Origin of the sequence: Mycobacterium appelbergii (assembly GCF_032883035.1) — a bacterium.
GTDB lineage: Bacteria > Actinomycetota > Actinomycetes > Mycobacteriales > Mycobacteriaceae > Mycobacterium > Mycobacterium appelbergii.
This window is the reverse complement of sequence record NZ_JAMQTH010000005.1, coordinates 113806-171476: the sequence shown is the minus strand read 5'-3', so window position 1 is coordinate 171476 and position 57671 is coordinate 113806. Positions and strand designations below refer to the sequence as shown.

Below are 57671 nucleotides of genomic sequence, written 5' to 3'. Positions count from 1 at the left end.
GGTTTCAGTCTGGTGGTGGAGAACGCTGACCGTCTGCAGGACCCAGGCCTCGAAGAAGCGGTCGTCGTCGACATTGCCGGGCGACCGGCCGGTCAGGGCCCGCAACGTGGCGGCGTACGACAGGGAGGCGATCGCGACCGCGGCCGTCGCCTCGGGATCGGGAATGTGGGTGCGGCCGGCACGATTGGACGCGGTGAGCTCGTCGGCGAACCGTTGGTAGGCGTTGTCGGTGATGACCTGCCAACTCTTGTGGTCGAGTTCGCCGAGTTCATCAGGCTCGCGCATCATGACCCGGATCAACTCTTCACTTTGGGTGAGGTTGTTCCAGATCAGCTCGCCGGCGGTGCGGACCGCCTGTTCGACGGTCTGCACCTTCTCGGAGTCGTACTGCTCGCGGGCCGTCACGATGCTGTCGATCCGATGGGTCACCGCTGCTTCGAGCAGCTCACGCTTGGAGCCGAAATGCTTGTAGAGGGCGCCGGATCCCGGCGCGAGACCGGAAGCCAGCTGGATCTCGGCCACCGATGTCGCCGCGTAGCCCTTGGCGGCGAAGAGCTTCAGCGCAGCGGCCAGGAGGCGCTCGCGCCCCGAGGCGGACATAGGTGAGAGAGTATTCACTCACCAATGGGTTGGCAAGACTTCCAGGTCTAGTTCATCTACGTCTTGTTCATCCGCCACCCGGCCAACGCGATCGCGACGCCGATCAGCAGGATGATCGGGCCGAGGATCGACCAGGTGGTGGTGTTGCTCATCGGGCTTCCGCCGACGAACCCGAACCCCTGCAACGCGAACAGGAGTCCGGAAAGGCCGACGAACACACCCACGATGCCGAGCACAACAGCAATGACAGTGCGCATCCCTCGACGGTAGCCCCAGTCAGCCGCGTTTGGGTCGGGCACCTCGGCCGTGGGCGATGTCGGCGCGCTGAGGATCCCAGCGGTTACGGAACACCACGTCGGTGATGGGGCGCCGGCGAACGGGACCATGGTGCCCACGCGGCCAGCCGATCACCGCATGCCCGGCCAGGAACCACTCGTCCGGAATGCCGATCGCGTCGCGGAGTACCTGCTCACCGCCGTAGGACGCCCAACTGGTGAAGCAGGCACCCAATCCGTGGGCGCGGGCCGCGAGATAGAAGTTCTGCATGGCGGGATAGATCGATCCGCCCTGCAGATACTCGGATGCGAACTCAGTCTTGTACGCGGTGAACAAGATTGACGTGTACTGACCGGCGCGATCGTGCAGTTCGTAGGTGGCGCGGTTGTTGCGCGCCGCGCGGCTCTGATCATCGTCGGTCGGCCTGCTCATACCGTAGATCGATTCGATTTTCTCCAGCGCCATCCTGGCCGCTTCGGCGACCGCGCGGCGTTGTTCGGGCGCGTCGAGCACGATGAAGCGCCACAGCTGCGCGTTCGCACCGTTGGGCGCCCACGTCGCCGCCTCGAGGCAGTCGTCGAGCGTCGCGTCATCGATCGGCTCGTCGGTGAATCGGCGGATCGATCGGGCGGTGGACAGCACTTCCCAGACGTCGTTGGTCGGATCCGGCATGTCATTGGTGTACTCGACACACACGCGCATGTCGAGGGCTTTCGCGGCCTACCACATGGCACCGACAGATTGTGCTTCTCGCATGGCTGCGGCGGCCGGGTTATCCACAATCGTTGTTTCATCCCCATATTGCGCGGTGTGGGTTCGGCGGGCCTGTTTTCGGTGCGGCTGTTGGATAGCGTTGCGGTATGGGGCAATACATCACCGGTGCGGTAGCGCGCGAGAAGTTCTGCGCGCTCGCTGATCAGGTGGATGCTGCCTACGAAGAGATGCGGGAGTTGTGCTCCGATGAGGTGGGCAATGCGTTCCGCGTCGAATTGGCCGAACGGCTGGAGGCACAGGAGCGGACCAACCGCGGCCTTATGTACCGGGTGTTCGGCGAGATGGCCGACCCGCCCGACGAGGTGGGCGTGGCCCCTGTCCTCGCCGACCGGCTGTGGGCACGCCTGCGCATCCCGCCCAAGGAGATCAAGCGCCGCATGAAGATGGCCGCGCGGCTGCGTCCGCGTAGGCAACTGGTCGGCCCGCCGGCTCCGCCCGAGCTTCCGCTGGTCGCCGAGGGCCTCGAATCCGGCACGCTCGGTGAGGATCACCTGGCCGTGATCTGCCGGGCGATGGATCGGCTGCCCTCGTGTGTGTCCACCGCGGATCGAGCTGACGTGGAAGCCAGTCTGGTGGGTGAGGCCGCCAAGAATGACGCCGAGATCGTCAAGGCCGCCGGTCAGCACATCGACGAGATCTTCAATCCCGACGGCGTTTACGACGAATCCGACCGGGCCCGTCGCCGCGGAGTACAGCTCGGCCCGCAAGGCCCGGACGGAATGTCGCGGGTATGGGGGTGGATTGACCCGGAGACCCGCTGCTATGTCGAGGCGTCCACCGCCGCTGTGCGGCCCGGTCGACACCTGCCCGATGGCACGTTGGCCGAGGTGCGTGACGAGCGCACCGCCTCACAGCGCTGCCACGACGGGATCAAGCTCGGTCTGAAAGCCGGCCTCGCCTCCGGCGAGTTGGGTCGACACCGTGGCCACCCGGTCACGGTGATCGTCCGGACCACCTTGGCTGAACTCGATCAGGCCGCCCACGCCGTCACCAATGCAGACATACCGATGCCACCGCCGGCCCGCACCGGCGGTGACACTGCGCTGCCGATGCGCGACCTGATCAGGATGGCGGCCGACGGCGCCATCCACTATCTGGCGGTGTTCGAGAACCACACCGAGCGGCCCCTGTATCTCGGTCGCCAAAAGCGGATCGCCACTGTGGACCAGCGCATCATCTGCTACGCCCGCGACGGCGGTTGCACGCGGCCAAATTGTCGGGAACCCGGTTATCACAGCGAGGTTCACCACAGTCCCGACTGGACTCCGGACGGCGCCACCGATGCGGACAAGCTGTTCTTCGCGTGTGGGCCCGACCATGCGCGGGTCACTGACGGTCACCTCCGCACCGTGGTCAGCGAGACCGGGCGGCTCGCCTGGACCGACGGCACCACGCCACCTGCTATCAACCACGCCCATCACCCGGACGAGCTGCTGCGCGGAGACTCGGACCCGCCTGGCGGTCGGGTTTGAATGCGCGCTGAGCCCCCCGCGCGCTGAGCTTAGGTCTGAATCACTTCGACCTCGGCGGCACGCAGCTGTTCCTGCCACTCGTCGCTGAGTTGATTGGTTACCAGCACATCGATTTCGGACCAGCCCAGTGTTCCGGCGCGGGAACGGTGCCCGATCTTCGCGCCGTCGGCGAGCACCACGACGCGTCGGCCCTGCCGGGCCATCGCTGCGGCGACCTCGGCATCGGGCAGGCCGTTGAAGCGCGCCCCCAGTTCGGGATCGAGCCCGTCGCAACCGAGAAAAGTGGTGTCGACGGTCAACTGAGACAGCGCTGCAGTGGCCAGCGGGCCGACGGTGCCGAACGAGGAACCCCGCAGCGCGCCACCGATCACGACCACCTCGAGCACCGACAGGCTGGCCAATCGTTCGCCGATGTTGAGCCCGGTGGTGGCCACCCACAGTGGTTGCGCCTGGGAGACCAGCTCCTCGGCCAGGGCTAGTGTGGTGCTGCCGTCGTTGAGCAGTAGCGACGACCGCGGCTCGACAAGCCCGGCCGCGGCCAGTGCGATCGCACCTTTCTCCCGGGCGTTCCGCATGCGGCGTAACTCGAACGCTTCGTCCAGCGTGCTCGATGCCGAGGTCAGCGACGCACCGCCGCGGACACGCTTGATGAGACCGCGCTTTTCCAGCAGTGCCAGATCGCGGCGGATGGTGGGCGCGCTGGCGTTGGTCGCACGTTGCATGTCGTCGATCGACGCGAACTGTTGACGAGAGAGCAGCTCCAGCAGGTGCGCGTAGCGCTCCTCGGCATGTTGGTCGGCCACGCACACACTCTATCCCGATCAATAACGATCAAATTATTGCTGAATGTGATCGTTTATGATCTTATCGTGCGATCGCTCGCTCGTTGTGGAGGACTTCGTATGGATGCGCATCAGACGGCTGCGCCGACGCGTCACGGCTCGGTGACCCGGGTGTGGGCGGGCATCGACCAAGGCACGACGAGCACCCGCACCAATCTGTATGACGACTCCGGCCGGTGCGTCGCGACCGCGCGGCGAGCATCCCTGACCACGCATCCCCGGCCAGGCTGGGATGAACAAGATGGCGACGCACTCGTCGAGGCCATCGAGGAAACCCTGCGGGAAGCCGTCGCCGCCGTGCCCGGCGCCGAACTCGCCGGGATCGGCCTGGCCAACCAGGGTGAATCGATCATCGCGTTCGATCGCCGTACCGGCGAACCGCTCTCACCGGCGATCTTGTGGTCAGACCGGCGCGCAGGCCCGATCGTCGACGACGTGCTGGCGACCTCGGCGGCACCGCGGATCGAGGAGGTCACCGGGTTACGCCTGGATCCCTACTACTCCGCGGCGCGGATCGCGTGGGCACTGCTCAACCTGCCTGCGGTCACCGCTGCCGCGGCCGCAGGCACCCTGGCCATCGGCACCCTCGACGCGTTCTTCATCCATCGGCTGACGGGCGGGGCGTATCTCACCGATCCGTCCACGGCCAGCCGCACACAGTTGATGGCGCTCGACGATCTGTGTTTCGACGCGGCAACTGCCGCCGCGTTCGGCGTAGATATCACCCTGCTTCCCCAGATCGTCGATACGGTCCTGCCCGATCCGCTGCCGACCACGCTGGGAGCGCCGCTGTACGCGAACGCGGTCGACCAGCTCGCCGCGCTCGCGGCTCTCGGTGCGATAGCCCCGGGTGACACCAAGATCACCTATGGCACAGGGTGTTTCATCGACACCAATGTCGGGGCCCGGCCGCGTCGCCCGGGGCACGGTCTGATGCCGACCTACGGATGGACCGTCCCCGGTGAACCCAAGGCGTGGGCCATCGAAGGTGGCGTCTTCTGCGCCGCGACCGCCGTGGACTGGCTGGTCAGCCTCGGACTTGCCGGAGACGCCTCAGCGGTCGCAGCGCTGGCGGCCGCCTCCACAGCGGTCGGAAACCACGACCTGCGCATGCAACATCCACTCTTTCTGCCCAGCTTCACCGGAATCGGTGCGCCGTGGTGGCGACCCGAGGCAGCTGGCGTGCTCGCGGGCCTGCGCGCCTCCACGGGCAGGGAAGACCTGGCGTTCGCCGTCGTCGACGGAATCGCGCACCGCGTCGCCGACGTCGTCGACTCCATCGACGCCGAACTCGGGACGCGGGCGACGCTGCGTGCCGACGGCGGACTGAGCGCCAACCGGGTGCTCATGCAACGGCAAGCCGACCTGTGCGGCCGCCCCATCGCGGTCGCCGATCACCACGACAACACCGCGGCAGGCGTGGCCGGACTGGCCGCCATCGGTGCCGGTGAACTGGACCTCGCCGGACTGGCGGCCCGGGCCCGATTCAGCTGCACCGTCGAGCCGACCCTCACCGAGCATCAACGCGAACTCGAGCGGGACCGGTGGCGTGCGTTCGTCGAAGCAACGCCCGCGCTGGAGCCACCCGCGCTGATTACCGCCGCCCAACGGCGGCCCGAGGAACGGATTTGATGAGCACACAGCATTACGACATCGCGGTCATCGGCGCGGGCGTCATCGGGGCGGCCATCGCCGCCGAACTGTCCCGCCACGCCGTGCGCGTGGTCTGGTTCGAGGCCGCGCACGACGTCGCCGAAGGTGCGAGTAAGGCCAACTCCGCCATTGCCTGCAGCGGCTACGATATGCCGGCGGGAAGCCTTGAATCACAATTGATTCGGGAGTCCAGCCCCGACTGGGAAAGTCTCTGTCGAGCCTTGGACGTGCCGTTCCGTCGCATCGGGGCGTTGTCGCTGGCGTTCGATGACGACGACGCGCAGTCCTTGCAGCGGCTCGCCGCCCAGGCTGCCGACGCCGGCGTCGACACCGAATTCCTCTCCGGCGCCGCGCTGCGCCGGGAAGCCGAAACCGCTGCACCCACCGCGGTGCAGGCCCTGCACGTGCCGGCAGAGGCCATCATCGATCCCATCCGCCTGACCATCGGCCTCGCCAAACTCGCTGTGGCCAACGGTGTGGAGCTGCGGCGCTCCGCCCCGGTCGCCGGATTCTGGCATCACGCGTCCGGCGAGATCAGCCACGTCGTCACGCCGACCGGCGTGGTATCGGTGGGCGCAGTCGTGAATGCCGCGGGGGTCAACGCCGACCGGATCACCGATGCCGCGGACGCCGAGTCCTTCACGATGTGGCCGCGCAAAGGGCAGTTCCTGTTGCTGGACCGCGCGGTGGGGCACCTGGTCCCCAAGATCATGTGCACCGCACCCACCCCACATACCCGTGGGATCTACGCGGTGCCGACCACGAACCGCACCGTGCTCGTCGGACCCACCGCGGTGGACGGGGAGGACCGCGCCGACAAGAGCACCGACGCCGACACCCTCGAATCGGTGTGGGAGCGGGCCCAACGGCTGCTGCCCGACATCGATCGCCGCTACGTCACCAAGGCCTTTTCCGGTCTGCGACCGGCCAGCGATACCACCTATCGTCTCGAAGTCTCACCGAAGGTGCCAAACCTGGTGCACGCGGCGGGAATCCGATCCACGGGCGTGTCGTCGGCGCCGGCGGTGGCGCGGTACGTCGGTGACCTCATCAATCGCAACATCATCGAGTTGACCCCTCGGCCAGACGCCGGAACAGCGATCCCCGCCCTGCCCCGCCTGGCCGAGTGCGCCACCGATGACGCGGCGCGCCGCTTCGCCTGCCGCCCGTCGACGGCGCCCGATGAGCACCCCATGGTCGTGTGTGCGTGCGAACACGTCACCGCGGCCGAGATCGCCGCCGAATGCCGCGGCCCGGTTCCGGCCACCTCGCTGGACGGGATCCGCAAGCGGACCCGCGCGATGGCCGGACGCTGCCAGGGCGCGTACTGCTCGGTCGGCGTCAGCTTCATCCTGTCGGCAGCCACCGGGGAGCAACCCGGGGAGATCCACCAGGGTGAACCCGGCTCACAGTGGCAGGGCGGTGCGCGATGACCAGACTGCGTATCGCCGTAGCCGGGTCCGGCCTGGCCGGGCTGCATACCGCCGTCACCCTCAGCGACTCCGCCGACGTGACCGTCTACGAGCGGCTGCCCGTCCCGGGGGGCGAGCATTGGGAGGACCCCGAACACCGCCGCATGGTCCGTCGAGCGCACAGGAACGGCGTGCGGTTTCGTGCAGGCACCCAGGTGATCCGATGGGAAGGCGATCAGCTGCTCGCGATCGGTGAACACGGCGGCGTCATGGCCGCCGACTCATTGGTCGTCGCCACCGGACACCGGCCGTCCACCCGCACCGAACTCGGCATCAACGGCGACCGCTGCGCCGGCGTCGTCCCTGCCACCCTTGCGCTGCATCTGCTCAAACAGCAGGTGCACCTTGGCGACAACGTCGTGGTCGCCACCGGATCGCACTGGTCTGACGAGTGCATCGCAGAGCTGGGGCCGGCGACGTCGGTGGTGGCGATCGATGCCGGCACACGGCTGGTCGCCACCCACGGCATGCCCCGGATCACCGGCGTCTCCATCGAATCGGCCAGTGGCATAACTTATCTCGAGTGTGACTGCCTCATCCTCGGAACAGCTCCAGTTCCGTACCGCAACATCGACGGAGCGATCCTCGACGACGCGCCGGCCGTCTACGCACAACGCGTGGCCGATGAGCATGAGCCACCGGGCCGGCTCGGAATCCGGGCGGCGCACCAGGCCCTCGCGCATGCCAACAACCAGCTCACCCATACCCCAGTCACCCCCAGGATCGGACTGCCCCAATGAAAGTGACGTCTCCGGTAGGAGAATTCCCCTACACCTTCGAACGAATCCGCATCGAGGGCACACACCTGGTCGCCGAGGGCCGCATGGGCACCTGGCCGGCCCGGATCGAGGTCGGCGTCGCCGACATCCCCCCGGCCATCCGGATCGGCGCACTCGCGGCCGCAGCGGGCGGCCTGCTCACCGCCGCCATCGGACGTCGTCGGAAGCTCAAGTCCCGCAAGGTATAACAGCTCCACGCCACTGTTCAACATTTCAGGAAGGAAGAACGGCCCATGGCCCAACTCGGGAATGTCGTCATCTATCTGATGATGGCGTTCGTACTCATCGGTGCGTGCGCACTGGCATTCCGTGGTGATCGGGGAATCGGACGCGAGTTCAAAGAGGGCCTGTATGCCCTTGGGCCGCTGTTCATCCCGGTAGCAGGTATTATGGCCGGCCTGCCCTACCTGGCCTGGTTCGTCGAGAATGTGCTCGGCAAGCTGTACGAACCGTTCGGCGCCGACGCGGCGATGGCAGCGACCACGCTCATCGCCAGCGACATGGGCGCCTACCAGCTCGCCGAGCGGACCGCCGACTCCACCGGCGTGTGGATCACCGCGACCATCACCGGCTTTCTGGCCGGCGCGACGATTTCCTACATCATCCCGGTGGGACTGGCGATCCTCGATGTCCGCGACCACAAGTACTTCGCGCTGGGCATCATGAGTGGCATTCTCACGGTGCCGGTCGGTGTCATAGTGACCATGGGCATCCTGCTGGCCACGGGAACGCCCTTGCGCCCCACGGTCACCACCGACGGACCGTCGACGGCGACGCTGGACGGGTTCTCCATCGGCGACGTGCTGCTGAACCTGCTGCCCGTCATGCTCGTGACCGTGGCCATCGCGATCGGTCTGTACTTCTTCACCCGGGCGATGGTCACCGGGTTCATCTGGTTCGGCAAGGGCCTCAACGCGGCCATCTACCTGGTGCTGGCCGTATCCATCGTCGACCATGTCACCGGCTTCTTCAGTGAGAGCTTCAGCTGGTGGGGCTTCGAGCCGATCATCGCGACCGCCGACGATCAGATGCGTCCGCTCGAAGTCGTCGGCAACATCGCGATCGTGCTCGCCGGAGCCTTCCCGCTGGTCTATGCGATCCGCACCTATGCGGACAAGCCGCTGACCGCCGTCGGTAGGCGGCTTGGCATCAGCACCGAAGGCACCACCGGCCTGTTGGCGGCGACCACCAACATGCTGGCCGCCTTCCACCTGGTCAAGGACATGCCGGCCAAGGACAAGGTGCTCGTCGTCGCGTTCGGCACGACCTGCTCGGCACTGATCGGCGATCACCTCGCCTTCACCGCCAACTTCCAACCGAACCTCATCGGGCCGCTGATGATCGGCAAGATCGTCGCAGGCGTCACCGCCATGCTGCTCGCGGTGTGGATCGCGGTGCCCACCGCCCAGCGCATCGAACGGGAGCGCGCGGAAGCCGAGGAAGCGGAGGAGGAGCCCGAGCCCGACGCCGCGGAACCCACCTACGCGCGGGACTGATCACCGCATTGCCATGATGGGTGGATGACAGGACGCGATCGCGACGAGTCCGGACGGCCCGTGAGCTCGCGTCCCCGCGATGCCCTGGGTCGACCACTCCCGCGCGGGAGCGAAGGTGTGCCCCGGATCCCGGAGGATCTGGACCTGCCGCCGGCGCGCACGCTGGCTTACGCCCAGGACCTGATCGACCGCGGTTTGGCGTTCAACGCTCATGAGGTGCTCGAGGCGGCGTGGAAGAGCGGACCCGACGACGAGCGCGCGCTGTGGCAGGGCCTGGCACAGCTCGCGGTCGGAATCACGCACGTTCAGCGGGGCAATCGTGTGGGCGCGGTGAGCCTGCTGCGCCGGGCCTCGGCCCGCATCGGTGCGGACCTGACGCGGCAGCCGCACGGCATCGACGTCGCAGGACTCGTGGGTTTCGCCGATTCGCTGGCCGACGACCTCGAAGCCGGCGAGGAGATCGCGCCGGAGCGGCTGCGGCCGCGGCTCACATAACTGACGCGGGCGTAGTTTCGCTGGTTGCGCGCGGGGGTACTTCCTGTGAATGAGTACAGGGACAACGATCGCGATCATTTTCTTCATCGTCGCAGCGATTCTGGTTCTGATCGTGGTGGCGTGGGCGATCTTGGGTAAGAGGCGGCAGCAACACCGCCACGAAGAAGCCGAGAAGATCCGCGGCGAAGCGGACGTGGAATCCCGTGAGGTCCGTCGACGTGAAGCGCTTGCCGACGAGACGGCGGCCAAAGCCCGTGCCGCGCAAGCTGAAGCCGAGGTCAAGGCCGCGCAAGCCGCCAACCTCGAACAACAGGCCGCGGCCCGTCAACAGGATGTGGCGGGATCCCGTGACCGGCTGGACGAGCAGCGGGAGCGCGCCGACAAACTGGACCCGGCCACCCCGGCCCCCGACCCCGAGAGGTCTACTGGATAGCCTCACGGATGTCACTGCCCACGGATTCGTCGGCGACGAACAACAATTCATCACCGGCCTGCAACACGTCGTCGGGCCGGGGCACGATGATCCTGCTGCCGCGTTGCACGGTGACCAGCGCGGTGTTGGCAGGTAAGGCCAAGTCGGACAATCGAAGTCCAAGGATCTGGCTGTCCTCGGGCAGCGTCACTTTCGTCAGGCTCGCATGCCCCTGACGAAGGCCCATCAGGCGGACGAGGTGGCCCACATCGATGGCCCCCTCGACCCCGGCCAGCAATGCCTGTGGAGTGGAGACGGCGACGTCGACACCCCACGCCTCGGTGAAGAGCCACTCATTGCGGGCGTCGTTGACCCGTGCCACTACGCGCGGCACGCCGAACTCGCTCTTGGCCAGCAATGCCGCCGTGAGGTTCGCCTTGTCGTCGCCGGTCGCCGCGATCACCACATCGCACATCTGGAGTCCGCATTCTTCGAGTGAGGACAACTCGCAGGCGTCGGCGAGCAGCCAGTCCGCTTCGGGAACGGTGCGCGGCTCGTAGTGGCGGGGGTTCTGCTCGATCAGCAGCACCTTGTGGTGATTGGCGACGAGCTCCCTGGCAACAGACCGACCGACGGCTCCCGCGCCGGCGATCCCGATGCGCATGTAGTGCTCCTTCGTCGCACGCCGGTCGGCGCTCAGAGTCATTCTGACCCATTATCAGCGGTTACATTTACCCGCGGAGGCCCACGCCCGGTATCCGCGGGCCCGGACGGGAATTAGTACATGACCTTGGAGCAGCTGTACCTGGTGCTGCTCGCTGGTGGCCTGGTGCTGCTGGCCAGCATCACCGTGACCCGACTCGCGACGCGGGTGGGGTTACCGAGCCTTTTGCTGTTTCTGGCCGTCGGCGTCATCGTCGGCGAGGACGGGCTGGGGCTGGAGTTCGACAACTTCCGGCTCGCCGATCATCTGGGCACCGTGGCACTGGCCATCATCCTGATCGAAGGCGGCTTGACGACGCGGTTCTCCGATGTGCGCAAGCTGCTGGCCCCTGCGGCGGTGCTGGCTACGTTCGGCGTTGCGGTCAGCATGGTGGTAACCGCAGCCGGCGCGCATCTGTTGCTCGGCATGGACTGGCAGCTCGCGTTGCTGCTCGGCGCCATCGTGTCCTCCACCGACGCCGCGGCTGTGTTCTCGGTGCTTCGTATCGTGCCGCTACCGCGCCGCGTCGCCGGCCTACTGGAGGCCGAATCCGGCTTCAATGACGCGCCGGCCGTCATTTTGGTTCTGATGTTCAGCGTGACGCCGTTCGAGGTGTCGCCGGTGCACGCCCTTGCCGAGATGGTCTACGAGTTGGGCGTCGGCGCCGCGATCGGCATCGCCAGCGGACTGCTGGGCGCGGCCGCCCTGCGCCGTATCGCGCTGCCGGCCTCCGGCCTGTATCCCCTCGCGACGTTCGGGCTCGGCATGGTCGCCTTCGCCGCAGCGGGGTCGGCCCACGCCAGCGGGTTCCTCGCGGCCTATCTGAGCGCGGTCATCCTCGCCAACTCCGGGTTGCCGCACCGCTCGGCAACCCGGTCCTTCGCCGAGGGGCTCGGCTGGCTCGCGCAGATCGGGCTGTTCGTCCTGCTGGGCCTACTGGTGGATCCCGGTGAACTCGCGGCGGAGCTGGTGCCGGGCATCGTCATCGGATTCGTCCTGCTGTTGGTTGCCAGACCACTGTCGGTCGTGGCCTCGCTTGCCGGTTTCCGGATGCCGTGGCGCGAGCAGGCATTCGTTTCATGGGCCGGTCTGCGTGGCGCGGTGCCGATCGTGCTGGCAACTTTCCCGATCGTCGAGGGCGTCGCGGGCAGCGGCCGCCTGCTGAACATCGTGTTCATCCTGGTCGTGGTCTTCACCCTGATCCAGGGCCCGAGCCTGCGCCCGATCGCGCAGCGGCTGGGCTTGATTCGTCGCGACGCCGCCCGTGAGATCCAGGTGGAATCGGCGCCGCTCGATGTGCTGGAGGCCGAACTGCTGACGCTGACGGTGCTGCCGGATTCCCGGCTGCACAACGTGTCGGTTCTTGAGCTGCGGTTACCCGATCCATCGGCCATCACCTTGATCATCCGCGACGGGCACACGTTCGTCCCTCAGACCGATACGCGTATCGAAGTCGGTGATGAGCTGCTGATCGTCACCACCTCGAAGACGCGTGAAACCGCTGAGCGGAGGCTGCGCGCGGTGAGCCGGCGCGGCAAACTGGCGTACTGGTTCGACGAATACGGTGCCCCCGACTGATACCCGGTGGTGGTCAGAAGGGGCTGCTGTTCGACTGGAACCTGCCGGATTCCGGCCGTGGTCCGTAACGCCGGATGTACTCCTCGTGCATGCGGGCGTCCTTCTTGTACTTGATCTCGTCGACCAGGTTCGGATCGAGGTTGTGCTGTGCCAGCCGGTGCCTGCGCCAGACCTTGTTGAGTGCGAGCGCGATCAGCAGGGCCCAGATGTAGATCGGCACCGTCATCTCGATGTGGACGTACAAGGAGGCGGGGAGCAGCCAGAACGGCGCCAGCACGAACAGCGGCGGGATCGCCATCCGGATCATGTGCCGACGGACGGCGCCGTGATCGGCCAGGTCGTGGGCGACCCAGTCGCGCATCGAGTCCGGTAGCCGGCGGCCATAGGAGTAGGCGATGTACTGGAACAGATTCGGCCGGGTGGAGGCCATGGTGACTCCTCGGGGTGTCAGTCGGTGAGTGTGTTGGCCGCGAGTGCCGCGGCGTTGATCCGAGTGAGTACCCGGTGCAGCTCTTCGAGTTCGGGCAGGCTGACGCCCAGCCGCGCCACGACTGCCGGCGGAATCTGCAGGGCACGCTCGCGCAACGCGACGCCGTCGGCGGTCAGGCCGATGTCGGTGGCGCGTTCATCGCTGGCGCTGCGCGTGCGGGTGATCAGGCCGAGCGCTTCCAGCCGCTTGAGCATCGGGGAGAGCGTCGCGGAATCGAGCTGAAGTGCCGTCGCAATCTGCTTGACCGACAGGGGTGGGGCGCCGCTCGCGTGCGACCTGTGGTGATCCCAGAGTGCCAGCATCACCAGGTACTGCGGGTGCGTCAGGCCGAGCGGTTCGAGCAACGGCCGGTAGACGGCCAGCACGGCGCGGTTGCTGATCGCCAGTGCGAAACAGACCTGTCGCTCAAGGGCCAGTGGGTCGACGCCGACCTCGGTCGTAGCCATGACTAAATCGTACGCTAATAGTTAGTGCACAAACAGTGTCAGTGGCGTCACAGCGTCAGGTTGTGTTTTTCGAAATGGCGGGCCAGTGCCTCCATGTATTCGTCGCCGTGGAACGGGCCGCGGGCTCCGATTGCCTTCTGAAGAAACGGCCCGTACTCCTCGTCGTTGACGTACGTGGACCAGTGCGTGATCTGGGCGTCCTCGTTGGTGTCGACGAAGCTGATGGAGTAGAAGCCCATCGTCTCGCCGTCGACCGAGGTGCCCTCCCAGCGGTAACGCATCACGAACCCGTTCTCGGCCGGCCAGACCTTGTAATCGACGGGCTTCCAGTCGGGAAATACGACCGAGTACGCCTTGGCTTCGACGGTGGCGGCGGCGTCGAATGAGGTCGCCACGTCCTTGAGCACCAACTCCTGGCCCGCGACGAAGTACGGCGAGGTGTACACGGCGTCGTCGGTGAACTCCCACTCGTCGTAGGACTCACCCTCGGCCACCTTCTGCAGGACGTACTTGTCGCGGTAGCTCTCGGCCATGCGGCGGTGTTTGGCGATGCGGTCGGCCAGCTCCATTGCTTCCCCTTCACATAGCTGCGGTGCTGCTCAGCACGGTTCCGTGGCGTAGCGCCCACAATAAATATACATATCTGTATGTTAGATACAACAACGAATTTTTTTGGCGGGTGGGTGTGGCATCCGGCCGCGCCGCCGGCCCTGGGAGGATGGAGCGGTGGCCGAACGGTGGACGCGGCAAAGGCGCGTCGAGCACACGCGCAACCTGCTGCTCGACGCCGCAGAAGAGGTGGTGGCGCGGCAGGGATTCGGCGCCGCCGCGCTTGAGGTCATCGCCGACGCCGCGGGCTATACGCGCGGCGCCATCTATTCGCATTTCGGAACGAAAGAGGAACTGTTCCTCGCGGTGATGGAACGTCAGCTGCAACGGTTCCTGGACGGGTTCGCCGACATTGTCGACTCGTTTCACACGCTCAGTGATTTCGATGTCGACAAGTTGGCCGAGCGATGGCGTGAGCTGACCATCGGCGGTCCCGAGCGCGCGGCGCTGGGCTATGAATTCACCCTGTTCCTGCTGCGCAATCCCGAGGCCAGAGCCAGGGTTGCCGAGCAACGACTGGCCACGGTGCAGTCGCTGGCCGGTTACATCGATGCGCATCTGGAGAAGATCGGCGGCCGGCTGCGGGTGCGGTCGGATCTGTTGGCCAAGGTGCTCATCGCGACCAACGAAGGCGTCACCCTCGGCAGCCACATCGACTCCGAGGACCTGTACCGGCCGTTCCTGGAGATGGTGATGTCGCACGTGGAGCCGGACGATGCGCCTGCACGATCAGGCTCCGGTCATTCGGAGATCTCCACGCCGTCATAGGATTTCAGCATGTCTGCGGACGGCAGTGCCATCTGCAGATAGACGTCGATATGGGTGATCTTGCCGGTGTCGCCGAACTCGTAGACCGACAGCGAGTTGACCATGCTGTCGAACTCGCCTACGACGCTGTGCTCTTCGAGTTCGAGAAAGACCAGGCCGTCGGATTCGGTGATCCGCTTGAACGTGCACTCCCACTCCGCGTTCGCTGCCCAGCCGGTCAGGAACGCGACGTACTCGTCCCAGCGCATGATCTCTTTGAAGTTCCCGACCCGGACGAACTCGTCGACTGCAATCAACTCCCGCAACGGATTCCAGCTGGACTCGGAGAAGCCCGGTTGCCTGGCGGAGTCGACCACCGACTTGGTGATGGCGGCGTACTCCAGCGCGCGTCTCGCGTTTCCCCGGTGGTTGTCGATCGCCTCCCGCAGGTTCGTCACCTGGCGGCTCCGGACAGATAGCGGTCCACCACGGAGTGGTAGTGCGCAATGACGACTTCTTCCTTGACCAGTGACATCGACTTGAGCGGCTTGTTGCGCAAACCGATCTGCTGACGGGGCATCTGCTCGTAATCCTGTTGCAGGGCCAGGAAATACTTGAAGCTGCCCGGGTCTTCGACGTTGATCGGTTCGGCCTTGAACACCTCGCGATGCTCGGCAGGCAGCCACATCACGCTGATGATGTGCCAGTAGCACTTGTTCGGATCGCCACTCTCGTGTGGTTGAGCCAGGATCACGGTGGCCTCGCCCGCGCGCACGGTCATGAAGAAGTTGGGAAACAACACCCAGCCGTGGTTGTCACTCATCTGAGCGTCGGTCAGACCACTGACGTCAAAACCCATGCCGGTGAGGGTTTCCCGGGTGGCCGCCTGCAGCAGAGTGCGCGGGGTGATTCCGTCGGGAAGCTGCAATTCACCATTCCTGTCCCGGTATTCGGCGACCAGCTCCTGGAACCGGGGGAGCACCGCCGTCACCGACGGGAAGGTCTCGGGCAACCCCATGATGCCCTCGATCTGTTCTTCCAGGCCGTACTTCTTGCCCGCCACCTCGAACGGCGCGCAGGACACGCTGTGCTTGTCGAAGAAGCGGTACCGCGTGGTGGCCGGGTCGATCATGATGACCTGCAGCAACTGCGGATGGATTCCGGAGATGTGATAGCCCTCCTCGAAGGCGTCCATCACCACTTTCCAGTTGCAGTTCAACGCCTCCCGGACATCGAGGACGGTCACCATTTCCTCGAGGTGATACGGGCTGAGTAGTTCGACGACGTCGGCGCCGAGGAATTCGGCGAGCGGGGCCGCCTCCGGGTCAGGATTGATGAAGATGAATCCGCCGAAACACTCGACGGAGACCGGCAACAGCCCCAGCCCCTCCTTGTCCAGCGGCGTCAGCACGTTTTCCTTTTCCCGCAGGACGCCTTTGAGCTTGCCTTCCAGGTCGTAGGACCACAGGTGGTACTGGCACAGGAAACCGCGCTTGGCATTGCCCTTGCCGTCTCTGCACAGCATGTTTCCGCGGTGCCGACACGCGTTCACGAACCCGCGGATCTTCTGATCCTTGCCGCGGACCAGGACGAAAGACTGGTCCAGCAGACGGTATTCCTTCCAGTCACCGACTTCGGGCAACTCGGATTCCCGGCCGGCCACCTGCCAGACCCGCAGCCAGATGTTCTCGTGTTCGCGCTGGAGGTACTCCGGGTCGGTGTAGCGGTCGGTGGTGATGTCCATCCGGAACTGCGTCGGGTCGATGTCATCGAGTCCCATGCCGTCGTCGAACCATTCACCGGGCCGGGCCGGCTGTGTTGTTGTCATTCGCAGTCGCTCCTGGTGCTGTGTGAGGCCAGTCACGACTATACGTATGTGTATTACAAATACAAGAGTGTATGTAAAGCGCCTGTGAGTGGGAACCCGGGCAATCCGTCCACCGTTGCCAACCGCTTGTATGGGTCGACTTTTCGACCAGTAGGCGGTTGTACACCGCCATGGACTGTTCGTAGGATCCCTGGGTGCCGCTGAACATCGGTGAGACCTTCGCCGGGTTCCGGATCATTCGGCCGCTGGGATCAGGCGGTATGGGGGAGGTGTACCTCGCCGCCCATCCCAGGCTTCCACGGCGTGACGCGCTGAGGGTGTTGCCCGAGGGATGGCCCGCTGAACCCGAGTATCGAATGCGGTTCCGCCGCGAGGCGGAGCTGGCCTCGACCTTGTGGCATCCCGGCATCGTCGGGGTTCATGGCAGCGGAGAATACGACGGCCGGCTGTGGATCTCGACCGACTTCGTCGACGGGCAGGATCTCGGCCATCTCCTCGACGACCGGTATGCCGGGGGGTTGCCGCGGGAGCAGGTGCTCACGATCATCGCCGCGGTGGCAGGGGCGCTCGATTACGCACACAATCATGGTCTGCCGCACCGCGCCATCAAGCCGGCCAACATCATGCTCACCGACCCGGGCAATGCTGCCGGACAGAGCGTCGTCCTCGCAGACTTCGGTCTCGCCCGCAATTTCGACGACATCAGCGCGGCCTACGCGGCCCCGGAACATCTGCTGAGCGAGAACTACGACGGTCGCGCCGACCAGTACGCGCTGGCGTGCACCGCATACCAACTCTTGACCGGGTCGCAACTGTTTGCCGACCCCAATCCCGCCGTCGTGGTCAGGCGCCATCTCAATGCGAGGCCGCCGGCCCTGGCCGACACCCGGACTGAGTTGGCCGACCTCGACGCGGTGCTGGCCAAGGCCCTCGCGAAGGATCCCGCTGACCGATTCGCCAGCTGCGGCGGTTTCGCGCACGCGTTGGCCGCTGAACCCATCGCATTACCGGCAGCCGCGTCGTCGCACCGTGTGGCACCGGTACCGGGTGGCACCCAAGGCCCGCAAAGGAACTGGATACCGGTGGCCGCGATCGCAGCCGTCTGCGCCGTCATCGCCGCGACTGTCGGCATCTGGCAGCCACGACCCGCCGAGCAGGCGGCCGCGAGCGAACCGGCCGGCCCGCCGCCCAGCACCCCTACCGCGGACAACCCGAAGGTGCCGATCGCGCCGACGCCGGGGGTGCCGACCCTCGACGGCCTCTACCGCCTCGACTACGACAACCCGCTCGCGACACTCAACAACACCCCGTGGCCGGCGGCGGGCGATCAACTCGCCAGTTACTGGTGGGCATTCCGATCGACCTGCGCACCGTCGGGATGCGTTGCGACGTCGACCCGTATGGACGACATCGACCACACCGTCCCGTTCCCTGAAGGTGGCGGCGTGACCGCCGTATTCCGTCTCGTCAACGGCGCATGGCAGAGCGATCCGGGAAGGGCATCACTGGCGTGCGAGGCGCCATCCGCGGGACTGGCTCAGGCGGCGGATACGTCGCTGACGTTGACTCCACAACCCGACGGCGGCCTGGCCGGCGCTCAAACCACGACGATCCAATCCAACGAATGTGCCCTGCAAGGTGCAGTCATCACGGTGCCCGTTCGAGCCAGCAGGATTGCAGACTCCCCACCCGGCAACCTGGTCGCCGACCCCGCCACCGTTGCCGTCCCGCCTACGCTTCCCCCGCCGATGCCACCGCCACCTCCGCCACCGCCAGCTCCGCTGGGGCTGCCGTGATCAGACACCTCTACGGCACCGGCAACGGCGGCGGCACGTAGGTATTGGCAGAAGCGTCGTCGCCGGTCGATTGGGTCAACAACAACCGCACGGTTTCGACGAGATGGTCGCGCATCCTGGCGCCGCTAGCTTGCGGATCGCGGTCGCGGATGGCGTTGAGGATGCGCTCATGCACCAGCAGGATGTCCGCCAGTGTGCGGGTGGCGGTGGTGGACAGCCCGCGATCCATCATCTGGATTCGGGTGTTGGCGGCCACCTCGGTGACCCGCCGGTTGCCTGCGATGTTCAAGATGGCGGCGTGGAAATCGACGTCGGCCGCTTGGAAGAGTGATTCGTCGCCCGCCTCGGCGGCCTTGCGCATCCGGTCGAATGCCTCCTCGACGGGGCCGAGCAACTCGTCGGTCAGCAGCTCCGCGGCGCGGTAGGCCGAGGGCACCTCGAGCAGCATCCGCAGCGAGTAGATCTCCTCGATGTCACGGGTGGACACCTCCAGGATCCGGACACCGCGGCTGCGTTCGAACCGCACCATGCCGTTGCTCGCCATGCGCAGCAGCGCCTCGCGGACGGGAGTCCGGGAGACCCCGAGCCGCCCCGAGATCTCCACCACCGAATGCATCGTCCCAGGTTGGAGTTCGCCGGCCCGGATGGCGCGCATCAACTCGTCGTAGACGCGATCGGTCAGCGAAACCTGTCCGGGGTCGAACACAATTCACGTCTCCCTATGAGCTGACATACTTCCGCCAGCATAAATGCATGCAGCATGCGCCGTGTTACTTCGGGTCGGCCCGTGTCGGGCCCTCGTTCAGAGGAACGACAGGTCTGCACCCTGGCTGGCCGGCAGCACGGTCTCCTCATACAACCTCCGCCACCCGCGCGCCGCGCGCGGTGGAGGTGTGAACGACTCGAGCCGCTCGGCGATCTCCTCGTCAGGCACCAGCAGGTCAATCGAGCGGTTCGGGACGTCCAGCCTGATCAGGTCGCCATTGCGGACCACCGACAGTGGCCCGCCCGCGGCGGCCTCGGGATCGCAATGCAACACCACCGTGCCGTAGGAGGTCCCGCTCATCCGGGCGTCCGAGACCCGCACCATGTCCCGAACGCCGGCCTGTGCCAGTTTCGCGGGGATGGGCAAGGCGCCTGCCTCCGGCATCCCCGCGGCCACCGGTCCCGAATACCGCATCACCAACACGTGTTCAGGGGTCACATCCAGATCGGGATCGTCGAGGATGGTGGCCGCGTCGGCCGGGTTGTCCACCACCAGGGCCGGTCCGGTGTGCTGCATCAGATGCGGGCTCGCCGCCGACGCCTTGATGATGGCCCCGTTCGGCGCCAGCGACCCCGACAGGACCGCCAGCGCCCCGGGGGGACCCAGCGGCTCGGCGAGATGACGGATCGTGTTCTGCCAATCGGCAGGCCCGTCGGAGTCCTCGATCAGCTGCGCCAGCGAGCGACCACTGACGCCGCGATGATCTCGGTGCAGCAACGGCGCCAACTCCGTCAGCAGCGCAGGGACGCCGCCGGCCCGGTGGAAATCCTCCATGTACCCGACACCGGAGGGTTTGCAGTCGACGAGAAGCGGTGTGTCGGAGCCGATCTTGTCGAAGTCCGACATCTCCAGTTTCACGCCGGCGCGTCGCGCCACGGCAACGACATGGATCAGGGCGTTGGTCGAACCGCCGATCGCCGCCAGCGCCCGGATGGCGTTCTCGAACGCTTCCCGGGTCATCACCTCCCGGGGCAGGGGCCCGCCGGTGATCGCCAATTCGACGGCCCGCCTGCCGGTTTCGGTGGCATGCCGTAGCCGTGCCCCGCTGACCGCAGGCGGCGTCGCCCCGCCGGGCAGCATCATGCCCAGTGTCTCGGTCAGCACCGCCATGGTCGATGCGGTTCCCATCACCGTGCACGTCCCGGTTGTGGATACGAGTTCCTGACGCACCGAGACGATTTCCTCGTCGCTGAGGTCGCCACCGCGGTAGTTGCCCCAGAACCGGCGGCAATCGGTGCAGGCTCCGAGCCGCTCGCCGCGCCACGATCCCGTCATCATGGGCCCGACGACTTCGAGCATTACCGGGATGTCCGAGGACGCGGCTGCCATCAACTGGGCCGGGACCGTCTTGTCGCAGCCACCGAGCAGTACCGCGGAGTCCATGGGCAGCGCGCGGATCATCTCCTCGGTGTCCATCGCCATCAGATTGCGGAACAGCATCGTGGTGGGCGAGGTCAGGATTTCGCCGAGCGAGATGGTCGGGAAGTCCATGGGCAGTCCGCCGGCCTGCTCGACGCCACGTTTCACGGCGGCGAGCAAGGCGGGCATATCGCGGTGGCACGTGTTGTAATCCGACTGCGTGACAGCAATTCCGATGATCGGACGCTCGAGGCTCTCATCGTCGTAACCGGCCGAGGCAAGGAACGCCCTGCGCAGATAGCGGCTGAATCCCGCGTCGCCGTAGGACGTCCGGCTGTTGTCGACCGCAGAGGTGCCGTGCTGGTACCCGCGTGGCTGCGGCGGTGATGACATGAAAATCCTTTCGAGGCGCGCATTGCGCGGAGAATCAAGACGGTGCTACAGCGCTCAGCGCAACAGCGGCATCGCCAGCGGGCGCATGGGTGCACCGGTCGCTCCGCGGATCTTCATGCACGCGCCGATGAAGGCGAATTCATAAAGGCGTTCGGCGGCAAGGGTTTCACAGTCGACGACCTCCATGATCGGCACGCCCGCCTCGGCCAGCAGATAGGTGTGCACCACCTGCCAGTTCTCGGCATCGGGGGAGGGGGACTGCTCCAGTGCGAGGTTGTCGCCGCCGATGACGGCCGCACCGGCCTCTGCGAGGAACTGTGCGCCCTCGCGGTTGAGTCCGGGTGCGTTGTCGATGTAGCGATCGGTGTCGGGCCAGTACCGCATGCGCCCGGTGCGAACCAGGGCGATGTCGCCGGGACGGAACTCGACGTTCTGCCGTTTCAGTGCGTCGGCGAGATCCTTCGCGCCGATACCGTAATTCTCCGGCAGCACATCGACGCCGTGCAGGCCCGCGATGTCGAACAGCACCCCGCGGGTGATAATGGGCGGAAACTTGTCGGCGCCGCACTTGATCCAATGCCGGGAGCTGATGCATTGCGCGGCTTCGTATCCGTTGAAGATCTTGCCGTGATAGCCGAAGTGGTTCAGGGTGTCGATGTGCGTGCCGCAGTGGGTGTACATCGACATCGCATCACCCGAGTAGGCCACCAGATGGTTCTGGTCGACGCCGACACCGGTGATGTCGTCGAGCACGGTGCCTACCGGGGTGTGGGTCATCCACTGCTGAAAGCCGGGGTCGCCGGCTTTGGTCCAGGAGGGCATGCCGATGAAGTAGTCGACCGAAAGGTCGATGGCCGCACCGCCGTCGGCGGCGCGCATGACTTCGCGGGACTTCTCGGCGCTGATCAGGTTCAGCATGCCGATCTCGTCGTCGGGGCCGAATGGGCTCATGGTGATCTCGCGGAATTTCGCGGCGTGTGCGGCGATGAGGTTGCGGGTGCGCTCATCGATGATGCCGGGTCCACACATGGTGAATCCTTACGTCGGAGGGGCAGTGGGGCGGGTGAGCGCCGAATAGAGCTCGGGACGACGTCCTTGAAACACCGGAAGTGAGAACGGTGGATCGTCGAACGTCAAAGTCTTGGTGCGGGATTGGGTGACGTCGACCGATGTGACGACGATTCCCTCCGCGGTGCCCGCGTCGACCAGAACCTCACCCGAGGGTGCGACGACCTGACTGCGGCCGAGGAAGTCGGTGTCGGACTCGCGGTCGCAACGGTCCGCGACGGCCACGTACACCAGGTTCTCCACTGCGCGGACCCGGGTCATGTGGTCGGCCAGGAATCCCGCTGTCAACGGCCAGTTGGTCGGCATGGCAATCACGTCCGCACCACCGAGCGCGAGCTCCCGGGCCGATTCCGGGAAACGCAGATCGAAGCAGATCATGATTCCGACCCGCAGTGGGCCTGCCTCGTATACGCGGGGTGCCACGCCGTCGCCGGGGTCGACGAACAGATCCGCTCCCAACCGGGGCAGGTGCTGCTTGCGGTAAGTGCCCGCGACACCGTCGGGGCCGATCAGCACGGCGCTGTTGTAGACCTTGTCGCCGTCCCGTTCAAGCAGGCCCACCACCGCAAAGGTGCAGGTAGCCGAGGCGGCTTCGATGAGGGGCGCCAACCGCTGACCGGTGATGGCGACAGCCGCGTCCTCGACCTGGGTGCGTGAGTCCATCATGTATCCGGACAGCGTGCACTCGGGGAAGACTGTCAACTGCGCACCCTGGGCGGCGGCATTGTGCATCCACCGGGCGGTTGAGGCGATATTGGCATCCGGATCGCCAAGTACCGATGACACCTGCGCGACGGCCACGATCGGGTTCGCCGTCTTGCCGCAGTGACCCGAGCCTGCATCGACGTCTGACACCCTTGCCCTCCACTTTCCAACGAGGTTGTCGCCCCACATTGACATGCTGCATGCAGCATGTCAATGTGTGTGACGTGGGATACTCTGCGTGCTGCATGCAGGATGTTGAAGGGTGGTTCGGCTGATGACCGACACCGCATCGACTACTGCGAAGACGACCTTGATCACCGGCGCTGCCAGCGGCATCGGGGCCGCGACGGCCTTGCTCCTCGCTCAACGTGGACACCGCCTGGTGCTGGCCGACATCGATGGTGACCACCTGGGACGGGTGGCCGATGAGGTCCGGGCGGCCGGCGCGGAGGCGATCGCCGTCGTCGCGGACGTCTCCAAGGAAGATGATGCCGTCGCCGCGCTCGAGGCGGGATATGACGCCTTCGGCACCGTCGACGGACTAGTCACCTCGGCGGCGGTGATGATCTCCAAGCCGCTGACCGAGACCACGCTCGACAACTGGAACGCCCTGCAGTCGGTCAATGTGACGGGTGTCTTCCTCGTGTGCCGCGAGTTCATCCGTCGCCTTGTCGACAGGGAAAGGCCGGGAGCGATCGTCAACCTCTCGTCCATCTCGGGTACCGTCGCCCTGCCGAATCAAGCCGCGTACTGCGCCTCCAAGGGTGCGGTGGCTCAGCTGACCCGCCAGATCGCGGTCGAGTACGCCGCGCGCGGCATCCGCGCGAACGTCGTCAGCCCCGGCACCGTCGAGACCCGGCAGCTCGCGACCTACCTCGGGTCGCAACCGGATCCCGACGCTGCCCGGCGTGCCCTGTACGCCGCACACCCGATCGGCCGAATCGCCGAGGCTGCCGAGGTGGCATCCACGATTGCCTTCCTGCTGGGGTCGGACTCAAGCTTCGTCACCGGCGCGGCCCTGGCCGTCGACGGCGGCTACACCAGCATCTGACCGGTCCAGCGCAACGTCTTTCGAGGAACCCACCATGTCAACTCTCACGTCATCGGCCGGGCCGGACCGTGGATCCGCACCCGATCATCCATCGCTGTGGCATCGCATCCGGACCGACCGGTTCATGCCGATCTGGCTGTTGGCCGTCGTCATCTTCGTCATCAGTCCGCTCATCGCACCGGGCAGCATGACGCCGTCGGCGCTCACCGCGATGCTGCCCTTCGCCGGAGTGATGGCGATTGCCGCACTCGGGCAGACACTGGTGATCACGCACGGCGGCATCGACTTGTCGGTGCCCGGCGTCATGGCGATCGCCGCAGTCTGCGTCACCAAGCTGGCTCAGGGTGGAGCGTTACCGACGGTCGTGTGCGTGCTGCTCGGGATCGCCGCCGGGGCGATCTCCGGCCTGGTGATCGGCATTGCGGTGGTGCGGTTCTCGGTCGCGGCATTCGTTGCGTCGCTGGCGGTCAACTCGCTGCTCACCGGTCTGGTGCTGGTGGCATCCAGTGGGTTCCCCGGTACCGCCGACCCGGCCGTCAGTGCTTTCGCCGTCAGTTCGGTCGCGGGCATCCCGACGGTGTTCCTCCTGGCGGTGCTGCTGGTCGGCGTCACGCAACTGGTGCTCAAGCAGAGCGTCGCAGGCCGTCGGTTCGTGGCGGTCGGTGCCGGTGTCCCGGCGGCGCGAATCGCAGGTCTTCGCACCGCGACCAACGGTGTGATGGCCTACGTGCTGGCCGGAATCGCCTACGCCACTGCGGGAATGCTGCTCGCCGCCTACCTGCGCACCCCCGACCTGCAGCTGGGACAGAGTTATCAGCTCACCACCATCGCCGCGGTCGTGCTGGGTGGCACGCTGCTGCGCGGCGGCATCTCCTCGATCACGGCCACCGCTGTTGCCGCGCTCTTCCTCACCCAGCTCGGCCAGGTGGTGCTCGCCGCCGGGGCATCGACGGCCATGCAGCTGCTGATCCAGGCCCTGGTGCTGGCCGCGGCCATCGTCCTGCGCGGTGTGGACTGGCGGCGCTTCGTCCAGTTCCGCGTCAAATCCGGTGAGGCCCAACCATCATGACCGACAGGAGAACTGGCGTGATCACTCGAACCAAGGCGCTGGCCGCGGCGCTGCTGGCGGGCCTCACCTTGACCTCGTGCGCCGGCGGGCCGTTCAGCGCACCCGCCGCATTCCAGGTCGACCCGGTCTACCTGGACCCCGCACTGAGCGGTTCGGTCGATCAGCTCAAGCCCATCAGCGACTTCTGCGGTGACCGCTCCATCAAGGTGGCGTTGGCCGATGGCGTGGGCGACAACGCCTTCCGCAAGACGGCACGTGCCGAGTTCGAGGACGAGGCCGCCAGGTGCCCGAACATCGAAGTGCTGCCCTACGCCGACGGACAGAACAATCCGCAGAAGGCGATCAGCGACATCAAGGCGCTCGTCGCGCTCGGGGTGGAAGCCCTCGTGGTGTTCCCCGACGCCGGACCCGCCCTACTGCCGACGCTGCGCGAAGCGTTCGAGGCGGGCGTGGCCGTGGTGCCCTACACCGCGAGCCCCGGAGGTACGGCAGGCGTCGACTACACGACGTTCGTCGGGCACAACACCGTCACCGACGGTGCAAAGTGGGCCGAATGGGTGTGCACCGCACTGGGCCCCAAAGGTGGTAATGCCATATTCCTCGGCGGGACACCCGGTAATGCCCAGAGCCTCAGCGAGATCCACGGCATTGAGGACGAACTCGCCAACAACCCTGACTGCAAGGGCGTGACCCTGCTCAACGATCCTGGCACCCCGATCGACACCGGCTGGAACCCCGCCCAGACCCAGCGCGTCGTCTCCGGTTTGCTGGCCAAGTACCCCAAGATCGACGCGGTCATCACCGACTCCGGTGACAGTTCTCTGGGCGGCATCCGTGCGTTTCTGCAGGCCGGACGCCCACTGCCGGTGTGGACTGCCAACGACAACAACGGGTTTGCCTGCGCGTACGTGGACAACAAGCGCAAACAGCCGCAGTTTCAGATCGTCGCCGTCACCTCGCGCACATGGATCGTGCGGCTGGCATTGCGTAAGGCGGTTGCCGCTGCGCAGGACATTCCCGAGCCGGAACCCGACATCGTCAACGTGCCCATCGTCATGAATTCACTGGACCCCAGCCTCATTCCGGAATGTGACCCCAACCTGCCGGCCAGCGCCGTCACGTCCTCGGAGTTGAGCACCGAGAAACTCGCGGAGATCTACCGATGACACATAACACCACCGCATCCGGCAGCACCCAAGAAGCCTTGGCGCCCACACCAGGTCGAGGGCTGACCGTTTCCGGGGTCACCATGACGTTTCCCGGAGTCACCGCACTGGACGACGTCGGTTTCGACGCCGATCCCGGCGAGGTGCACGCGCTCGTCGGTGGCAACGGTGCAGGAAAGTCGACATTGATGGCGGTCGCATCCGGTGCGCTGACGCCCGACCGCGGGACCGTGCGTATCGGTGATGACGAGCTGACGTCGGGTTCGCCGCTCGCCGCCAAGGAAGCCGGCCTGGCCATCGCCTACCAGGTCCCGGCCATCCTGCCCGACCTCACGGTGGCCGAGAACCTCGCACTGGCGGTGCCACCGAACCTGCGCCCGCGACTCGGCGACCTCAACAAGTGGGCCGCGGAAAAACTCAAGCCGATGGGCATCCCCATCGATCCCAGCCTGCCTGCAGGACAACTGGGCCTGGCGGAGAAGCAGGCGATCGAAATCTGCGGTGCGCTCGCGTGCGAGCCCAGCGTGCTGATCCTCGACGAACCGACCGAACCGTTTGCCGCCGCGGAATCCGCGCGGCTGTTCGAGCTGATCCGCGAACTGTCCGCGTCCGGCGTCGCGATCATCTACATCAGCCACCGGTTGCCCGACGTCTTCGCTCTCGCCGACCGCATCACGGTGTTGCGTGACGGTCGAATTCGCGGCCAGTTCGCTGCCGCTGAAGTCACCGAGGACGAGATAGTCACGTTAATCGCCGGGCGCGCCGTGGAGGCGTTGTTCCCTGACCGCTCCGACGATCCGGGCGAACCGGCCGTGGTCGTCTCCGATTTCGGCGCCGTCGACGCCCCCGGCATTTCCACCTCGATCCGACGCCACGAGATCCTCGGGTTGGCCGGGGTCGAGGGCAACGGCCAGCGCGAGTTCATCCGCGCGCTCGGCGGCGCCGTAGCCTCCCACGGCGAGGTGTCCGTCGACGGCGGTCGCCTGCGGCTCACGTCGCCGCGCGCCGCCCGCGACAAGGGAATCATTCTGATGCCCCAGGAACGCGGCATCGAAGGCATCGCACCGATCCTGTCCGTGCGGGAGAACCTCTCCCTGGTCGCGTTGCCCCGGGTTTCCCGGGCCGGCTTCGTATCTCGTTCCATCGAGCGCGAATTGGCGCAGGAGCAGGTCGCCGAACTGGGCGTGAAGACGGCCACCATCGACACCGAGGTCGGCACGCTCTCCGGCGGTAACCAGCAGAAGGTGGTGCTGGGTCGGGCGCTGCTCTCGGCGCCCGAGTTGCTGCTGTGTGATGAGCCCACCCAGGGCATCGACGTCGGTGTGCGGTCAGAGATCTATCACCGCCTGCGCGACGTCGCCGATTCGGGAACTCCCGTGGTCGTGCTGAGCTCTGATGACGTCGAGCTGGCCGGGTTGTGCGACCGCGTGCTGGTGTTCTCCCGTGGACGCGTGGTCGCCGACCTCGTCGGTGACGAGGTCACCGAGCATGCCATCACCCAGGCGTCGCTGACTGCCGGCCGGACGGATGCCGACGCGTCGACCGACGCCACGACCAGTGCCCCGCGGGTCGGGCGGCCCAGCCGCTGGAAGCGTCTGATCGGTAGTCAGCAGACACCGAGTCTGGTGCTGCTGGCCGTCATCCTGGCTCTCGGTGCGGTCACCACCGCGGTCAACGGGCGATTCCTGTCGGAGTTCAATATCGCCAACCTGCTGATGCTCATGGCTCCCGTGCTGTTCCTGGCGGCCGGACAGCTGGTCGTCATGCTCACCGGCGGCATCGACCTCTCCGTCGGGCCGCTGAGCGGGACCCTGGTGGTCGTCGCATCCTTCTTCATCGTGGAAGGGTACGGATTCGGCTGGTGGATACTAGGTTTCGTCCTGGTGTTCTTGCTTGCCGCGGCAGTGGGCGCGGCGAACGGCGCGATGGTGCGCTACTCCCGTGTGGTGCCGGTGGTGGCCACCCTGATCACCTACACAGGGCTGCAGGGTCTGTCGCTGGTGTGGCGCGACGCGCCGGGCGGAGTCATCGCCCTTGACGTGGTCGAAGCCATCAATACCCGCATCGGGCCGTTCCCCGTGGCCGTGATCATCGGCGTCGTGGTCCTGGTCGGGTTCGAATTTGCCTCGCGCCGCACGTCGTTCGGCCTTCGCCTGCGCGCGTCCGGGTCGGACGAAGCCGCTGCCCGCAAACGTGGCGTCGGTGTCGACACCGTGCACATGATCGCCTATCTTGCCAGTTCGGTGTTGACCGCCGTCGGTGCACTGCTGTTGATGGCACAGATCGGCGTGGGCGATCCCACTGCAGGCATCACCTACACGCTGGTGGCGATCACCGCGGTGGTGCTCGGCGGCGCGTCGATCTTCGGCGGTCGGGGCAGCTTCGTCGGTGTCCTGTTCGGCGTGCTGCTGCTGCAGGTGATCAGCAACGCCACGATCTTCCTCAAGCTCTCGCAGGCCTGGCAGTACCTGCTAGTCGGTCTGATGGCATTGGCAGCAACGGCCGCCTACGCCCAGGTGCAACGCCGAACGGCACGCTGAGGACGGGCGCCGCGGCCCAAGCGACCCGTGGGAATCTGCGTGAAAGCGATCCTCGTCACTGTCTGAAACGCATTGTCAACTGTTGCTGACTGCGCAGGAAATGACACGACAGCCGAGCGGCGCGACTGCGACAATCGATGGGTGCGTGACGACCCCACCATCGCGCTGCGCCCGGCGACCTCCAACGATGCAGCCTTCATCGTTGAGATGTAGACACCGATGGCGCGTGTGTCGGAGCGGTGTGGACCTTTCACAGCGACCCTCCGCTGCGAGTTGACGGCGCCGGCGCGGCCGTACCGGAGCTCTGCATAGCTGTGGTGCCAGGAAGGCGAGGCAGCGGTGTCGGCGGAGTTCTGTTGGACGCGCTGCTCGCCCAGGAGTCGGTGACTATGGCGGCGATGTGTATCAACGTGCATGTTCGGAATCCGGCGAAGAGACTCTATGAGCGCAAGGGTTTCCGAGTGATGGGACAAGGCCGTGGTCCGCTCGGTGTAGCGATGATCAAACACCTGCGTTAGTTCCTCGGAGGCGAGACACGCGGGCGCCGTGTACCAAGGCCGCCGGCTGTCAGCGATGATTGGCAGGTGCCATATCGCCAGGTCACCGACGCATGACGTCCAACGCTGCCCGCGCCGTGGTGAACCACGTGGCAGACCGCATTGTTCAACTGCCGTTCATCGGACCCCGGGTGGCCGTTGATGGACCTGACGGCGCAGGCAAAACCCACTTTGCCGACTTGCTGGCCGGAGTCTTGCAGGGCCGGCAGAGCCCCGTGGTGCGCGTTTCAGTCGATGACTTCCACAACGTGCGTGCCGTCCGCTACCGGCAAGGGCGCCAGTCTCCCAAGGGATTTTGGGAAGACTCCTACAACTACAGCCGATTTCGCACCGACGTTCTGGAACCGTTTGGGCCCGGCGGATCACGGCGATTCCGGCGTGCCTGCTACAGTCACGACACCGACGAAATTATCCACCCATCATTCGAAACAGCCGATCCGGCAGCGATTCTCATTGTTGACGGAATTTTTCTGCAACGTGCCGCGCTCAGCGCACTCTGGCATCTCACTGTTTTCCTCGACGTTGAGTTCACCGAAACTGCCAGGCGCATGGCGCTACGAGATGGAACGTCACCAGACCCCGACGACCCGAGCATGCGCCGGTACGTACAGGGCCAGCGTGAGTACTTCCGCGAAAGCAACCCTCACGACCGAGCAACCATTCTGATCGACAACAACAACGTCCGTGGCCCGAGAGTGCTTCGTGAGTGAGTTGCTTGCTGACCCGCCGTTGCGGTCTCCCCGAGGTCATCAGTGCCACGATGAACAGCATGGACCGAGAATTGCTCGCCACTGATGTGAACCACGCATGCCGCCTTCATGGACAGTTTCAGCTGCGATCTGGCCAACTCTCTCACGAGTACTTCGACAAGTACTTGTTCGAATCAGACCCGCGATTACTACGACGCGTGTGCGAAGCCATGGTTCCGCTCATTCCCGCCGACACCGACCTGCTCGGCGGCCTGGAACTCGGGGGTATCCCACTGGCCACGGTCGCAAGCCAACTGACCGGCATACAAACCCTGTTCGTCCGAAAGGCCGCCAAGACCTACGGGACGTGCAGGCTTGCCGAGGGTTCCGATATCGCCGGAAAAACCATCACCCTCATCGAGGACGTGATCACCACCGGCGGCGCAGTTCGGGAGGCAGCTCAGGCCCTACGCAGCGAACACGGCATCGTCTCCACGGTCATCTGCGCGATCAACAGAAGCACTGATCCCACTGCTGTCCTCGGCGACGTCGCACTGACCGTTCGATCTGTCTTGACGAAAGCCGACCTCGACGCTGCCCGCCCGACCTCAACGAATTGACTCGACATCAACCCTCTGCATCAAAGATGCCCCTCGCGCAGGCTTCTGCTGCACTCGGTGAGTGATCGTGCGCCGGCGTCCGTGACTTCGACGGTCTCGCTGATACCCACGGCTCCGAAGGTCTCGGACATCAGGAGAGACACCAGGTGAAACACCATGCCTTCCTCGACAAGTCGGTCGTTGGCCGGATGGAGGTCGAAGACAGCGGCTTCCCCCCAGCCCGGCGGAAAGCCGACCCCCATCGAGTACGCCACCTTGTTGATCCGGCTGTCGGCCAACCCGTGCTGCTGGAGCGCCAAGGTCGCGACGTCATCGATGTGGCCGGCCCGCACGCCGGGACGAAGCTCTCCCAGCATCGCTTCGAACGCACTCACCGCCGCGGTATGGATGGATCGGAGTTCGGTGGGTGCGGTGCCCGCGTAACCGGTGCGGAGGATCGAGGCTCCGTAACGGCCTGCGGTTGCGCCACATTCGAGGTAATAGGGTTCGTCTTTCTGCAGCGCCCGGTGTGACGGAAGCTCCATCCGTCGCCATGACCGGGGTCCGAAGTACGTGTACGGGTAGCTGGCGGGGACTTCACCGCCCTCCTCGATCATGCCCACCAGCATCTCGGTGGATATCTGCAACTCGGTGACGCCGGCACCGAGGGCGTCGAGGCCCCGGCGGAGACCGGCCGCGGCCAGTGCGCCGGCCCGGCGGCTGTTGGCGAGTTCGGACGGGGATTTCACCTTGCGCAGGTGGTCGATCTGAACGTCGCGGACCACACGGCCACAGTGCTCCACCACCGCGGCGTAGACCTCTGGTGTGAAGATTGTCGAGAAGTTGACGCCCGCCTGGATACCGCAGGCGTGCCCGGCCGGCACCGTGGCGGTGAGGGCTGTTGCGAAGGCATTGGCGGGATCCTGACGGAGTGACCATGAATAGTGTTGGTCTACCACGCTGTTCGTATAGAGGGGTCCGTCTTCGACGTCGCAGACAACCGCGGCCACGGCTTCGTGGGTGACGATCAGCGCCCTGGGCATGTAGTAGGCCGTCGAGGAATAGCCGGTGAGGTAGAAGATGGTCTCCGGGGACGTGATGACGACGGCACTCAGCGCGTTGTCACTGAGATGCGCACGCAGCGCGTTGAGTCGGTGATCGTGTTCCTCGCCGACGAGCGGTTTGTGCATGGCGGGGGATGTGGTCATCGGTTGGTTCCTGTCATAGCGGAGCGTCGTCGATCGGTTGCGGTCTGGTCGATGTGGTAGCGGCCCGGGTGCTCACCCTCGATGAGGATCACCCCGTAGGTGCTCTCGGCTGTCTCCGGGCTGATCCACTTCTCGACGACATCGTGAAGGACGGCGGCCGGGTCACGAGTGAGGGGATCGCCGTAACCGCTGCCGGAGGAATCGATGCCGATGATGGTTTCGCCCGGTTGAATCTGCACCTCCGCGTTCGGCGGGAGCTTGGTTCGGGTGCCGTCGGCCGTGGCGACCCACCCTTCGGCGAGTTGGCCGTCCGCTCCGCCCAGCACCCCCTTGGGCGGAGTCTCCTGGCCGTCGCACGGATAGATGACGGTGATCGGCGCATCGCCGATGGGCCCGAACTCGGCTTCCACGGCGGCGCCGCCCCGGTACCGCCCGGCCCCGGGGCTGTCCTTCATCACCCGAACATGGCGGTACAGCAGCGGCATCTTGATCTCGTCGATCTCGATCGAATCGCGGTACATTAAGCCGCTGATCACCGGCAGCCCGAACGTCAGCCAGCCGTCTGCCTCTGAGCTGGCCGGCCCGCCGTTCGCGAACACGACGATCTGGTTGACGAATGGAGCGCCACCGTTGCGCGGATCGTTGCCGGACACGGTCGAGGTTCCGACGCCGACGCCCACCGCACCCTCGGACAGGCCGTAGCCGTCGCCGAGTTGCGCGAAAGCACTTCCGACACAGTTGACGACGCGGTCGGTGAGGTTGGTCGTCGCGACCGAACAACTATGCGGGAACTTCGGTTTGCCGACCGCCGCGCCATCGCGCAGGAGCACGGTGATCGGTGAGAACGAGCCCGAATTCTTCGGGATGTCCTTTCCGATGCAGTTGAAGATCCCGGCCATCACCGCCGCGGTCGTGGTGGCTTCGGTCATGTTCAACCCACAGTCGACATTGTCGACGTTGTCGGTCATATCGACGACGATCTCGGCGGTGCGGGGGCGGATGTCGATCTCGACATTGAAAGGCAGTCCGTCGGGAAGGAACGGCAGGAAGGGGTCGTGGCGTCCACTGTTGCGTAATGTCTGCTCGGGCAGCTTCTTGATCGCGGTACGCATCATCGATTCGGAGTACGCGAACCAGTCGTCGAGGAACCGTCTGATGGCCTGCTTGCCGTACTTGTCGCACAGGGTTTTCAGTCGACGTTCGGCGATGCGGGTGGCGCCGACGGCGGCGAGGTAATCGCCGCGCCACTGTTCGGGAACCCGAATGCGGTACTGGCACATGCGAAGGATGTCTGCCCGGTCCTGGTAGTTCTCCTGGACCTTCACGACAGGAAACAGCAGTGCGCCCTCTTCGTAGACGTCGCGCGCCCGCGCGTGGTACGTCGTGGCGATCGAGTTTCCGATATCGGCTTGATGGGCCTTGGCGACCGCGGTGAACATGTGCTCGCCGTCGATGAAAACCGGCACCAGGATGGTGTGGTCGGCGGCGTGCGAACTGCCGACATAGGGATCGTTGTCGAGATATGCGTCTCCCTCGGCCAGGTCGGGGTGCAGACGCGTCATCGAGGCGGTCTGCAACTGCGCGCCGAAGATGTGAACAGGAAGTCCCTCCGCGCATGCCAACAGCCTGTTGTCGGAAGTTGTGATCGCGCAGGAGAAGTCACGGGCGCTGTTGATCACGGCTGACCGTGCCGACCGCAACAGTGTGTTCGTCATCTCGCGGACGATGCCGTCGACCCGGTTGGCGATCACCGCCGTCTGCACGGCGTCGAATGTTTGGGGAGTAGTAGTCATCAGGCACTCGCTTTGTCGCTGAGAAGGTAATTTCCCGAGGGGCTGACGGTGATGGTCTGGCCTGGGTACACGACCAGTGTGGTGGTCGGTTCCTCCACAATCGCTGGACCATGCACCATCGCGCCGGGCGGCAGCACCTCAGGTTTGAAGATCGGAGTGTCGACCATGGTGTCATCGTCACCGAAATAGCAAGGCCGAGTGTAGGAAGCATTGGGCTGTTGCCGCACCGATGGACCGACCTCGGGCTGAGGCGGCGAACTGATCGTGACCGTCAGTCGGGCTTTCCAGTTGAGGCACTCGACGATCGCTTCGTCGTCGCGAATCGCGAAGACGCGTTCGTGCACCGCACCGAACTGCTTGATCAGACCCTCGACATCGCGTGCACTGGTGAACCTTTCCGAGGTCAGCGGCACGTCGAGGTCCCACACCTGGGCGGCGTACCGGGCCTCGGTGAAGTACTCGAGGGTGATGTCGGCGTCGTCCACATCCATGCGGGACGCGAAATCGCGCAGCTTGTGTTCGAGTGCGTCGAGGGTGGCATTGACTGCCGCGTAGTCGAACCGGTCGGTGCTGGTGATGCACGACGACGACTCTTCTTTCAGGATGTCCGCGAATTGCATGCCCGTCGCGGACAGTGCGGACACGGTCTTCGGAATGATCACCCGGGTCGCCTCGAGCTCAGCGGCGATACGCAGGATGTTGAGTCCCGAGGCGCCGCCCCCGGCGACGACCGCGCTCTCCTTGGGATCGAGGCCCTGCGAGACGGTGATCTCGTGAACTGCCTTCACCATGCCGTCGGTGGCCAGGGCCAGGATGCCCCAGGCCGTCCGCAGAGTGCTGATGCCGAGTCGCTCGGCGATCGTGTTGACAGCGCGCTCGGCGGCGTCGCGGTCGAGGGTCATCTTCCCGCCGAGGAAGTAATCGGGATCGAAATAGCCGAGCACACAGGCCGCGTCGGATACGGTGGCGTCGCGGCCGCCGTTGCCATAGCAGGCCGGGCCGGGTTCAGATCCGGCCGATTGCGGGCCGACGCGCAGTAGGCCGCCTTCGTCTACCCAGGCGATCGAGCCCCCGCCCGCGCCGACCGAACGAATGTCGACCGACGAGATGCCGAGAAGATCACCCTCCCATGGCGTGCCCAGCCAGGTTTCCCGGGTGTACACGAGCTCACTGTCGCGCGACAGCCCGACGTCGAACGTGGTGCCACCGGTGTCGCAGACGATCATGTCGCCGCCACACCCTTCGAGTAGTGAGTAGGTCACCCCGGCCAGCGGCGCCATCGCCGGTCCCGACTTCGCGGAATTGATTGGTGCGCGCACCACTTCGTCGATGCTCATCACCCCGCCCGCCGACGTCGACACCAACAACTGGCCCTTATAACCGGCCTCTCGGAGGTCGGTCTCGAGCTCCGTGAAGTGTTTCTGCATAAGGGGTTTGAGCGATGCGTCGATGGCGGCGGCAGACGCCCGTCGATATTCGCGGACCACCGGCGCGATGTCGTGGGACAGCGTGAACGGCACGCCGGGCAACTCATCGGCGATCAGCTCGCCGATTAGTTGTTCGTGGTCGGCGTTGACCACCGACCACAGCAGGCACACGGCGATCGCCTCGAACTGCCGGTCGCCGATTTCCTTGAGGACCCGGCGTACGTCGCGTTCATCGAGCGCCTCGACCACGCGGCCGTCGGCCGAGATCCGCTCGGGTACTTCGAATGTGCGCGAACGGGGTATGTAGGGGTCGGGATAGGACTTGGAGAAATCCTGCCCATTGTGCTTGCCGCCCTCTTTCAGCACCAGCGTGTCGCCGAACCCGCGGGTCGTGATGAACGCGGTCTTGGCCGCGTTGCGCGTCACGATGGCGTTGGTCGCCCGCGTGGTCCCATAGACGAAGAGATCGGTTCGGTCCAAGAGCTCCGTCGGTGAAATACCCAGGGTCTCTCCGGTATTGGCGATGGCCGTGAGCAAGCCGCGCGACACCCGATCGTGGGTGGTGAGCGACTTTCCGATCGTCTTCCGGCCTGTCTCGTCACCGACGACTACGTCGATGAACGTTCCGCCGGTGTCGGCGGAGATGCGGTAGGGCATGGGTGACTAATCCGTTCTTGCTGATCGGCGGTTGCCGACGAGGGTTGACGGCGATCGATGCCGTCGCGGTTGTGCTCGCTTCACAACGCCGGGCCCAGCGGTGCAGCGCCGGGTCTGACGGGTGACCCAGTATGTGGTCCGGCCCACCGGGCTTGTCCATTGCCTAGTGAGCCGCAGCCCTATGCCTGGAAGGCATAATGGCTAGTCGACGCGCGGTATCGACGGTAACCCGGCGACAGGTTTAACCTGCCGGACACAGGCCAACTGGACGGAGATGGCACATGGAGAATCGGGTACTGATCTACTTCATCGCGGTCGCGGAGGCCGGCTCGATCAGTGCGGCGTCGGCCCGGTGCCATGTGACCCAGCCGTCGATGTCGCGGCAGATCTCGGCGCTGGAACGGGAGCTCGGTGTCGACCTGTTCCGCCGGACATCCGCTGGCCTGCAACTCAGTTCTGCCGGGCAGCACTTTCTGCCGATCGCGGTCGACATCATCGGCCGTGTGCACCGGGCTTCGGCGCTGATGCATTCGCTGTCGGCGTCGGAATCCCTGGCGCTCACCGCGGTGTGCCCACCGGCAACGGTCACGTCGATCGTCGCGCCGTTCGTCGCGGGCACGTGTGCCCCGATCACCGACATCCGCGACGCGTACCCGCCGGATGTCTACGAAATGTTGACCGATCCGAGCATTGACCTCGCCATCAGCACGAGCCCGCCGCCGGGGCATTTTTGTGCTGTTCACCTGGGCAAAGTGCCGTTGACGTGCCAGTTCGTCGAGGGTTCCGTCCCACCGGCGGTGCAGGCCATCGAGATCGACCGACTGGCATCCGAGTCCATCGTGGTGCCGAGTTACGGCACCGCGACGCGGCGCGTCCTCGACCAGGCGCTTCAGGCCGCTGATCTGATCCCGGCAGCCCTGCTGGAGACGAAATCGGGCGCGATGGCACAAGCCTTGGCCGCTTCCCGGCGCGGCTGGGCGATCGTGACCGAGCCGCCGCTGTTCGGCCTGGACGGCCGGGTCATCACACGCGACGGGAAGCCGCTGGTCATCGACTTTTTCGCGGCATGGGACAAGGGCCACTATGCCTCCGACCAGATTCGGGAGGTGGTGGGTTCGCTGTCCGAGTGGATCGGGATCAATATGGCCAATCCGATGGACGGCCTGGCGCCGATGACCCAGGCCCCCGTCCATCCCCGGTAGGCCGGGTGTGGATCGAATACTTCGGCGACGCAACGTCGATCATCGACGTTCCTCTTGACGGGTGGCGCGTGCCACAGCTAAGTTACCGCTCGTATCTGAACACCTCGTGCTCGTGTTCACTTCGCCGCCCGTTCATTTCGGCGGGTGTGCCATGGCGGCGCCACAGTGCAGTGGAAAACCTTGTCAGTGTTCTTGTTTCGTGCACGTCTTCTGCCATCGTCTGCTCAGCTGAAGGAACCCGGATGCAAAGTGAACATCGCCCCGACGGCGAAATACTCGTCTCGACAGAAAAACTGGTGACGCGCCACGACGATGATCCGCGTGTGGTGGAGGAGCAGGCGCGCGACGAGTACTCACGCCATGTCGTCCCACCGACCGCGCGGGTCCCTCGCTGGAAGATGGCGGGCACGTGGTGGTTGAACGCGAGTGCGATCGTCTTCATCTACTACGGTGCCTTGTCGGCCGATATCGCCGGCACCAAGCAGGCGTTGATCGGGCTGGTCCTCGCCACTCTGACGATGGCGGTTCTCACACCTCACTTTGTGAGGGTGTCGGCGGAGACCGGCCTTGGCTCGTCACTCATATCCCGACAGATCTTCGGTAGGCGGGGCGCCAACCTCACTGTCACGCTCATCGCGATCGGCGCGCTCTTCTACACGGTCGTCGAAGGCAGCATCCTCGCCCATGCGCTGGCCCTGTGGTTTGACGGCACCGGAATCCAGATCTGGTATGCCGTCGTCCTCCTCGCGGTGGTGCCGCTCGCTCTGGGCGGCGTGCAAAGCTGGCTCAGCAAGCTCAGCACCGTGCTGCTACCGATTTACATCGTCGGTTTGGTGGCCGCCGTGGTGATTGCCGCGATACAGAGTTCCGGGTCGATGGAATGGCTGGCCTATTCGGGCACTCCCGACGCGACGACGCTGCCGGGCTGGCTGAAGGTCTACATCATGTACATGGCCATCTGGCTGCTGCTCGTCGATCAAATCGACTTCGCGCGCTTCGGCAAGGTCTCCGATGTTCGGTTCAACTCAAATGTGTCGTTTGGCTGGGTGTTTTATCTCGTCACGTACGTGGCGAATGCGACCATCGGCATGTACCTGTCACGGGTGGTTGCTCCCGACGTGCCACCGTCGGAAGTCGGTGTCGTCAACGCCCTCATCGCAACCCTCGGTTTGTTCGGGCTGTTGGCGATCATCGTCAGCCAACTGCGCATCAATGTGGTCAACATGTACATCGCCAGCCTGAACTCGTCACGTGTCTGGGGCGCGGTTTTCCGATCGCGGTTGCCCCGGTTCGTGGCGGTGTTCGGAATCGGGTTACTGGCCTTCCTGCTGATGCTCACCGACGTGTTCAGCTACATCTCGGTCGCATTAGATTGGCTTGCAATCATTTTCGTCGCCTGGGTAGGCATCTATTTCACCCACTATTTCGTCGCGAAGTACAAGTTCCACGACACTCGCATCAGGTTCCGGAACTCCGAAACGGTTGCGCTCGACTTAGGAGTTGTCAGCTGGTTCATTGCGACGATCACCGGGGGATTGCTGATCGAGCTACCCGGTGTGCCAGAGACTCTCGCCGAGTTGGCACCGCTCGTGACCCTGGTGGTGGCGGTGGGCGCACAGGTCATTCTCATGCTGGCCAGGCCCGCCAAGCGGGCCTCTAGTGGCGCTGCAGAAGCGCTCGAGCAATGCCTGGGGGATACGTGGCAGACCCGCATCGAATGCTCGAACTGTGGATTATCCTATGTCGCGGTGGAATTCGATGCACCGACGAGTGCACCCGACGACGTTCACTGCCTGACCTGTGAACGAGCGGAGGTGGCGAAATAATATGAGCAGCCCAGAGAGCGTCGGCATGACGCCCAGCGTTGCCGACGAGTGGAGAAAACTCACCGTATCGAAAAAGGAGACCAGGCGCGGCACCGTCCTCGCGTTCTTCGCCTGGACACTGGCGGTTTTCGACTTCATCTTGTTCGGGACCATGTTGCCCGAGATCCAAGAGAGTTTCGGATGGTCCGATGAGGCCGCCTCCTCCGCGGTCACGCTGATCGCTGTGGGAACGACGCTGACGGTCTTCTTGATGGGGCCGATCACCGATCGGCTCGGCCGCCGGAAAGGGATGCTCGCGACGGTCGGAATTACCGCCCTCGCCTCGGCGGCCACCGCAGCCACCACGAACTTCGCATCAGTTGTCGCCGTGCGGTCGTTGGGCGGCGTGGGCTCCGGTGAGCAAGCGGTGAACACCACCTACCTCAATGAGATCTACGCACTGAGTGAAGACGAAAGCGTCACCAAACGCCGCGGATTCGTCTATGGGTTCGTGCAGTCCGGCTGGCCGATCGGGGCCCTGCTCGCGGCCGGCTTCGCGGCGGTCCTGTCCCCGTGGTTCGACTGGCGAGCCCTCTTCCTGTTGGCGACGCTTCCCGCCATCCTCGTGCTGTTCATGCGTCGCGGCCTCAAAGAGACCCCACAGTTCCTGATCCAGAAGGAATTGCGGGATCTGCAGAAGCGCGGCGACACCGAACAGGCCGACGCTCTGGCCGCCAAGTACGGGCTGTCCAACGTCCAGCGAGGCTCGATCCGAGAGTTGTTCTCCGTGCAGAATCGGCGGAACACGGTCATGCTCTCGCTCGCGTACTTCTTGAGCTGGTTCGGAGTACAGACCTTCAGCGTGCTCGGCACCACCGTACTCACCAAGGGCCTCGACGTATCGTTCTCCAACGCGCTGATCATCGTGGTGTTCTCGAATCTCATTGCGGCCGGCGGATATATCTTCCACGGCTGGACCGGGGATCGGTTCGGTCGCAAGAACGTCGTGGTGCTCGGCTGGTTCGCGTCGGCCGTGTTCTTCACGCTGATGCTCTTCGCGCCACTGTCGACGCCGCTGATTGTGCTCGCCTACGGTTTGGGTCTGTTCTTCCTCATCGGCCCGTACTCCGCGCTGGTGTTCTACATGGGCGAGAGCTTCACCGCGAACGCACGGGCAACCGGGGCCGCGTTGGTGACGGCGATCGGGCAACCGGGCGCCATTCTGGCCAGCGCCCTGATCACGATGTTCGTGATCACCGACACCGAATGGTCGCTGGTTGCCTTCTATGTGGGCGTGGTCGGGATCGTGTTCTCAGCCGCCGCGATGCTGGGGGTGAAGAAAGACACTGTCATCCAGGTGGTCACCAATGACGAGCTGGATCCGCGCGTGACGTTGTAGGGGGCGCACTGGTTGGTCAGGCAGCGAGCCTGGCGATCTCGCTGCCCAGCTTGTTGATGACGTAAACGTTGCCGTCACCGTCAACGGCGATATCGGCCGGAGTCTGCAGACCGCTGAACGGTAGTTGGACCCAATCGCTTCCTCGGGCAGACATTCGAGACACGGTCTTAGCCTGCAAATCGGTGACATACAGGTTGCCCGCAGCGTCGACTGCCAGGCCGCCTGCATGATCGGTCGCCCCGGCGACCGACTCGGCAGTAGTCGCGCCCTTGGCGATCTTCACGATCTTGCCCCGCATCGACACATACACGTTGTCGTCACCGTCGATCACCATGTGCCCCAACCCGCCGACACCATCGACGGGACGCTCGGTCGGGGCGCTGGCCCCGGGTGCGAGCATCAACAGCTTGTCGTGCTCATTGTCGCCGAGGTAGACAGTGCCGTCCTGCGCCACGGCAATACTGCTGAGTTGTTGGAATTTGTCGAACGGCAGGGATTTGGCCGTGGTGGCCCCGGGGCTGATGCTCTCGATGGCACCTCCGAGCGTGACGAAGGACAGCGTGCCATCCGGCGCCATTGCCATCGACGTAACCACAGGCTGCTCGGCGAGTTTCAGCGGAGTCGGTTGCGCTGAATCTGGTGTCAGCGTCGAAAACCCGCCCGAACCGCCGAGGTACACCACATTGTTCGGGCCGACCGCTATCCCGCTGACACCCATCGGATCAACCGAAATCGCGGTCTGTGCACCCGATTGCAACGGCACGTCAGCCTCCGGGGCAGCGGAGTTCGGCGAACACGCCCCCAGCATGCTCACCGCGACGCCCGTGGCTACTCCGAATGCCGCACTTCGGTGGCGCCACCGCCGCCCGGGCACCGGCAAACGTAGTGCAGTTGTTTGCTGCTCCATATCCGGGATCCTAGGTCGTCAAGCCGGCGTCCCAGACCGGAACGTGTCCTGTGCGAATTGAGGTAGCTCACTACTCGTGCTGTAGACGGCGCCCACGATGACGATGTGGTTGTGGCTTGCCCACATCACTCAGCGAAGGGAGCGACGGCCATGAAGTCGGTAGCTGTCGTGAAATATTGGGGGGAAACATGACACAGGCACCAACACTTGTGGACTTTGGGCGCGGCGCAATGCTCCAGCGGGGTCGGGCCGCATCCGGAACTCGGCCTCTTCTGATCGTCTTGGCGGAATACTCTGACTTCCCGCCATTCTCTGACTACCACCCGCCGAATTACTATCGAGATCTCGGATTTGGGACGCCCGTGCGCCCATTCAGCGGAACCAACCCTGCGAGCTTGCGTGAATATTTCTGGGAAAATAGCAACCACCGGTTCAGGTTCGACGGAATCGGCGTCGTCGGCCCGCTTGCGATGGGAGAATGGGTCCCGGGGTTGGGTGATAAACCCGAAACTCGCTGGCGCACCATACTCGAACAGGTACCTCAGGGAACCTTCGTTGGTTTGGATGTGAACCACGATAAAGAGATAACCGCAGAAGAACTTTGTGTCGTCATCTTTGAGAATTACCATATTGCGGGATATCCTGCGCAGCCAGCGAATCGAGACAACTACGCGGCGCTCAAGATGATCGGGAACCCTCCACAGCCGACTGTGCTGACCGTGCACGTCGCAGGTGCCGGGCCGCTAACGCCCTTCTACCAGATAGCGCACGAACTGTCGCATTCGCTCGGGACGGTTGACCTGTATGGATATGGAGGCAACTACCTTCTCACGCTCATGAGTGGATATTCTTTCGACTCAAATGACCAAGTCGCTGTGCACCTAGACTCCTGGCACAAGCTGCAACTCGGCTGGGTAAAGCCAAAGATACGCAGTATGGCTGCCGCCGGATCAGAAGTTGTAAGTACCGGATCGGATGAGTCAATCATTCTTTGGGACATAGCGAGACGCGAAAACGAGTATTTCCTCTTCGAACGGCGTGGGCCGAGCCTGCCTGGCAGGATTTATGATTCCGGGGTTGCGGGCGACGGAGTGCTGGTTTGGCGAATCAGCGGTAACGACGTCGCGCATTTAGGAGCCCCCTCGCTTACCTATGGCGGATCGTCGGTGTGGACCGCTGGCAGCCAAACCCCTCTGCTCAGATGGGCCGACGGCACTTCTTCCGGCATATCCGTGAGAGTGACCACTGACGCCGGCGGCGCGCTTCGCATCGAGTGGATGCCATGGGGCGCGGAGCTGACGCAATCGGAGCCACAGGCGACCGTCATCGATGATGGCGGCCACGTAAACCGCACGCAGACTGACATGTGCGGGAACGTCTTGCGCTTCGGCAGTTGGAAAACAACGACCAGCGTCACCTTCGGTGTCGTCGCCGTGGGATTCGGTGGACCAGGGCCACAGATCGATTGGGCTGTCGAGGACAAACCGCTTACGACAGGCACGACGAGCCTCGCCGTTGACCTCGGACCCCGCACGTTCACGCTTGGATGTGCGATATCCGGTGATGGACGCTCGCTCACATTGACATCCTCACCAGGCGACATGTTCCAGATGAACGTCAGTGCGCTTGTCAGCGATGCGGCCGGGCGTTCTGCGAAGGTGAAAGCCGTCTTCTCAGTTGACAGCGGCTATTACACCGGCCTGCACCCAGACGACGTCCGCCGCGCTGCCCAATGCATAGCGGACAACATCCCCGTTCTGGTGGAACCCGGCGATTTCGTTATTCCGCCCGAGTGGCCGGGATGGAGGATCGATCAGTGGAAGCGGAATGCACTCAAGCGACTGGAGATCAATCCAGATCTTGGTAGAGCAGGCCGCGAGACACTCAAGAACCTCATCGAACTGCAGGTGGAATCACCGCAATTCAAGTTGGCAGCAGCAGACGAACTGTTCAGGCCTTAGCCGGCAGCACAAGCCACAGTCGCGTTTGTTCGCACGAGTGATGCAAACTGAAACTCCGGGACCGCGCATAAGAGTCGCTAATCATGCATCGAAATAGTTACCATTGCTGACATGCAGATCGATGGTCAGCAGCTTGCCGCGTTGGCGGCGGTGATCGAGCGTGGCAGTTTCGATGCGGCCGCCGAGCATCTGCATGTCACGCCTTCGGCGATCAGTCAACGGATCAAGGCACTGGAGACCCGGGTGGGTCAGGTGCTCGTCGTGCGGGAAAAGCCATGTAAGGCAACGGCGGCAGGGGTTCCGTTGCTGCGTTTGGCGGCCCAGACCGCGATGTTGGAGGCGGAGGCGCTCGCGGAGATGGGTGGTGGGGCGACGGCGTCACCGCGACTGGCGTTGGCCGTCAACGCCGATTCGATGGCGACCTGGTTCACCGCGGTGTTCGAGCAACTGTCGGAAGTGATGTTCGATATCCGGATCGAGGATCAGGACTATTCGGCCCGGCTCTTGCGCGAAGGCGCAGTCATGGGGGCGGTGACCACCGAGCGCACGCCGGTGCCGGGCTGCCGGGTGCAGTCACTCGGCGTGATGCGGTATGTACCGGTGGCCAGCCCGGCCTACGTGGAACGGTATTTACCGGACGGTTTCACCGCAGAGGCCGCCGCCATGGCTCCGTCGCTGGCGTGGAACCGAGATGACGCGCTACAGGACCGTCTGGTACGCAAAGTCTTTCGGCGAGATATCGCCAGGCCCGTTCACTGCATCCCCACCGCGGAAGGGTTCGGTGCGGCGGTGCGGGCCGGGTTGGGCTGGGGCATGTACCCCGAAGAACTCGTCGACGAGTCGTTTGTGCCCATTACCTCGCACCACCTGGATGTACCGCTGTACTGGCAGTGCTGGAAGCTCGACAGCCCAATGGTCAAGGACGTCACCGATGCGGTGAGCACAGCCGCGTCGAGCTTGAAAAGGCGCGGGTAGTGCCAGCTCGCCCAGCGCCGTGAGATAGGGCCATGGCGCTCGAGCACGCAGGTACAACCAACGAATCCGTAGTTGCCGAACGTTGTAGTTCAGGCCGGCTCCGAGCTCACCGCTCAGAGTCTGGGCGGATGACGGCGAGGACGTTCGATTCAGTTGTGGTCACGTTTTTGATGCAGCAATTCAGGCATATCGACTCGGTTGAGTTCGTGCCCGACTCAGCTTCGACGGTATTCCGTGCCACCGTTGTTCGCGGTGAGCATCACCAGTTCCACATCCCACGCTCGTCGACGCACGCGATCCAGTACGGCGCGCACGGCGGCCAGGATGAGGCTGCACAACGCGACGGACAGCGCACAGACGCCGAGGACCGCCACTGCGGCGTCTCCGACAGCGTCGGAGTTGGTGCGCGGGGCGGCGGTGGGTTTGCCCTCAGGCGTGACCCACATCGTGAAGTGGTCGCCCGCTTCCAGTCGGTGGTTGGTGTGCACGACCTGCTTGAACGAGACCGATCCATTCATCCACTGAGCGGTGACTGTGATGCCGGCCGGTGGTCTGCTCGCATTCGTCGTGCTGTCGGTGACCGCAACGGCGTCGATCTGGCGGAACGTCTGGACTTGGTGGGAGATTTCCTGTGCCCGTGTGGAATACACGTCTGTCGCCACGTGGATCGCAAGTGCAGCGGTAACGAGCGCGAGGGCCAAGACGACGCACAGCGCCAACGCCTCCACCCGATCGGTAAATCGGACAAGTGGATGTCTACTGGTCAGCTGAGCGATCTTCCAACGACTTGCGGTAGACGTCAGTGAGGCCATCACAGCGGCCCCACTCGTGTTACGCCCATGTTTTCTATGGTGACACTTTGACCGTCAGCAGGAGAAGCTACGGCGGGCTTAGGGGACCAAGATCACAGCTGGTAACTACGATTTGGCGCGCCGGGCCAACCGCTCGGAGTTGTCGATCAGGATGCTCTTGCCCTGCACGCGGATCCAGCCACGCTGCGCGAAATCAGCCAGCGCCTTGTTGACCGTCTCACGCGACGAGCCGACGAGTTGGGCGATCTCTTCCTGGGTCAGCTCGTGGTCGACGCGCAGAGAGCTGCCTTCGCGGCTGCCGAACCGCTGGGCGAGGTAGAGCAGTTGCTTGGCGACACGGCCGGGCACATCGGTGAAGATGAGATCCGACAGGTTGTTGTTGGTGCGGCGAAGTCGACGCGCCAACACCCGCAGCAGTTGCTCGGCAATCCCGGGTTGCTCGGCGATCCAGGAATGCAGCGCGGCGCGGTCCATCATCACGGCCTGCACATCAGTCAGTGCGGTCACGGTGGAGGTACGCGGGCCCGGGTCGAAGATGGCGAGCTCACCGAACATGTCGGAGGGCCCCATCAGCGTGACCAGGTTTTCGCGGCCATCCGCGGTCCGGCGGCCGATCTTCACCTTGCCGGAGATGATGATGAACAGCGTGTCGCCCGGTTCACCCTCGACGAACACGGTGCGACCGCGCGCGAAAGACACCGGTTCGAGCTGCTGGGCAAGTGCAGCGACCGCGCTGGGCTGTACCCCCTGAAAGATGCCGGCACGCGCCAGGACCTCGTCCACACTGTCTCCTTCAACTCGCGTGCCGGGTGTGATCTGCGTCAAGCTTACTCAGGCAGGTCTGTGCCAATGCAAAGGTACCCAATCCAACCTTTGCGGGAGGTGCTGATACTGCCGGCGCCGGTATCTTGGTGACCGATGACCAAGAGCCACACCTACGAGGTACACGTGACGTGGACCGGCAACACCGGTTCCGGGACAAGCGGCTACCGCGACTACGGGCGCAACCACGACATCGACGGCATCGGACCGGGCAAACCGACGATCTCCGGCACGGCCGATCCTGCGTTTCGGGGTAGCGCGGACGCGTGGAACCCGGAAGAGCTTCTTGTCGCCAGCCTGTCTCAGTGCCACATGCTGTGGTACCTCGCGCTGTGCGCCCGCGACGGAATCATCGTCACCGCTTACACCGACAGGCCTGTGGGGACGATGGGTGAAACAGCAACGGGCAGCGGTAGTTTCGAGGAAGTCACGCTGCGCCCCGAGGTGACCATCACCAGCCCGAACCGGGTGGATGACGCCACGAGCCTGCACGAGGAAGCGCACAAGATGTGCTTCATCGCCAATTCGGTCAATTTCCCGGTCCAGGCCAAGCCGAGCACAAAGGTGGGTTGATCGAGCCTTAAGCGTCGGCGGCGTGCTTGTCCTTCTTCCCGAACGGCAGCACGTGCACGATCGCCACGACCACCGCGCCCACCACCAGGCCGATCACTGCGGACGCCGCCGTGTTGACCAGCCAGGCCAGCACGCCACCGACGCCGGGCACCGCGTGGTGGACGAGTTCCTCGACGTGGTGGACCAGGCCATATGGCGGATGCCACCCGAGCGTGTCGGTGCCGACGAGCAGGATGTGGCCGCCCACCCAGAGCATCGCCACCGTGCCGATGATGGAGAGCGCGTTCAGCAGTTTGGGCATCCCGGCGACCAGGCCGCGACCGATCTTCTGGGCGAACTTTGATGAGCGTTGTGCCAGGTGCAGGCCGATATCGTCCATCTTCACGATGCCGGCCACCACGCCGTATACCGCGGCGGTGATCACCAGGGCCACCACGACCAGAATGATGAGGCGGGGCCAGAAGGTCTGATCAGCCACTTCGTTGAGCGCGATCACCATGATCTCGGCCGACAGGATGAAGTCGGTGCGAATGGCGCCGGTCACCATGAACTTCTCGGCGTCCCCGCCCGCGGCAGCGGTCGGCGCCGCGTGGTGATCGTGCCCGCGGATCCAGCCCCACACCTTCTCGGCGCCCTCGAAGCAGAGATAAGTCGCCCCGAGCATGAGGATCGGTGTCAGCAGCCCGGGCGCGAACTGGCTGAGCAGCAGCGCGGCCGGCAGGATGAACACGATCTTGTTGCGCAGGGAGCCGATGGCGATCCGCTTGATGATCGGCAGTTCGCGTTGCGCGGCGATACCGTGCACATACTGCGGCGTCACCGCGGTGTCGTCGATGACGACACCTGCGGCTTTGGCGGTGGCACGTCCGGCGGCGGCCCCGATGTCGTCGACGGAGGCGGCGGCGAGTCGGGCGAGCGCGGCGACGTCGTCAAGCAGGCCGAACAGACCCGCGCTCACTGCTGTCTCGCTTCGCGCAAGCGGCTCATCGATTCCCCGTCATGTCTGTGAAGGTTACCGGCCGTCACATGCCGATGAGGGACTCAATCCAGCCACGGGCGAAGTACAACACAAACCCGGCCGCGACGATCCACAGCAGCGGACTGATCTCGCGTGCCTTGCCTGCTGCCGAGCGCAGCACCACCCAGGCGACGAAGCCGACGCCGATGCCGTTGGCGATCGAGTAACTGAACGCCATCGTGGCCACGGTGAGTACGACGGGCAGCGCCACCGAGAACTCCGAGATGTCGATGTGGCGCAGGTGGGAGACCATCATCGAGCCGACGATCACCAGTGCCGCGGCGGCCACCTCGGTCGGCACGATCGAGGCGAGCGGGGAGACGAACATGGCGGCGAGGAACAGGACACCGGTGATCAGGTTCGCGAACCCGGTGCGGGCGCCCTCCTCGATACCGGCGCCCGATTCGATGAACACGGTGTTCGACGACGCCGACGACGAGCCGCCGACGACGGCGCCCGCGCCCTCGACGATCAGCGCCGAACGCAGACGCGGGAACGCGCCCTGTGCGTCGGACAGGCCGGCCTCGCGGGACAGGCCCGTCATGGTGCCCATGGCGTCGAAGAAGTTCGCGAACACCAGCGTGAATACCAGCATGATCGCGGCGAGCGCGCCGATGCGGCTGAAGTCCAGGCTGACCGCGCCGACCAGCGACAGATCCGGCAGCGCGAACGGAGAACCCGACAACGACGGAACCGACAGGCTCCAGCCGCCAGGATTCTCGGTCGCCGATCCGAGGTGCCAGATCGCTTCGACGACTACGGCAACCACTGTGCCGGCGACGAGCCCGATGAGAATGCCACCCCGCACCCGGCGGGCCACCAGGATGCCGGTGACCAGCAGGGTGAACACGAAGATCACCGTGGGCACCGTGTTGATCGAGCCGACGCCACCGGTACCCAGCCCGACCGGAGGCGAGGGCAGTCCGGTGGAGCCGACGAAGCCGGCGTCGACCACACCGATGAACAGGATGAACAACCCGATGCCCGCAGTGATGGCGAGTTTGAGCTGGATCGGCACCGCGTCGAAGACCAGCCTGCGGAGTCCGGTTGCCGCCAGCACCACGATGATCAGCCCGTTGATCACCACCAGCCCCATCGCCTCGGGCCAGGTGACCGATCCGACGACGGTCGTGGCCAGGAAGGAGTTGATGCCAAGGCCGGCGGCGAACGCGAACGGCAGCCGTGCGACGACGCCGAACAGAATGGTCATCACGCCCGCGGCCAGCGAGGTGGTCGCCGATACCTGCGCGAACTCAAGTTTGTTGCCGACGACGTCCGGAGTGCTGGACAGGATGACCGGATTCAGCACGATGATGTAGGCCATCGCGATGAAGGTGACGAGACCGCCGCGGATCTCGGCGGGGATGGTGGAGCCACGCGCTGAGATCTCGAAGAAGCGATCGAGGCGGTTCATAGTTGATGACCCTAAAGTGGGATGGCTGCTACCGTGCGATGACGTCGCGGATGAACTCCTTGATGGTCTTGCGGACAGAGGCCAGAGTGACGGCCCCGGATTCCAGCAGAACCTGGACGGCGAGGCCGTCGAGCATGCTGATCAACATGTTGGCCAGGACCACCGGGTTGCCCGGGCGGGCACTGCCTTCGCGCTGCGCGGTGCGGATCACCTCCGATACGACGTCGCGCCACTGGCCGTACAGCTTTTCGTTGACCGACCGCAGGTGCGCGTCGCGCGTCGCCTCGGCCCACAGGGCCAGCCAGACTTTCCAGGCCCGGCGGGACTGGTCGTCTTTGGGCAGGTAGGACTCGACGAGATCGTTGAGAATGGCCAGGCCGCTCTTTGTCGAGGACAGGAGCGCCTGCCGACGGTTCAGCGACTCGGTGAGGTTGAACTCAAAGGCGGCGTTGATGACGTCTTTTTTGGTGTCGAAGTAGTAGTGCACGGTGCCAGAACTGACACCGGCGGTCTTCGCCACATCTGAGAGCCGCAGGTCTGGAACGCCCACTGTGGCAATGACTTCGCATGCGGCGGTGAGGATCTGTTGTCGTCGCTCGGCCTCCACGCTGGGACGCGGCATCGGTGGTCCCTTCGGATCGCAGTGCTGGTGGTCGTTGCGAGGCGATCATACAAGCCTGATAACTGCGCAGCCGATTAACAACGCAGGATCAGAGGTTGCGAGCGATGACCAACTTCATGATGTCGGAGGTGCCTTCCTCGATCTCTTCGAGTTTGGCGTCGCGCATCCACTGCTCCACCGGATATTCGCGCGAATACCCCCAGCCGCCGAGGGTCTGCACCGCGCCATGGGTGACGAACATCGCCGTCTCCGAGGCGGTGAGCTTGGCCATCGCCGCGATACCGCGTGCAGGCGATCCACTGTCGATGACCCGCGCAGCGTGCAGAACGAGCAGTCTCGCCGATTCGATGCGGGTCGCCATTTCGGCCAGCCGGAAGGCGACGGCCTGGTGCTCGATGATGGGGACACCGAACTGCTTTCGGGTGCGCGCATAGTCGAGGGCGTATTCGTAGGCTGCGCGTGCCGCGCCGACCGCGGCCGCGCCCAGGACCACCCGGGAGATGTCGAACGTGCCCATCAGCCCGTAGAAACCCTGACCTTCATCGCCGAGCCGGTTCTCCTCGGGAACGAAGGCGTCATCGAAAAACATTTCCCGGCATACGATTGCGCGCTGTCCCATCTTCTTCATCGGTGCGCCGAACGCCATTCCCTCGGTGTCCTTGTTGAGCAGGAACGCCGAGACCCCGGCTGAGCGTTTGGTCGGATCCGTCTTGGCGAAAACCACATAGAATTCGGCCGCTCCGGCGTTGGAGATCCACGCCTTCTGGCCGGACAGTCGGTAGCCCCCGTCGACGCGTGTGGCGGTGGTGGAGATGGACGCGGCGTCGGAGCCGGATTCGGGTTCGGTGGTCGCCAGCGCGGTCATCGGGCTCTTCGGCCCGGTGAGGGGCGCGAGCCAGGTCTTCTTCTGCTCCTCGGTGCCCAGCACCATGATCGGATCGGAGAAAAATCCGTTCGAGCAGACCAGGTTTCCGATCCCTGGATCACCCCAGCACAGCTCTTCCTGTACCAGGCACTGCGTGAACACGTCGGTGAAACCCCCGCCGCCGTACTCCTCGGCGATCATGAAATCGGTGATCCCCACCGCGGCGGCCTTCTCGAAGATGTCGACCGGTGTGACGACGTCGGCCTCATCGACCTCGCGGCCGCGGGGCCGGATCTCCTTCGCAGCGAATTCGCGGCACAGCGAGATGATCTGACGCTGCTCGTCACTGAGCGGCCAAGCCGGAATGTTGGTGGTATCGATGGGCATAAAGGTCTCCTGTGTTGGTTGTCGGGTCAGTCGGTGCTGCGGGTACCGGTGTAAATCGGTTTTCCCAGCCATTGGCCGCCGTCGGCCACCATGACGTCGCCGGTGACGTAGCCCGCTCGGTCGCTGAGCAGAAACGCCGCCGATTCGGCGATCTCGTCGGGCGTGGCGAAGCGGCCCGCGGGGACGCTGGCGAGCACGTGGTGTCGGGCATCGGGGGTACCCCACAATGCGGCACCTGCCCCTGCGGTCTCGGTGGGTCCGGGGGCAATGCAGTTCAATCGCACTCCACGACTGGCCCATTCGACTGCCAGCGTGCGGGTCATCGCGACCACGCCACCCTTGGCGGCTGCGCTGTGCACAGTGCCCGGATGACCGTGCCAGGCATAACTGGCGACCACATTGACGATAGTGCCGCGGCCGGCGGCGAGCATGTGCCGACCGGCTGCGAGAGTGCAGTAGAAGGTTCCGTTGAGCACGATGTCGGTGACGGCCTTCCACCCGTTCGGCGACAGCTCCTCAGCCCGGGCGATGAAGTTTCCCGCCGCATTGTTCACCAGCGCGTCGATGCGACCGAACCGTTCGACGACATTGTCGACGACCTGCGTGACATTGTCCGGATCGCGCACGTCGCAGACGATGGTCTCGGCGGTTCCACCCAGGTCGGCCACGCGCTGGGCTGTCTCGTCCAGGGTGTCCTGGCGTCGGCCCAATACGGCGACGGTGCCACCCGCGGCCACCCACCGCAGTGCGATGGCTTGTCCGATGCCCGAACCACCGCCGGTGACGAGTGCCACCCGTTCGGCGAATTCGGTTGTGGTGTCCAGAAGTTTCATACCGGTCTCCTCTACGTGGAAATGGTGTTGGCAGCAGTGGCATCTCGACGTGCAGTGGCCAACGCATCGACCGCGAGTGGGCCGTCTGCGGTGACCCGCACCGGGTTCAGTTCGATCTCGTCGATGTCGGGCCTCCCGGCGATCACCTGCGATACGGCTGCCACCAGGTCGGCGAGTGCGTCCAGGTTCGCCGCAGGCCGTCCGCGCCAGCCGTGCAGCAATGGCGCACACCGCAGTCGTTCGATCATGCTCCGTGCCAAGGACGGTGACACCGGCGCGATTTCGAGGCAGACGTCGCGGTGCAGTTCGGCTTCGGTGCCGCCGGCGCCGACGACCACGATGGGACCGATGCCCGGGTCCCGGCGCGCGCCGACCAATATTTCGACGGCCGAGGGGCGGGTGTCCTGCGCTTCGACGACGTAGTCACCGTCTCCCAGCTGCGCGCGCATGTCATCGAATGCGACAGCCACTTGCGTCGGTGTGGTGAGATCCGTTACCACGCCGCCGACTTCACTCTTGTGATCGATCCAGCCCGCCTTGAGCACGACCGGCATGCTCAGCTGGCGAGCGGCCTGCCGGGCCTCGTCGGAACCGCGGACCAGGTGGCCGCTGGGAAACCTCACCCCGGCCTCCGACAGCAGTGCGCGGGCTGCCCAGTAACCGGGGCGGACGGGCAGGGTGCTTGCTCCGGCGGATATGGCGGGCGCGTCACGGCGGTGCGCGTTGGCACCTGCGATCGCCGACAGGCTGAGCACGGCCGATTCGATGCGGTCGTAGGAGGGCACGCCGCTGCGCAGCATCTCCTGTACAGCAGTGGTATCAGCGCCCATGGTGTGTATCGCGACCGGTGAGCCGGCTGTGTGGGCAAGCCGACCCATCCGTCGGATGACAGCGTTCTCAGTGTCACTCAATGATTCGATGTCGCGGCCATAACAGCCGAAATAGCCTGTCAGTATCACCGCGTCCACCTCGGTGGAGTCGATGAGTGCCGTCGCGATCTCCGCGTATGCGTTGAGGTTCTGTTCGCCGGCGCCCGCCAGGTCGACCGGGTTACTGGTGGCCGCACCGGCCGGAAGTTGTTCTGCCAGTTCGCGGGTGAGCACCTCGGAGAACGGCACGACATCGAGGCCTTGTGCGGTCGCCACGTCGGCGGCGATGCCGCTCTGGCCGCCACTGTCACCGACAATGGCCACGCGACGACCGCGCGGGGTGGGCGACGCCAGGCACATGCGGGCGATGTCGATGACCTCGCCAGGGGTGCCGGCCCGGATGGCTCCTGCCTTACGGCATGCGGCGTCGACGACGTCGCTCGGTGACGTCAGCGATCCGGTGTGTGAACGTGCGAGCCGGGTGCTGGCGACGCTCGCGCCCACGGTGAGCAGGATGGTGGGTTTACCCGATGATCTGAGGACGCTGAGCGTTTCGAACAGGCATTCACCGTCGGTAAAGCTCTCGAGATAGAGCGCGACCACACGGGTCTTCTCGTGATGGGCCAGGTCCCTGAGCAGTTCTGTCGCGGTGACATCGGACTGATTGCCGATCGAGACGAACCGGGATACCCCAAGACCGTGCCGGCCACCGAGTTCCGCCAGCTCGGATCCGAGCTGCCCACTCTGGGACACGATCGCCAGCGGGCCCGGTCTCATGGTGCCCCACAACAGTTGCAGCTCGGTGCTCGCGTCGTAGATCCCGAGGCTGTTGGTACCGACCAGCCGCGCGCCGTGCGCGGTGATCTTGCGAGAGAGGGCTGCTTCGTCGGCCACTCCCGAACTGATCCCGAGGAATCCGCGCACCCCGCACTGCAAGGCCTCATCGACTACGGCCGGGACGTGAGCGGCTGGCACGCACAGGGCCACGAGTTCAGGGGTTTCCGCCAGATCGGATATGCGTGGTACACATCGTTCGCCGAGGACTTCGGGGGCGCGGCTGTTGATGAGGTGTACGTCGCGTCGGTGCCTTCCGCGCAGGGCGCCGGAGGCCAACCAGTAACCCCACTTGGCCGGGTCCGCGGATGCCCCGAGCACCGCGACGGAGGCCGGGTCGGAGAACATCTCGAGGCCGGACCGCGTGACTCGGGCGGCGGGTGGCTGTGTCAGTCCCATCTGCTGGTATTCCTCATCTCAGTGCCCGCGCAGCGCGGTGGCGATCTCGTCGGCGGCCCGTTGTCCGGAGGAGATGGCGCCGTCGATGTAGCCGTTCCAGACCGAAGCGGTTTCGGTGCCTGCCCAGTGGATCCGGCCGCAGGGATTGCGCCATCCGGTGGCGCCGTGCTCGAACCACACACCGGGGGCAGGGTTCGCGGCGTAGCCGCCGAATGCCCAGGGGTCTTCGGTCCAGATTTTCTCGGTGTACTGGTCGGGGTCGCCCGCACGCGGGCCGAACAGCTTTTGGAGTGTGGACAACACCTCTGCGCGCCGCTCATCGGCCGGTCGGGCAGCCCAATGGCGGAGTCGGTCGGCGTAGACGAATGCGACCAGCACGCCGCATTCGGCGCCGGCCGGTGAGTTGTCGAACACCACGCCCACGGATGGATCGCCATAGACGGTGCCTTGTCCGGACAGCCCCTGGTCACGCCAGAACGGAGTGTCGTACACGGCGTGGACCTTCGCGACGTCGCCCATCGGGTTCCGTGTCATCCACCGGTTGCGCGATGCGGGCAGTGGCGGGTTGAAGCTGATCCGCACCGCTGCCCCGGGGGCGGCCGCGACGACGACGCGGTGTGCCGACACCGTGCCCCGGTCGGTCCGGATCTGCACGCCGGCGCCTGTCTGGTCGACCTGGCGCACAGGCGCGTTGACGTGCACCCGGTCGCCGAGATGTTCGGCGATGGCCAGCGCCACCGATTGCGCACCGCGCACGAAACGCCGGTCCTGAGCGCAGCCCGCGGTCTCCATCAGCTGCTCGTAGCCGCCGGCGGAGGCCACGTAGAACAAGAAGTGGAACAGTGAGATGTCGCGCGGTTCGACCGTCCAGACACCCTGCACCGACAGCGCCAGCCGTGTCCGCACATCGTCGTCGGCCGTGATGGATGCGAAGAACGAATGTACGGTTTGGCTGTCCCAGTCCTCGAGATGCTTGGTGGCGGTGGGACTGTCGAGGTCGATCGTCCGCGCGAGGGTGTCGATCTGCTCGATCGCGTCCTCGTATGCGGTGACTCCGAAGCCGTCAACCGGTCCGGAACCGCGGAATGGGCGGCATACTCCGTCCTGCCACAGTTCCAGGTAGTCGCCGGTGTCGTAGGTGGGGAAGGTGGGGCAGCCGAAGCGTGCTGCGGCGGCGATGAGGTGGCGCTGGGTCGGACCGACCCATTGACCGCCGTGGTCGATGATCAGGCCGCCGTCCAACTCCTCGGACAGCACGCGGCCGCCGACGCGGTCGGACCCCTCCAGGACCAGGACGTCGATGCCTTGGTCCTGCAGCGACAGCGCTGCAGACAGCCCTGCGTAACCGGCGCCGACGACCACCACGCTTGCCGCCGGGGGAAGGGCTTGTGCCAGGGGGGCGGCTGTGTCCTGAGTCACCATGGTTTAGCAGCTTACAATAATTGGCCCGCCAGTCAACTATTAATTCCGGGTCGCAAAGACCTCCTTGACAATTCGTGACCCCCGCCACACACTGCTTTAATCTGGCCCGCCAATCAGGAATGAGGCACACCCGGGTGCACGAACAAGAGCTCGACGATCAGCTTCAACGCCGCATCGCACTCCTCGAATCATCGGACAGCGCTGAGCATTTGGTGGACGATCTGCCGATCAGCGACATCGCGATGTGCGTGATTGCGCTCGCGTTCGCCACTGTCGTACTGCTTTGGTGGGCGTACTGATGGCCGACACCGGGCAACTCGGGTCGCCCACACAAGCACCGCACGGTCGATTCGACCCCACGATCACCGACCTGCCGCTGTTGCGAGGCGAGCGGATCTGGAACTTCTGGCAGCACTCAGCGGTCAACGCCGGGCTGGCGGTCGCCACCTGGGCGTTTCTCCAGGGCGCGGCCGTTGCCTACTACGTCGGCGTGAAGCAGGCGATTGCGGCGATGATCATCGGCTACGGCATCAGCGTGCTGTTGGTCGCCCTGGCGCCGTGCCTGCCATCGGTGAAGTACGGGATCGAACAGTTCGTGGGCATCCGCAGCACCTTCGGGGAACGTGGGGCCCGGATCGTGATGGTCGCGGTTTCGACACTGCTGGCGGCGGCCTGGTCTGCGGTATTGGCGATCATGTTCGGGCACGGGCTCGTGACGGTCGTCAACAACGTCTTCGGCATCGCACTGCCCGAAACCGGTGTTGCGGCAAGCATCATGGCTCTTATCGCGATTGTCGTATCTTGGCTGATCCTGTCGCGGGGGCCTGTCTCGGTCGAAGCGTTCTGCCGCGCGATCGCGCCCGTGCTCATCCTCATCGTCGTCGGCGTGATCGTCATCGTGTTCTCGCGCTACTCGTGGTCGGAGTTGACCGCGCTGGCGCCACTCGGTGGCATCAGTGACGACCCGCACTTGAGTTTCATGCTTGCCATCGAGTTGAACCTGGCGGGCGGATTCGCGTGGTGGCCGAATCTCGGGAATCTGGCGCGCCTCACCAAAACGTCCCGAGCCGCCTTCTGGCCCAACTGGATCGGCGTCTTCGCGGCGTCGGCGGTCGCCGCAGCCGTGGGTGTGCTCGCGGCGCTCTCGCTACAGGTCGAAGATCCCACCCAGTGGTTTATTCCGCTTGCCGGTGTCGTGCTGGGCATCATCGCCCTGATCGTGGTGTGCCTGGCGAACGTGACCGCGATCCTGTCGCAGGGGTACGCATCGATGGTCGCCCTGAAAGGCGGCGGCGGCGCGCTGCTTCGCAAGACTGCATGGCCTCTGCTCGGCGTCGTCATTCTCGGGCCTGCGGCGGTTCTGGTCTTCTTCCCGGCCGCGGTGTACGAGAATTACGGTCGCTTCGTGTCGTGGGGTGCGATCCTGCTGGCCCCGATGTGCGCCGTGCAGATTGTCGACTTCTTCATCCTGCGCCGGCGCCAGATCAGCGTCCGAGCGCTGTACCAGCCTGTCGGTGAATCGCCTTACAGCTATTGGAAGGGCGTCAACGTCGCGGCTTTCGTCGCCATCGGCGCCGGTGCGCTCGCCTACGCGTTACTGTTGAACCCGGTCGACTACGAACCGGCGGCTGTGTTCCGCTACACGACGGCATCACTACCCGCTTTCGGAGTGGCCGCTATCGTGCATTACCTGCTCACGCGCTTGATCGTGATGCCCCAGGGCCTGGGTGGCTACCCGCGGCCGTCGTCGAACGGAGCCCTTGACCTCAAGTCCACTTGAGGAGTCATGCTCCAGGTATGACAGTTGCTCGGGATTCTTCCGGCGGTCCGGCCGCGGCGTCGGATGCTGACGGTCTGACCGCGCGGTTCAACCGTGATGTACTGCCGCAGCTGGACCAACTCTATGGCGCCGCCCGCCGCTACAGTCGCCGTCCCGCCGATGCGGAGGACCTCGTTCAGGAAACGGTGCTCAAGGCGTACAACAGCTTTCACACATTCCGCGACGGCTCCAACATCCGGGCCTGGTTGTTCAGAATCATGACCAACACATGGATCAACTCCTACCACGTTGCACAGCGACGACCGGATGAGGTGCTGTCCGACTCCTTCAGCGATGCGCAATTGGCAGCGGTGGGGCGGCATTCGGCGGGGGCGTTGCCGTCGGCCGAGGTCGCCGCGCTTGAGGCCATGGGAGACGAGGAGGTCAGGGAGGCGTTGGGCGCGTTGCCGGAGCCGCAGCGCATGGTGGTCTACTACGCCGACGTGGAAGGTTTCCGGTACAGGGAGATCGCCGAGATCCTGGATGTGCCGGTGGGCACGGTGATGTCCAGGCTGCATCGTGCGCGCCGCAGCCTGCGCGCACTCCTTGTCGATGCCGGGGTCAGGCGCGGATATATCGACCGGGATTCCGTTCACCCAGATCAACGAAATGGTCGATCTCCCGGTGGTTCTGCCGCCACATCGTTGATGTCGGCGTAGATGTCGGCGCCGCGCCTGCAATCGCCAGCGCGGCGCCGGACGGTGCCTCACCAGCGCTAACAATATTGTCAGCAAAGTCGTTGACGAAATTGTTAACAATCCCGTACGGTGGCTTGAGTCACATCACCGAGGGATTCCGGGAGAAGCCACATGTCGAAGGTCGCCGTCGTCGGACTGGGTGAGGCGGGCGCGCTGTATGCGCGCGGCCTCCGAGACGCCGGATTCGACGTCGCCGGCTACGACCCGTTCACGCGACTCGACGAGCCCGGCATCGCGCAGTACGACGGCCTCGCCGACGCAGTGGCCGGCGTCGACCTCGTCATCACCCTCGTGGGGGCGGGCGCGGCGCGGAAAGTCACCGGGGACGTGCTCGCCCACGCCGCGGCTGGAACCTTGCTTGCCGATTTCAACACCGGCGGCCCTGAACTCAAGGCCACGCTGGCCGAAGCTGCCGGGTTGACGGGCGTGCGCTTCGTCGACGTCGCGGTACTCGCCCCGGTGCCGCGTGCGGGCGCCCGCACTCCGCTGATGGTCAGTGGCGCCCACGCCGAGGCGTTCG

54 protein-coding genes and 1 pseudogene (2 of these 55 only partly in view) are annotated in these 57671 nt (G+C 65.0%); 28 read left to right on the top strand and 27 right to left on the bottom strand.

Going from position 1 to position 57671, the window contains the following annotated elements:
- The 3 genes in view from M1247_RS13255 to M1247_RS13245 are tightly spaced (at most 56 nt apart) and all read right to left on the bottom strand, a layout consistent with a single transcriptional unit that may run on beyond the window.
- Window positions 1-600, bottom strand: partial view of a TetR/AcrR family transcriptional regulator gene (locus tag M1247_RS13255; protein ID WP_317156805.1) — the 5' portion only. The gene continues 6 nt to the left of window position 1, outside the view; 600 of the gene's 606 nt are visible here — the first part of the coding sequence; its start codon is at window positions 598-600; the stop codon falls past the left edge of the window.
- Window positions 601-656: 56 nt separating this feature from the next.
- A complete protein-coding gene (locus M1247_RS13250; RefSeq protein ID WP_317156804.1) occupies window positions 657-857 on the bottom strand; it encodes a hypothetical protein in 201 nt (66 codons plus the stop codon).
- A 19-nt stretch (window positions 858-876) separates the two neighbouring features.
- On the bottom strand, window positions 877-1548 hold the full coding sequence (locus M1247_RS13245) for a nitroreductase family protein (protein ID WP_317156803.1): 672 nt from the start codon (window positions 1546-1548) through the stop codon (window positions 877-879).
- A gap of 188 nt (window positions 1549-1736) precedes the next feature.
- Between M1247_RS13245 and M1247_RS13240 the strand changes: the two genes are divergently transcribed.
- Complete coding sequence (locus tag M1247_RS13240; protein ID WP_317156802.1) at window positions 1737-3122, top strand: 13E12 repeat family protein; 1386 nt, start codon at window positions 1737-1739, stop codon at window positions 3120-3122.
- A 29-nt stretch (window positions 3123-3151) separates the two neighbouring features.
- Here M1247_RS13240 and M1247_RS13235 read toward each other — a convergent pair whose 3' ends face one another.
- Window positions 3152-3925 (bottom strand): DeoR/GlpR family DNA-binding transcription regulator, encoded by a 774-nt coding sequence (locus M1247_RS13235; protein WP_317156801.1) that lies wholly within the window; start codon window positions 3923-3925, stop codon window positions 3152-3154.
- 99 nt (window positions 3926-4024) lie between these two features.
- Between M1247_RS13235 and M1247_RS13230 the strand changes: the two genes are divergently transcribed.
- From M1247_RS13230 to M1247_RS13200, 7 genes are read left to right on the top strand one after another with little or no spacing between them, the layout of a single operon-like run.
- Window positions 4025-5596, top strand: a complete 1572-nt coding sequence (locus M1247_RS13230; RefSeq protein WP_317156800.1) for an FGGY family carbohydrate kinase — start codon at window positions 4025-4027, stop codon at window positions 5594-5596.
- Window positions 5596-7050, top strand: coding sequence for an NAD(P)/FAD-dependent oxidoreductase (locus tag M1247_RS13225; protein WP_317156799.1), 1455 nt, complete (start codon window positions 5596-5598; stop codon window positions 7048-7050). Before M1247_RS13230 ends, M1247_RS13225 begins: the two co-directional genes overlap by 1 nt.
- The gene (locus M1247_RS13220; protein ID WP_317156798.1) at window positions 7047-7829 is read left to right on the top strand and encodes an FAD-dependent oxidoreductase; all 783 of its coding nucleotides are present in this window, start codon (window positions 7047-7049) and stop codon (window positions 7827-7829) included. The genes M1247_RS13225 and M1247_RS13220 overlap by 4 nt, the downstream gene beginning before the upstream one ends.
- A complete protein-coding gene (locus M1247_RS13215) occupies window positions 7826-8056 on the top strand; it encodes a hypothetical protein (protein WP_317156797.1) in 231 nt (76 codons plus the stop codon). Before M1247_RS13220 ends, M1247_RS13215 begins: the two co-directional genes overlap by 4 nt.
- Before the next feature lie 45 nt (window positions 8057-8101).
- A complete protein-coding gene (locus M1247_RS13210; RefSeq protein WP_317156796.1) occupies window positions 8102-9364 on the top strand; it encodes an ethanolamine utilization protein EutH in 1263 nt (420 codons plus the stop codon).
- 24 nt (window positions 9365-9388) lie between these two features.
- Entirely contained in the window at window positions 9389-9859 is a 471-nt protein-coding gene (locus M1247_RS13205) for a DUF309 domain-containing protein (protein WP_317156795.1), read from the top strand.
- 49 nt (window positions 9860-9908) lie between these two features.
- Window positions 9909-10292, top strand: a complete 384-nt coding sequence (locus M1247_RS13200; protein WP_317156794.1) for a hypothetical protein — start codon at window positions 9909-9911, stop codon at window positions 10290-10292.
- Here the strand turns inward: M1247_RS13200 and M1247_RS13195 are convergent.
- Window positions 10282-10935 carry a potassium channel family protein gene (locus M1247_RS13195; protein ID WP_317157029.1) on the bottom strand — a complete coding sequence of 218 codons (654 nt, stop codon included), beginning with the start codon at window positions 10933-10935 and terminating at the stop codon, window positions 10282-10284. The genes M1247_RS13200 and M1247_RS13195 overlap by 11 nt on opposite strands.
- Window positions 10936-11055: 120 nt before the next feature.
- On the opposite strand from M1247_RS13195, the gene M1247_RS13190 reads away from it, so the two are divergent.
- On the top strand, window positions 11056-12552 hold the full coding sequence (locus M1247_RS13190; protein ID WP_317156793.1) for a potassium/proton antiporter: 1497 nt from the start codon (window positions 11056-11058) through the stop codon (window positions 12550-12552).
- 13 nt (window positions 12553-12565) lie between these two features.
- Here the strand turns inward: M1247_RS13190 and M1247_RS13185 are convergent, their stop codons facing one another.
- From M1247_RS13185 to M1247_RS13175, 3 genes are read right to left on the bottom strand one after another with little or no spacing between them, the layout of a single operon-like run.
- Window positions 12566-12982, bottom strand: a complete 417-nt coding sequence (locus M1247_RS13185; protein ID WP_317156792.1) for a DUF5313 domain-containing protein — start codon at window positions 12980-12982, stop codon at window positions 12566-12568.
- A 17-nt stretch (window positions 12983-12999) separates the two neighbouring features.
- Window positions 13000-13488, bottom strand: coding sequence for a MarR family winged helix-turn-helix transcriptional regulator (locus M1247_RS13180; protein ID WP_317156791.1), 489 nt, complete (start codon window positions 13486-13488; stop codon window positions 13000-13002).
- Between the two features lie 47 nt (window positions 13489-13535).
- Window positions 13536-14057 (bottom strand): hypothetical protein, encoded by a 522-nt coding sequence (locus M1247_RS13175; protein WP_317156790.1) that lies wholly within the window; start codon window positions 14055-14057, stop codon window positions 13536-13538.
- 157 nt (window positions 14058-14214) lie between these two features.
- Here M1247_RS13175 and M1247_RS13170 point away from each other — a divergent pair, with 157 nt between their 5' ends.
- On the top strand, window positions 14215-14865 hold the full coding sequence (locus tag M1247_RS13170) for a TetR/AcrR family transcriptional regulator (protein WP_317156789.1): 651 nt from the start codon (window positions 14215-14217) through the stop codon (window positions 14863-14865).
- Here the strand turns inward: M1247_RS13170 and M1247_RS13165 are convergent.
- Window positions 14838-15302 carry a hypothetical protein gene (locus tag M1247_RS13165; protein ID WP_317156788.1) on the bottom strand — a complete coding sequence of 155 codons (465 nt, stop codon included), beginning with the start codon at window positions 15300-15302 and terminating at the stop codon, window positions 14838-14840. The two genes, M1247_RS13170 and M1247_RS13165, sit on opposite strands and share 28 nt — an antisense overlap.
- A complete protein-coding gene (locus tag M1247_RS13160; protein WP_317156787.1) occupies window positions 15299-16672 on the bottom strand; it encodes an aromatic ring-hydroxylating oxygenase subunit alpha in 1374 nt (457 codons plus the stop codon). The genes M1247_RS13165 and M1247_RS13160 overlap by 4 nt, the downstream gene beginning before the upstream one ends.
- A gap of 194 nt (window positions 16673-16866) precedes the next feature.
- Between M1247_RS13160 and M1247_RS13155 the strand changes: the two genes are divergently transcribed.
- Window positions 16867-18468, top strand: a complete 1602-nt coding sequence (locus M1247_RS13155) for a serine/threonine-protein kinase (RefSeq protein ID WP_317156786.1) — start codon at window positions 16867-16869, stop codon at window positions 18466-18468.
- A 10-nt stretch (window positions 18469-18478) separates the two neighbouring features.
- Here M1247_RS13155 and M1247_RS13150 read toward each other — a convergent pair whose 3' ends face one another.
- The 4 genes from M1247_RS13150 to M1247_RS13135 all read right to left on the bottom strand — a co-directional run bounded on the left by M1247_RS13150 (window position 18479) and on the right by M1247_RS13135 (window position 22909).
- The gene (locus M1247_RS13150) at window positions 18479-19174 is read right to left on the bottom strand and encodes a GntR family transcriptional regulator (RefSeq protein WP_317156785.1); all 696 of its coding nucleotides are present in this window, start codon (window positions 19172-19174) and stop codon (window positions 18479-18481) included.
- A gap of 96 nt (window positions 19175-19270) precedes the next feature.
- Window positions 19271-20986: a dihydroxy-acid dehydratase gene (locus M1247_RS13145; protein WP_317156784.1), complete on the bottom strand. Its 1716-nt coding sequence runs from the start codon at window positions 20984-20986 to the stop codon at window positions 19271-19273.
- A 54-nt stretch (window positions 20987-21040) separates the two neighbouring features.
- Complete coding sequence (locus tag M1247_RS13140) at window positions 21041-22015, bottom strand: cyclase family protein (protein WP_317156783.1); 975 nt, start codon at window positions 22013-22015, stop codon at window positions 21041-21043.
- 9 nt (window positions 22016-22024) lie between these two features.
- The gene (locus tag M1247_RS13135) at window positions 22025-22909 is read right to left on the bottom strand and encodes a carbon-nitrogen hydrolase family protein (RefSeq protein ID WP_317156782.1); all 885 of its coding nucleotides are present in this window, start codon (window positions 22907-22909) and stop codon (window positions 22025-22027) included.
- 124 nt (window positions 22910-23033) lie between these two features.
- Between M1247_RS13135 and M1247_RS13130 the strand changes: the two genes are divergently transcribed.
- The 7 genes and pseudogenes from M1247_RS13130 to pyrE all read left to right on the top strand — a co-directional run bounded on the left by M1247_RS13130 (window position 23034) and on the right by pyrE (window position 30451).
- Window positions 23034-23810: an SDR family NAD(P)-dependent oxidoreductase gene (locus M1247_RS13130; RefSeq protein ID WP_317156781.1), complete on the top strand. Its 777-nt coding sequence runs from the start codon at window positions 23034-23036 to the stop codon at window positions 23808-23810.
- A gap of 34 nt (window positions 23811-23844) precedes the next feature.
- Complete coding sequence (locus tag M1247_RS13125; RefSeq protein ID WP_317156780.1) at window positions 23845-24879, top strand: ABC transporter permease; 1035 nt, start codon at window positions 23845-23847, stop codon at window positions 24877-24879.
- 17 nt (window positions 24880-24896) lie between these two features.
- Window positions 24897-26045 carry a substrate-binding domain-containing protein gene (locus tag M1247_RS13120; RefSeq protein ID WP_317156779.1) on the top strand — a complete coding sequence of 383 codons (1149 nt, stop codon included), beginning with the start codon at window positions 24897-24899 and terminating at the stop codon, window positions 26043-26045.
- Complete coding sequence (locus M1247_RS13115; RefSeq protein ID WP_317156778.1) at window positions 26042-28585, top strand: ATP-binding cassette domain-containing protein; 2544 nt, start codon at window positions 26042-26044, stop codon at window positions 28583-28585. The genes M1247_RS13120 and M1247_RS13115 overlap by 4 nt, the downstream gene beginning before the upstream one ends.
- Window positions 28586-28812: 227 nt before the next feature.
- Window positions 28813-29103: pseudogene (locus tag M1247_RS36420) on the top strand (GNAT family N-acetyltransferase); the annotation flags it as partial.
- 92 nt (window positions 29104-29195) lie between these two features.
- Window positions 29196-29852, top strand: coding sequence for a nucleoside/nucleotide kinase family protein (locus M1247_RS13110; protein ID WP_317156777.1), 657 nt, complete (start codon window positions 29196-29198; stop codon window positions 29850-29852).
- Window positions 29853-29902: 50 nt separating this feature from the next.
- Entirely contained in the window at window positions 29903-30451 is a 549-nt protein-coding gene (gene pyrE, locus M1247_RS13105) for an orotate phosphoribosyltransferase (protein WP_317156776.1), read from the top strand.
- Between the two features lie 20 nt (window positions 30452-30471).
- Here pyrE and M1247_RS13100 read toward each other — a convergent pair whose 3' ends face one another.
- Genes M1247_RS13100 through M1247_RS13090 form a run of 3 tightly spaced genes read right to left on the bottom strand, consistent with a single transcriptional unit; the run spans window position 30472 to window position 35515 of the window.
- A complete protein-coding gene (locus M1247_RS13100; RefSeq protein ID WP_317156775.1) occupies window positions 30472-31638 on the bottom strand; it encodes a M24 family metallopeptidase in 1167 nt (388 codons plus the stop codon).
- A complete protein-coding gene (locus tag M1247_RS13095; RefSeq protein ID WP_317156774.1) occupies window positions 31635-33431 on the bottom strand; it encodes a hydantoinase B/oxoprolinase family protein in 1797 nt (598 codons plus the stop codon). Before M1247_RS13095 ends, M1247_RS13100 begins: the two co-directional genes overlap by 4 nt.
- Window positions 33431-35515: a hydantoinase/oxoprolinase family protein gene (locus tag M1247_RS13090; RefSeq protein ID WP_317156773.1), complete on the bottom strand. Its 2085-nt coding sequence runs from the start codon at window positions 35513-35515 to the stop codon at window positions 33431-33433. Before M1247_RS13090 ends, M1247_RS13095 begins: the two co-directional genes overlap by 1 nt.
- Window positions 35516-35796: 281 nt before the next feature.
- On the opposite strand from M1247_RS13090, the gene M1247_RS13085 reads away from it, so the two are divergent.
- The 3 genes from M1247_RS13085 to M1247_RS13075 are packed head-to-tail and all read left to right on the top strand — an operon-like array spanning window position 35797 to window position 39921.
- Window positions 35797-36717 carry a LysR family transcriptional regulator gene (locus tag M1247_RS13085; protein WP_317156772.1) on the top strand — a complete coding sequence of 307 codons (921 nt, stop codon included), beginning with the start codon at window positions 35797-35799 and terminating at the stop codon, window positions 36715-36717.
- Between the two features lie 5 nt (window positions 36718-36722).
- Window positions 36723-38543 (top strand): purine-cytosine permease family protein, encoded by a 1821-nt coding sequence (locus tag M1247_RS13080; protein WP_317156771.1) that lies wholly within the window; start codon window positions 36723-36725, stop codon window positions 38541-38543.
- A 1-nt stretch (window position 38544) separates the two neighbouring features.
- Window positions 38545-39921: an MFS transporter gene (locus M1247_RS13075; protein WP_317156770.1), complete on the top strand. Its 1377-nt coding sequence runs from the start codon at window positions 38545-38547 to the stop codon at window positions 39919-39921.
- A 16-nt stretch (window positions 39922-39937) separates the two neighbouring features.
- Here M1247_RS13075 and M1247_RS13070 read toward each other — a convergent pair whose 3' ends face one another.
- The gene (locus M1247_RS13070; RefSeq protein ID WP_317156769.1) at window positions 39938-40828 is read right to left on the bottom strand and encodes an NHL repeat-containing protein; all 891 of its coding nucleotides are present in this window, start codon (window positions 40826-40828) and stop codon (window positions 39938-39940) included.
- A 395-nt stretch (window positions 40829-41223) separates the two neighbouring features.
- Between M1247_RS13070 and M1247_RS13065 the strand changes: the two genes are divergently transcribed.
- Entirely contained in the window at window positions 41224-42789 is a 1566-nt protein-coding gene (locus tag M1247_RS13065) for a metallopeptidase domain-containing protein (protein ID WP_317156768.1), read from the top strand.
- Window positions 42790-42900: 111 nt separating this feature from the next.
- Entirely contained in the window at window positions 42901-43764 is an 864-nt protein-coding gene (locus M1247_RS13060; protein ID WP_317156767.1) for a LysR family transcriptional regulator ArgP, read from the top strand.
- A gap of 215 nt (window positions 43765-43979) precedes the next feature.
- Here the strand turns inward: M1247_RS13060 and M1247_RS13055 are convergent, their stop codons facing one another.
- Together M1247_RS13055 and crp are read right to left on the bottom strand one after the other, a co-directional pair.
- Window positions 43980-44576 carry an Rv1733c family protein gene (locus M1247_RS13055; protein ID WP_458695222.1) on the bottom strand — a complete coding sequence of 199 codons (597 nt, stop codon included), beginning with the start codon at window positions 44574-44576 and terminating at the stop codon, window positions 43980-43982.
- A gap of 105 nt (window positions 44577-44681) precedes the next feature.
- Window positions 44682-45359 carry a cAMP-activated global transcriptional regulator CRP gene (gene crp / locus M1247_RS13050; protein ID WP_317156765.1) on the bottom strand — a complete coding sequence of 226 codons (678 nt, stop codon included), beginning with the start codon at window positions 45357-45359 and terminating at the stop codon, window positions 44682-44684.
- Window positions 45360-45494: 135 nt separating this feature from the next.
- On the opposite strand from crp, the gene M1247_RS13045 reads away from it, so the two are divergent.
- On the top strand, window positions 45495-45971 hold the full coding sequence (locus M1247_RS13045; RefSeq protein WP_317156764.1) for an OsmC family protein: 477 nt from the start codon (window positions 45495-45497) through the stop codon (window positions 45969-45971).
- Between the two features lie 7 nt (window positions 45972-45978).
- On the opposite strand, the gene M1247_RS13040 is transcribed toward M1247_RS13045, so the two are convergent.
- The 7 genes from M1247_RS13040 to M1247_RS13010 form a co-directional block, all read right to left on the bottom strand.
- The gene (locus M1247_RS13040; RefSeq protein WP_317156763.1) at window positions 45979-46929 is read right to left on the bottom strand and encodes a DUF808 domain-containing protein; all 951 of its coding nucleotides are present in this window, start codon (window positions 46927-46929) and stop codon (window positions 45979-45981) included.
- 64 nt (window positions 46930-46993) lie between these two features.
- Window positions 46994-48403: an NCS2 family permease gene (locus tag M1247_RS13035; RefSeq protein ID WP_317156762.1), complete on the bottom strand. Its 1410-nt coding sequence runs from the start codon at window positions 48401-48403 to the stop codon at window positions 46994-46996.
- 28 nt (window positions 48404-48431) lie between these two features.
- Complete coding sequence (locus M1247_RS13030; protein WP_317156761.1) at window positions 48432-49025, bottom strand: TetR/AcrR family transcriptional regulator; 594 nt, start codon at window positions 49023-49025, stop codon at window positions 48432-48434.
- Window positions 49026-49113: 88 nt separating this feature from the next.
- Complete coding sequence (locus M1247_RS13025) at window positions 49114-50277, bottom strand: acyl-CoA dehydrogenase family protein (protein WP_317156760.1); 1164 nt, start codon at window positions 50275-50277, stop codon at window positions 49114-49116.
- A gap of 26 nt (window positions 50278-50303) precedes the next feature.
- Window positions 50304-51110, bottom strand: a complete 807-nt coding sequence (locus M1247_RS13020) for an SDR family oxidoreductase (protein ID WP_317156759.1) — start codon at window positions 51108-51110, stop codon at window positions 50304-50306.
- A gap of 11 nt (window positions 51111-51121) precedes the next feature.
- Window positions 51122-53212, bottom strand: coding sequence for an acetate--CoA ligase family protein (locus M1247_RS13015; protein ID WP_317156758.1), 2091 nt, complete (start codon window positions 53210-53212; stop codon window positions 51122-51124).
- An 18-nt stretch (window positions 53213-53230) separates the two neighbouring features.
- Window positions 53231-54634, bottom strand: coding sequence for a flavin monoamine oxidase family protein (locus tag M1247_RS13010; protein ID WP_317156757.1), 1404 nt, complete (start codon window positions 54632-54634; stop codon window positions 53231-53233).
- Between the two features lie 134 nt (window positions 54635-54768).
- Between M1247_RS13010 and M1247_RS13005 the strand changes: the two genes are divergently transcribed.
- From M1247_RS13005 to M1247_RS12990, 4 genes are all read left to right on the top strand, one after another.
- Window positions 54769-54933, top strand: a complete 165-nt coding sequence (locus M1247_RS13005) for a hypothetical protein (protein ID WP_317156756.1) — start codon at window positions 54769-54771, stop codon at window positions 54931-54933.
- Complete coding sequence (locus tag M1247_RS13000; RefSeq protein ID WP_317156755.1) at window positions 54933-56414, top strand: cytosine permease; 1482 nt, start codon at window positions 54933-54935, stop codon at window positions 56412-56414. Before M1247_RS13005 ends, M1247_RS13000 begins: the two co-directional genes overlap by 1 nt.
- A gap of 17 nt (window positions 56415-56431) precedes the next feature.
- The gene (locus M1247_RS12995; RefSeq protein WP_317156754.1) at window positions 56432-57112 is read left to right on the top strand and encodes a sigma-70 family RNA polymerase sigma factor; all 681 of its coding nucleotides are present in this window, start codon (window positions 56432-56434) and stop codon (window positions 57110-57112) included.
- A gap of 150 nt (window positions 57113-57262) precedes the next feature.
- Window positions 57263-57671, top strand: partial view of an NAD(P)-dependent oxidoreductase gene (locus M1247_RS12990; RefSeq protein WP_317156753.1) — the 5' portion only. 365 nt of this gene lie beyond the right edge of the window; the window shows 409 of its 774 coding nt (coding positions 1-409); it begins with the start codon at window positions 57263-57265; the stop codon falls past the right edge of the window.

Bases quoted from the DNA above. Each gene is read 5' to 3' on its own strand.
- M1247_RS13180 (WP_317156791.1), bottom strand. From the start codon at position 13,488: ATGGCTACGACCGAGGTCGGCGTCGACCCACTGGCCCTTGAGCGACAG.
- M1247_RS13190 (WP_317156793.1), top strand. From the start codon at position 11,056: ATGACCTTGGAGCAGCTGTACCTGGTGCTGCTCGCTGGTGGCCTGGTG.
- M1247_RS13205 (WP_317156795.1), top strand. From the start codon at position 9,389: ATGACAGGACGCGATCGCGACGAGTCCGGACGGCCCGTGAGCTCGCGT.
- M1247_RS13230 (WP_317156800.1), top strand. From the start codon at position 4,025: ATGGATGCGCATCAGACGGCTGCGCCGACGCGTCACGGCTCGGTGACC.
- M1247_RS13175 (WP_317156790.1), bottom strand. From the start codon at position 14,057: ATGGAGCTGGCCGACCGCATCGCCAAACACCGCCGCATGGCCGAGAGC.
- M1247_RS13215 (WP_317156797.1), top strand. From the start codon at position 7,826: ATGAAAGTGACGTCTCCGGTAGGAGAATTCCCCTACACCTTCGAACGA.
- M1247_RS13245 (WP_317156803.1), bottom strand. From the start codon at position 1,548: ATGCCGGATCCGACCAACGACGTCTGGGAAGTGCTGTCCACCGCCCGA.
- M1247_RS13195 (WP_317157029.1), bottom strand. From the start codon at position 10,935: ATGCGCATCGGGATCGCCGGCGCGGGAGCCGTCGGTCGGTCTGTTGCC.
- M1247_RS13055 (WP_458695222.1), bottom strand. From the start codon at position 44,576: ATGGCCTCACTGACGTCTACCGCAAGTCGTTGGAAGATCGCTCAGCTG.
- pyrE (WP_317156776.1), top strand. From the start codon at position 29,903: ATGAACAGCATGGACCGAGAATTGCTCGCCACTGATGTGAACCACGCA.
- M1247_RS13010 (WP_317156757.1), bottom strand. From the start codon at position 54,634: ATGGTGACTCAGGACACAGCCGCCCCCCTGGCACAAGCCCTTCCCCCG.
- M1247_RS13240 (WP_317156802.1), top strand. From the start codon at position 1,737: ATGGGGCAATACATCACCGGTGCGGTAGCGCGCGAGAAGTTCTGCGCG.
- M1247_RS13125 (WP_317156780.1), top strand. From the start codon at position 23,845: ATGTCAACTCTCACGTCATCGGCCGGGCCGGACCGTGGATCCGCACCC.
- M1247_RS13075 (WP_317156770.1), top strand. From the start codon at position 38,545: ATGAGCAGCCCAGAGAGCGTCGGCATGACGCCCAGCGTTGCCGACGAG.
- M1247_RS13090 (WP_317156773.1), bottom strand. From the start codon at position 35,515: ATGCCCTACCGCATCTCCGCCGACACCGGCGGAACGTTCATCGACGTA.
- M1247_RS13095 (WP_317156774.1), bottom strand. From the start codon at position 33,431: ATGACTACTACTCCCCAAACATTCGACGCCGTGCAGACGGCGGTGATC.
- M1247_RS13110 (WP_317156777.1), top strand. From the start codon at position 29,196: ATGACGTCCAACGCTGCCCGCGCCGTGGTGAACCACGTGGCAGACCGC.
- M1247_RS13210 (WP_317156796.1), top strand. From the start codon at position 8,102: ATGGCCCAACTCGGGAATGTCGTCATCTATCTGATGATGGCGTTCGTA.
- M1247_RS13060 (WP_317156767.1), top strand. From the start codon at position 42,901: ATGCAGATCGATGGTCAGCAGCTTGCCGCGTTGGCGGCGGTGATCGAG.
- M1247_RS13020 (WP_317156759.1), bottom strand. From the start codon at position 51,110: ATGAAACTTCTGGACACCACAACCGAATTCGCCGAACGGGTGGCACTC.
- M1247_RS13140 (WP_317156783.1), bottom strand. From the start codon at position 22,015: ATGTGTGGACCCGGCATCATCGATGAGCGCACCCGCAACCTCATCGCC.
- M1247_RS13250 (WP_317156804.1), bottom strand. From the start codon at position 857: ATGCGCACTGTCATTGCTGTTGTGCTCGGCATCGTGGGTGTGTTCGTC.
- M1247_RS13030 (WP_317156761.1), bottom strand. From the start codon at position 49,025: ATGCCGCGTCCCAGCGTGGAGGCCGAGCGACGACAACAGATCCTCACC.
- M1247_RS13145 (WP_317156784.1), bottom strand. From the start codon at position 20,986: ATGTCATCACCGCCGCAGCCACGCGGGTACCAGCACGGCACCTCTGCG.
- M1247_RS13160 (WP_317156787.1), bottom strand. From the start codon at position 16,672: ATGACAACAACACAGCCGGCCCGGCCCGGTGAATGGTTCGACGACGGC.
- M1247_RS13220 (WP_317156798.1), top strand. From the start codon at position 7,047: ATGACCAGACTGCGTATCGCCGTAGCCGGGTCCGGCCTGGCCGGGCTG.
- M1247_RS12995 (WP_317156754.1), top strand. From the start codon at position 56,432: ATGACAGTTGCTCGGGATTCTTCCGGCGGTCCGGCCGCGGCGTCGGAT.
- M1247_RS13225 (WP_317156799.1), top strand. From the start codon at position 5,596: ATGAGCACACAGCATTACGACATCGCGGTCATCGGCGCGGGCGTCATC.
- M1247_RS13200 (WP_317156794.1), top strand. From the start codon at position 9,909: ATGAGTACAGGGACAACGATCGCGATCATTTTCTTCATCGTCGCAGCG.
- M1247_RS13035 (WP_317156762.1), bottom strand. From the start codon at position 48,403: ATGAACCGCCTCGATCGCTTCTTCGAGATCTCAGCGCGTGGCTCCACC.
- M1247_RS13100 (WP_317156775.1), bottom strand. From the start codon at position 31,638: ATGACCACATCCCCCGCCATGCACAAACCGCTCGTCGGCGAGGAACAC.
- M1247_RS13115 (WP_317156778.1), top strand. From the start codon at position 26,042: ATGACACATAACACCACCGCATCCGGCAGCACCCAAGAAGCCTTGGCG.
- M1247_RS13025 (WP_317156760.1), bottom strand. From the start codon at position 50,277: ATGCCCATCGATACCACCAACATTCCGGCTTGGCCGCTCAGTGACGAG.
- M1247_RS13185 (WP_317156792.1), bottom strand. From the start codon at position 12,982: ATGGCCTCCACCCGGCCGAATCTGTTCCAGTACATCGCCTACTCCTAT.
- M1247_RS13130 (WP_317156781.1), top strand. From the start codon at position 23,034: ATGACCGACACCGCATCGACTACTGCGAAGACGACCTTGATCACCGGC.
- M1247_RS13070 (WP_317156769.1), bottom strand. From the start codon at position 40,828: ATGGAGCAGCAAACAACTGCACTACGTTTGCCGGTGCCCGGGCGGCGG.
- M1247_RS13000 (WP_317156755.1), top strand. From the start codon at position 54,933: ATGGCCGACACCGGGCAACTCGGGTCGCCCACACAAGCACCGCACGGT.
- M1247_RS13045 (WP_317156764.1), top strand. From the start codon at position 45,495: ATGACCAAGAGCCACACCTACGAGGTACACGTGACGTGGACCGGCAAC.
- M1247_RS13015 (WP_317156758.1), bottom strand. From the start codon at position 53,212: ATGGGACTGACACAGCCACCCGCCGCCCGAGTCACGCGGTCCGGCCTC.
- M1247_RS13085 (WP_317156772.1), top strand. From the start codon at position 35,797: ATGGAGAATCGGGTACTGATCTACTTCATCGCGGTCGCGGAGGCCGGC.